44 protein-coding genes and 2 pseudogenes are annotated in these 50,739 nt (G+C 73.1%); 24 read left to right on the forward strand and 22 right to left on the reverse strand.

What is annotated here, in order from left to right:
- Positions 1–88: 88 nt before the first annotated feature.
- Both ACFOWE_RS19280 and ACFOWE_RS19285 read right to left on the reverse strand, forming a co-directional pair.
- Positions 89–1,279, reverse strand: coding sequence for a globin domain-containing protein (locus tag ACFOWE_RS19280; RefSeq protein ID WP_377289711.1), 1,191 nt, complete (start codon positions 1,277–1,279; stop codon positions 89–91).
- A 59-nt stretch (positions 1,280–1,338) separates the two neighbouring features.
- Positions 1,339–1,809: an RrF2 family transcriptional regulator gene (locus ACFOWE_RS19285; RefSeq protein WP_377289713.1), complete on the reverse strand. Its 471-nt coding sequence runs from the start codon at positions 1,807–1,809 to the stop codon at positions 1,339–1,341.
- Positions 1,810–1,934: 125 nt separating this feature from the next.
- Between ACFOWE_RS19285 and ACFOWE_RS19290 the strand changes: the two genes are divergently transcribed.
- The gene (locus ACFOWE_RS19290; RefSeq protein ID WP_377289715.1) at positions 1,935–2,327 is read left to right on the forward strand and encodes an SRPBCC family protein; all 393 of its coding nucleotides are present in this window, start codon (positions 1,935–1,937) and stop codon (positions 2,325–2,327) included.
- Between the two features lie 18 nt (positions 2,328–2,345).
- Here ACFOWE_RS19290 and ACFOWE_RS19295 read toward each other — a convergent pair whose 3' ends face one another.
- On the reverse strand, positions 2,346–2,564 hold the full coding sequence (locus ACFOWE_RS19295) for a hypothetical protein (RefSeq protein WP_377289717.1): 219 nt from the start codon (positions 2,562–2,564) through the stop codon (positions 2,346–2,348).
- Positions 2,565–2,911: 347 nt separating this feature from the next.
- On the opposite strand from ACFOWE_RS19295, the gene ACFOWE_RS19300 reads away from it, so the two are divergent.
- Positions 2,912–3,523, forward strand: coding sequence for a TetR/AcrR family transcriptional regulator (locus tag ACFOWE_RS19300; RefSeq protein ID WP_377289719.1), 612 nt, complete (start codon positions 2,912–2,914; stop codon positions 3,521–3,523).
- A gap of 11 nt (positions 3,524–3,534) precedes the next feature.
- Positions 3,535–4,323, forward strand: a complete 789-nt coding sequence (locus ACFOWE_RS19305) for an SDR family oxidoreductase (RefSeq protein ID WP_377289721.1) — start codon at positions 3,535–3,537, stop codon at positions 4,321–4,323.
- 236 nt (positions 4,324–4,559) lie between these two features.
- Here ACFOWE_RS19305 and ACFOWE_RS19310 read toward each other — a convergent pair whose 3' ends face one another.
- Positions 4,560–5,801 carry a PP2C family protein-serine/threonine phosphatase gene (locus tag ACFOWE_RS19310; RefSeq protein WP_377289723.1) on the reverse strand — a complete coding sequence of 414 codons (1,242 nt, stop codon included), beginning with the start codon at positions 5,799–5,801 and terminating at the stop codon, positions 4,560–4,562.
- A gap of 403 nt (positions 5,802–6,204) precedes the next feature.
- Here ACFOWE_RS19310 and ACFOWE_RS19315 point away from each other — a divergent pair, with 403 nt between their 5' ends.
- Both ACFOWE_RS19315 and ACFOWE_RS19320 read left to right on the forward strand, forming a co-directional pair.
- On the forward strand, positions 6,205–7,266 hold the full coding sequence (locus tag ACFOWE_RS19315) for a lytic polysaccharide monooxygenase auxiliary activity family 9 protein (protein ID WP_377289725.1): 1,062 nt from the start codon (positions 6,205–6,207) through the stop codon (positions 7,264–7,266).
- A gap of 139 nt (positions 7,267–7,405) precedes the next feature.
- Complete coding sequence (locus tag ACFOWE_RS19320) at positions 7,406–7,939, forward strand: cellulose binding domain-containing protein (protein ID WP_377289727.1); 534 nt, start codon at positions 7,406–7,408, stop codon at positions 7,937–7,939.
- Between the two features lie 157 nt (positions 7,940–8,096).
- Here ACFOWE_RS19320 and ACFOWE_RS19325 read toward each other — a convergent pair whose 3' ends face one another.
- Positions 8,097–10,265, reverse strand: coding sequence for a WD40 repeat domain-containing serine/threonine protein kinase (locus ACFOWE_RS19325; RefSeq protein WP_377289729.1), 2,169 nt, complete (start codon positions 10,263–10,265; stop codon positions 8,097–8,099).
- A 223-nt stretch (positions 10,266–10,488) separates the two neighbouring features.
- On the opposite strand from ACFOWE_RS19325, the gene ACFOWE_RS19330 reads away from it, so the two are divergent.
- Positions 10,489–11,016: a GNAT family N-acetyltransferase gene (locus tag ACFOWE_RS19330; RefSeq protein ID WP_377289731.1), complete on the forward strand. Its 528-nt coding sequence runs from the start codon at positions 10,489–10,491 to the stop codon at positions 11,014–11,016.
- A gap of 125 nt (positions 11,017–11,141) precedes the next feature.
- On the opposite strand, the gene ACFOWE_RS19335 is transcribed toward ACFOWE_RS19330, so the two are convergent.
- From ACFOWE_RS19335 to ACFOWE_RS19350, 4 genes are all read right to left on the reverse strand, one after another.
- Entirely contained in the window at positions 11,142–11,612 is a 471-nt protein-coding gene (locus tag ACFOWE_RS19335; RefSeq protein WP_377289733.1) for a hypothetical protein, read from the reverse strand.
- A gap of 121 nt (positions 11,613–11,733) precedes the next feature.
- Complete coding sequence (locus ACFOWE_RS19340) at positions 11,734–14,121, reverse strand: Tex family protein (RefSeq protein WP_377289735.1); 2,388 nt, start codon at positions 14,119–14,121, stop codon at positions 11,734–11,736.
- A 198-nt stretch (positions 14,122–14,319) separates the two neighbouring features.
- Positions 14,320–14,847, reverse strand: coding sequence for a GNAT family N-acetyltransferase (locus ACFOWE_RS19345; protein ID WP_377289737.1), 528 nt, complete (start codon positions 14,845–14,847; stop codon positions 14,320–14,322).
- Positions 14,848–15,020: 173 nt separating this feature from the next.
- Positions 15,021–16,055, reverse strand: coding sequence for a phosphotriesterase family protein (locus tag ACFOWE_RS19350; RefSeq protein ID WP_377289739.1), 1,035 nt, complete (start codon positions 16,053–16,055; stop codon positions 15,021–15,023).
- 96 nt (positions 16,056–16,151) lie between these two features.
- Here ACFOWE_RS19350 and ACFOWE_RS19355 point away from each other — a divergent pair, with 96 nt between their 5' ends.
- Positions 16,152–17,189 (forward strand): nucleoside hydrolase, encoded by a 1,038-nt coding sequence (locus ACFOWE_RS19355; protein ID WP_377289741.1) that lies wholly within the window; start codon positions 16,152–16,154, stop codon positions 17,187–17,189.
- 147 nt (positions 17,190–17,336) lie between these two features.
- Here the strand turns inward: ACFOWE_RS19355 and ACFOWE_RS19360 are convergent.
- A pseudogene (locus tag ACFOWE_RS19360) lies at positions 17,337–17,867 on the reverse strand (DUF998 domain-containing protein); the annotation flags it as partial.
- Positions 17,868–18,114: 247 nt separating this feature from the next.
- Between ACFOWE_RS19360 and ACFOWE_RS19365 the strand changes: the two are divergent.
- On the forward strand, positions 18,115–18,477 hold the full coding sequence (locus ACFOWE_RS19365) for a MerR family transcriptional regulator (protein WP_377289743.1): 363 nt from the start codon (positions 18,115–18,117) through the stop codon (positions 18,475–18,477).
- Positions 18,474–19,454, forward strand: coding sequence for an aldo/keto reductase (locus tag ACFOWE_RS19370; RefSeq protein ID WP_377289745.1), 981 nt, complete (start codon positions 18,474–18,476; stop codon positions 19,452–19,454). Before ACFOWE_RS19365 ends, ACFOWE_RS19370 begins: the two co-directional genes overlap by 4 nt.
- A 30-nt stretch (positions 19,455–19,484) precedes the next feature.
- On the opposite strand, the gene ACFOWE_RS19375 is transcribed toward ACFOWE_RS19370, so the two are convergent.
- Positions 19,485–20,168, reverse strand: coding sequence for a hypothetical protein (locus tag ACFOWE_RS19375; protein WP_377289747.1), 684 nt, complete (start codon positions 20,166–20,168; stop codon positions 19,485–19,487).
- 111 nt (positions 20,169–20,279) lie between these two features.
- On the opposite strand from ACFOWE_RS19375, the gene ACFOWE_RS19380 reads away from it, so the two are divergent.
- The 4 genes from ACFOWE_RS19380 to ACFOWE_RS19395 all read left to right on the forward strand — a co-directional run bounded on the left by ACFOWE_RS19380 (position 20,280) and on the right by ACFOWE_RS19395 (position 25,513).
- A complete protein-coding gene (locus tag ACFOWE_RS19380) occupies positions 20,280–21,455 on the forward strand; it encodes a sensor histidine kinase (RefSeq protein ID WP_377289749.1) in 1,176 nt (391 codons plus the stop codon).
- Positions 21,452–22,096 carry a response regulator gene (locus ACFOWE_RS19385; protein ID WP_377289751.1) on the forward strand — a complete coding sequence of 215 codons (645 nt, stop codon included), beginning with the start codon at positions 21,452–21,454 and terminating at the stop codon, positions 22,094–22,096. The genes ACFOWE_RS19380 and ACFOWE_RS19385 overlap by 4 nt, the downstream gene beginning before the upstream one ends.
- Before the next feature lie 100 nt (positions 22,097–22,196).
- A complete protein-coding gene (locus ACFOWE_RS19390; protein ID WP_377289753.1) occupies positions 22,197–23,954 on the forward strand; it encodes a bifunctional metallophosphatase/5'-nucleotidase in 1,758 nt (585 codons plus the stop codon).
- 128 nt (positions 23,955–24,082) lie between these two features.
- Positions 24,083–25,513, forward strand: a complete 1,431-nt coding sequence (locus tag ACFOWE_RS19395) for a serine hydrolase domain-containing protein (protein WP_377289755.1) — start codon at positions 24,083–24,085, stop codon at positions 25,511–25,513.
- Positions 25,514–25,549: 36 nt separating this feature from the next.
- On the opposite strand, the gene ACFOWE_RS19400 is transcribed toward ACFOWE_RS19395, so the two are convergent.
- From ACFOWE_RS19400 to ACFOWE_RS19415, 4 genes are all read right to left on the reverse strand, one after another.
- On the reverse strand, positions 25,550–26,182 hold the full coding sequence (locus ACFOWE_RS19400; RefSeq protein ID WP_377289757.1) for a rhomboid family intramembrane serine protease: 633 nt from the start codon (positions 26,180–26,182) through the stop codon (positions 25,550–25,552).
- 168 nt (positions 26,183–26,350) lie between these two features.
- Entirely contained in the window at positions 26,351–26,695 is a 345-nt protein-coding gene (locus ACFOWE_RS19405; protein ID WP_377289759.1) for an SRPBCC family protein, read from the reverse strand.
- Positions 26,696–26,807: 112 nt separating this feature from the next.
- Positions 26,808–27,713, reverse strand: a complete 906-nt coding sequence (locus tag ACFOWE_RS19410; protein ID WP_377289761.1) for a phosphotransferase enzyme family protein — start codon at positions 27,711–27,713, stop codon at positions 26,808–26,810.
- Positions 27,710–29,167, reverse strand: coding sequence for an XRE family transcriptional regulator (locus tag ACFOWE_RS19415; RefSeq protein ID WP_377289763.1), 1,458 nt, complete (start codon positions 29,165–29,167; stop codon positions 27,710–27,712). Before ACFOWE_RS19415 ends, ACFOWE_RS19410 begins: the two co-directional genes overlap by 4 nt.
- 234 nt (positions 29,168–29,401) lie before the next feature.
- Here ACFOWE_RS19415 and ACFOWE_RS19420 point away from each other — a divergent pair, with 234 nt between their 5' ends.
- A complete protein-coding gene (locus ACFOWE_RS19420) occupies positions 29,402–29,686 on the forward strand; it encodes a hypothetical protein (RefSeq protein WP_377289765.1) in 285 nt (94 codons plus the stop codon).
- A gap of 171 nt (positions 29,687–29,857) precedes the next feature.
- Here ACFOWE_RS19420 and ACFOWE_RS19425 read toward each other — a convergent pair whose 3' ends face one another.
- Positions 29,858–31,027: an FAD-dependent oxidoreductase gene (locus ACFOWE_RS19425; protein WP_377289767.1), complete on the reverse strand. Its 1,170-nt coding sequence runs from the start codon at positions 31,025–31,027 to the stop codon at positions 29,858–29,860.
- A 90-nt stretch (positions 31,028–31,117) separates the two neighbouring features.
- On the opposite strand from ACFOWE_RS19425, the gene ACFOWE_RS19430 reads away from it, so the two are divergent.
- Together ACFOWE_RS19430 and ACFOWE_RS19435 are read left to right on the forward strand one after the other, a co-directional pair.
- Positions 31,118–31,795 (forward strand): TetR/AcrR family transcriptional regulator, encoded by a 678-nt coding sequence (locus tag ACFOWE_RS19430; protein WP_377289769.1) that lies wholly within the window; start codon positions 31,118–31,120, stop codon positions 31,793–31,795.
- Between the two features lie 43 nt (positions 31,796–31,838).
- Positions 31,839–33,059, forward strand: coding sequence for a GAF domain-containing sensor histidine kinase (locus tag ACFOWE_RS19435; protein WP_377289771.1), 1,221 nt, complete (start codon positions 31,839–31,841; stop codon positions 33,057–33,059).
- A 131-nt stretch (positions 33,060–33,190) separates the two neighbouring features.
- On the opposite strand, the gene ACFOWE_RS19440 is transcribed toward ACFOWE_RS19435, so the two are convergent.
- Both ACFOWE_RS19440 and ACFOWE_RS19445 read right to left on the reverse strand, forming a co-directional pair.
- Positions 33,191–34,594 (reverse strand): ATP-binding protein, encoded by a 1,404-nt coding sequence (locus tag ACFOWE_RS19440; RefSeq protein ID WP_377289773.1) that lies wholly within the window; start codon positions 34,592–34,594, stop codon positions 33,191–33,193.
- Between the two features lie 319 nt (positions 34,595–34,913).
- A complete protein-coding gene (locus ACFOWE_RS19445) occupies positions 34,914–36,278 on the reverse strand; it encodes an APC family permease (RefSeq protein ID WP_377289775.1) in 1,365 nt (454 codons plus the stop codon).
- A 123-nt stretch (positions 36,279–36,401) separates the two neighbouring features.
- Between ACFOWE_RS19445 and ACFOWE_RS19450 the strand changes: the two genes are divergently transcribed.
- Positions 36,402–36,860, forward strand: coding sequence for a hypothetical protein (locus ACFOWE_RS19450; protein WP_377289777.1), 459 nt, complete (start codon positions 36,402–36,404; stop codon positions 36,858–36,860).
- 142 nt (positions 36,861–37,002) lie between these two features.
- Here the strand turns inward: ACFOWE_RS19450 and ACFOWE_RS19455 are convergent, their stop codons facing one another.
- A complete protein-coding gene (locus tag ACFOWE_RS19455) occupies positions 37,003–38,238 on the reverse strand; it encodes a glycosyltransferase family 4 protein (RefSeq protein ID WP_377289779.1) in 1,236 nt (411 codons plus the stop codon).
- Positions 38,239–38,273: 35 nt separating this feature from the next.
- Here ACFOWE_RS19455 and ACFOWE_RS19460 point away from each other — a divergent pair, with 35 nt between their 5' ends.
- The 3 genes from ACFOWE_RS19460 to ACFOWE_RS19470 all read left to right on the forward strand — a co-directional run bounded on the left by ACFOWE_RS19460 (position 38,274) and on the right by ACFOWE_RS19470 (position 43,717).
- A complete protein-coding gene (locus ACFOWE_RS19460; RefSeq protein ID WP_377289781.1) occupies positions 38,274–39,107 on the forward strand; it encodes a PIG-L deacetylase family protein in 834 nt (277 codons plus the stop codon).
- Between the two features lie 34 nt (positions 39,108–39,141).
- Positions 39,142–40,206, forward strand: coding sequence for a lysylphosphatidylglycerol synthase transmembrane domain-containing protein (locus ACFOWE_RS19465; protein WP_377289783.1), 1,065 nt, complete (start codon positions 39,142–39,144; stop codon positions 40,204–40,206).
- A gap of 103 nt (positions 40,207–40,309) precedes the next feature.
- Positions 40,310–43,717 carry a BTAD domain-containing putative transcriptional regulator gene (locus tag ACFOWE_RS19470; RefSeq protein ID WP_377289785.1) on the forward strand — a complete coding sequence of 1,136 codons (3,408 nt, stop codon included), beginning with the start codon at positions 40,310–40,312 and terminating at the stop codon, positions 43,715–43,717.
- A 69-nt stretch (positions 43,718–43,786) separates the two neighbouring features.
- Here ACFOWE_RS19470 and ACFOWE_RS19475 read toward each other — a convergent pair whose 3' ends face one another.
- Positions 43,787–44,311, reverse strand: coding sequence for a hypothetical protein (locus tag ACFOWE_RS19475; protein ID WP_377289787.1), 525 nt, complete (start codon positions 44,309–44,311; stop codon positions 43,787–43,789).
- 198 nt (positions 44,312–44,509) lie between these two features.
- Here ACFOWE_RS19475 and ACFOWE_RS19480 point away from each other — a divergent pair, with 198 nt between their 5' ends.
- On the forward strand, positions 44,510–45,079 hold the full coding sequence (locus tag ACFOWE_RS19480) for a DedA family protein (RefSeq protein ID WP_377289789.1): 570 nt from the start codon (positions 44,510–44,512) through the stop codon (positions 45,077–45,079).
- A pseudogene (locus ACFOWE_RS19485) lies at positions 45,072–45,941 on the forward strand (D-alanyl-D-alanine carboxypeptidase family protein); the annotation flags it as partial. The gene ACFOWE_RS19480 and the pseudogene ACFOWE_RS19485, both read left to right, overlap by 8 nt.
- Positions 45,942–46,010: 69 nt before the next feature.
- On the opposite strand, the gene ACFOWE_RS19490 reads toward ACFOWE_RS19485, so the two are convergent.
- Both ACFOWE_RS19490 and ACFOWE_RS19495 read right to left on the reverse strand, forming a co-directional pair.
- Positions 46,011–46,922, reverse strand: a complete 912-nt coding sequence (locus ACFOWE_RS19490) for a TrmH family RNA methyltransferase (RefSeq protein ID WP_377289791.1) — start codon at positions 46,920–46,922, stop codon at positions 46,011–46,013.
- Positions 46,915–47,739 carry a DUF4184 family protein gene (locus ACFOWE_RS19495; RefSeq protein WP_377289793.1) on the reverse strand — a complete coding sequence of 275 codons (825 nt, stop codon included), beginning with the start codon at positions 47,737–47,739 and terminating at the stop codon, positions 46,915–46,917. Before ACFOWE_RS19495 ends, ACFOWE_RS19490 begins: the two co-directional genes overlap by 8 nt.
- Positions 47,740–47,934: 195 nt before the next feature.
- On the opposite strand from ACFOWE_RS19495, the gene ACFOWE_RS19500 reads away from it, so the two are divergent.
- A complete protein-coding gene (locus tag ACFOWE_RS19500; protein ID WP_377289795.1) occupies positions 47,935–48,633 on the forward strand; it encodes a cation transporter in 699 nt (232 codons plus the stop codon).
- A gap of 316 nt (positions 48,634–48,949) precedes the next feature.
- On the forward strand, positions 48,950–50,722 hold the full coding sequence (locus tag ACFOWE_RS19505) for a substrate-binding and VWA domain-containing protein (protein WP_377289797.1): 1,773 nt from the start codon (positions 48,950–48,952) through the stop codon (positions 50,720–50,722).
- Positions 50,723–50,739: the final 17 nt, after the last annotated feature.

The raw sequence follows: 50,739 nt of genomic DNA on the forward strand, positions 1-50,739 counted from the left end.
ACCGCCCGGCCGTCCTGAGGTCCCCGCCCGCCGGGACCTTCGGCCCTGCCCGCCGGACGGGGCCGGACGGGGCCGGACGGGGCCGCGGTCAGGCGGCGCCCAGCCACAGGTCGGGGCCGAACACCTCGTAGTGGACGTCGTGCGCGGCGACGCCCGCCTTCAGGAGCTGGGCCCGCACCTCGCGCATGAACGGCAGCGGCCCGCACATGTAGACGACCGCCCCCCGGGGGATCTCCACCTCCGACAGGTCCATCCGGCCGGGGCGGGCGCAGCCGCAGGGGCCCTCCTCGTACCAGAAGATCTTCTCTCCGCCGGGCAGCGCCTCGGCGAGCCGCTTCATGTCCTCGCGCAGGGCGTGGTCGGCCTTGGACCGGTCGGCGTGCAGCACGAGGACGCGGCGGGTGGAGCCGGTCAGGGCCAGGTGCTGGAGCATCGCGGTGACGGGGGTGCAGCCGATGCCCGCGGAGACGAGCACGAGCGGCTCGTCCCCGTCGGCGAGCACCACGTCGCCGAACGGGGCGGACAGGGTCAGCTCGTCGCCCTCCGCGACCGTGTCGTGCAGCAGGTTGGACACCTCCCCGTCCGGGGATCCCTCCCCGCGCACCCGCTTGACGGTGATGCGGCGCAGATCGTCCTCGCCGCACCCGGAGAGCGTGTACTGCCGGAGCTGGTGCACGCCGTCGGGCAGCTGCACCCGGACGCTGACGTACTGCCCGGGGGCGGCCGGCGGGACGGGCTCGTCGCCGAGCGGGGCCAGGACGAAGGAGGCCGTGTCCGCGGTCTCCTCCCGCCGCTCGACGACCCTCCACCGCCGCCAGGTCCGCCCGCCCTTCGCCCCGGCCTCGGCGTAGATCCGGGCCTCCATCGCGATCAGCGCGCCGGCCATCAGCCAGTAGACCTCGTCCCAGGCCGCCGCGACCTGCGGGGTCACCGCCTCGCCGAGCACCTCGGCGATCGCGCCGAAGAGGTACTTGTGGACGATCACGTACTGGTCGTCGGTGACCGAGACGGCGGCGTGCTTGTGCGCGATGCGGGAGAGCAGGTGGTCGGGGCGCTCGTCGGGGTGCTCCAGCAGCATGGTCGCGAACGCGGCGATGGAGCCCGCCAGCGCCCTGCGCTGCTCGCCGTTGCGCTGGTTGCCCCGGTTGAAGGTGCCGTCGAGCAGGTCCGGGTGCTCGGCGAACATCGTCTCGTAGAACCGCTCGGTGATCTCGTCGAGGGACGCGCCGACGACGGGCAGCGTGGCGCGGACGATCTCGGCGGACTCGGCGGACAGCATGGTCGACCTCCAGGAACGACGGCAGAGCGATCCCTTAAAATTGGAATCTGAGATACATATTAAGAAGTCGTTCCGGAGGTCCCCTCGGGGGGGTGGGCGAGCGAGGTGAGGGAGAGCAGGACCGGCCCGGTCGGGGCCGTCACCAGAGCCTCGACCGTGACCCCGTCGAGGGAGGCGTAGAAGGCCTCCTGCGCCTGGCGCAGCACCGCCCGCAGCCGGCAGGCGGCCCGGAGCGGGCACGGCGGGGCGTCCTCGCAGCCCACCACGTCGTCCGCGCCCTCCAGCGCCCGGACGATGCCGCCGACCGACGCGCGGCGCCCGGCCTCCGACAGGCGCATCCCCCCGCCCCGCCCGCGGCGCGCCTCCACCAGCCCCAGCTCGCTCAGGCGCGCCACCGCCTTGGCCGCGTGGGTGTACGGCACGGCGAGCATGTCCGCGACCACGCGGGTGGTCAGCAGTTCGCCCTCCTCCGCCACGGCCAGCCGCATCACGATGCGCAGCGAGATGTCGGTGAAGACGGTCAGGCGCATGCCCATACGGTAGGCGCTCCGCGCCGGTGCTCGAAGGGGACAAGGCGCCAGGAACGGGATGGATGGACCTGATTGAGCAGGGTACGTCCCGGGGCGATGTTCCCGAACCGAGGAGTGATCATCAGATGAGCGAGTACGAGCGTTCCCGCACGATGACCGCGCCGCCGGAGACCGTGTTCGACAGGGCGAGCGACGTGGACCGGCTCGACAGCTGGCTCCCCGTGGAGCTCCACGTGCGGGCGGAGGATCCGCCCGCGGTGACCGTCCACGAGGACAACACCGGCAAGGACGAGCGCGCGCTGTTCCGGGCGCAGCCGGACCAGCTACGGCTCGAGTGGGGGACGCGCGACGACGACCGCTACTCGGGCTGGCTGCAGGTCGCGGGCATCAGCGACCAGGCCAGCGAGGTGACCGTCCACCTGTCCTTCTTCGACGAGGAGGAGGCCCCCTCCGGCGACGAGATCGACCGCGCCCTGGAGAAGAGCCTGGAGCGCCTGGCCGAGCAGGTGCGGGTCTAGGGCCTGCACCGAAGCCGGTCAGAGCCATTCGTCGATCACGGCGACGAGAACCGCGGCCCTGGAGCGCACAGCGAGCTTGCCGTAGCGCGCGGCGACAGCGTGGTGACGATCGAGCCGGTCGATGCCGCACCCGGCGGCGTGGTGCTGCGTGTAGATCTCGGGGGCGAAGGGGGGCGGCCACCCGCCCCTGGATCCCCTGGCCCGGCGGTCGGCGTCCTGGCCGGCCCTGCCCGGCATGTCTGCCCGGCCGCGCCCGCCCGCGCCTGCAACGCCGTCACGATCGGTCGAACCGTCCCATCACCACCAAGGTGACCACGAGGTCTCCGGTATTCAGGTTGTTCTTGGTCGATCAACCCTGTTACCGGAGACCTCGTTCGTCGTCGATCTCCTGCGCGCGCACGAGCTCCGGACAGGTCCTTTCACGCACGCCGCAACCCGTTGACTCCTGTTATCCGTACGGATAAAGTAATCCACGTGGATAACAAGCCGGTGCGGACTCCTGCGCTCGACATCGCCGCAGCCGGAGCGGCCGCCGGGCCGTCCGCGGTTTCGCCCTCGAGAGCGGCGAGGAAGGGACGACAGGCATGACCACCCGTCAGGCGGCGACCGCGGCCCGCAGGGAGCAGATCACCCGCACCACCATCGCCTTGCTGGCCGAGCGCGGCTACCAGGCCACCACCTTCGAGGCCATCTGCAACGAGGCCGGGCTCAGCAGCAAGCGGTTGATCACCTACCACTTCTCCAGCAAGGACGAATTGTTCTCGGCCGTCGCCGAGCGGATCGCCGCCGACAGCGAAAGGTACATGCAGGCCGCTCTCAGTGGCGTGACCAGCGTTCGCGATCTGCTCGTCACCGTCATCCGGGCGAACGTGATGTTCATCGCCAGCCACTCGCCGGAGGTTGAGGCGCTGCGGCAGATCCTGCTCAACGGCGGCATGAGCGACTGGGAGCGATACCACATCGACTCGCAGAACCGGCTGGCCCGCCTGTTCGCCGAGGGGCAGCGCACCGGCGTCTTCCGCCCGTGCGATCCGCAGATCATGGCGGCGGCGCTGCGGGCCTCGATCGACAGTGTGGCCCCGCTCGTTTCCGCCGGCCTCGACCCCGATCTGTGTGCGAACGAACTAGCCGAACTCTTCGACCTCGGTACACGTGATGCGTCAGGAACGTCACGGCCACCCGGGACGCGTACATGAAAGGAATGACGATGACACATACCGAGGTGGCAGGGCGGACGTATGTCGTGACCGGCTCGGCGTCAGGCATCGGCGCCGCGACCGCGGCCCTGCTCCGTGAACGCGGCGCCAAGGTCATCGGTTGCGACCTCGGTGACGCCGACGTCCTGGCCGACCTGTCCACCCCTGACGGACGGCAGTCGCTGGTCGACCAGGTGACCGGGTACGGGCCCATCGACGCCGTGCTCGCCATCGCCGGAGGCGGCAAGACCGGTCTCCTCGAGACGAATTACTTCGGAACGGTCGCGACGCTCGAGGGGCTGCGTCCGCTGCTGGCACAGAGCGACGCACCCCGGGCCGTGGCCGTGTCGTCGACCTCCTCGCTGGCGCCCGCGGACGAGCGCGTGGTACAGGCATGTCTTGACGGCGACGAAGCCGCCGCCCTCGCCCTCATTCACGCAGATCCGGCCAACGGCGGCGCCGCCGGCGCCTACGGCACCGCCAAGCGCGCGCTGAACCGCTGGGTGCGCAAGGCCGCCCCGACATCCGAATGGGCAGGTTCCGGCATCGCCCTCAACGTCGTCGCACCCGGCGTCGTCGACACGCCCGCGGCCGCGTACATCTTCGCGAACGACGATGTGCGAAGCGCCGTGGAAGCCGCATCGCCTCAACCGTTCGGCGGCTTTCCCGGGCGACCGGAGTGGGTCGGCGAGCTTATCTGCTGGCTCGCCGGCGCAGACAACCGTTTCGTCACCGGTCAGATCATCTTCGCCGACGGAGGTGCTGAGGCTACGTTGATCGGCGACCTTCATTGGCGCTGACATGCTCACGCCGTTCGAGAGGCTGCCGGAATAGCGGAAGGCTCAGGACGGCCGGATGGAAGCGGCGACCACCTCGGGATCTCCTCCACAGCCCGTGAACGGAGCGGCCGGGGTACGGGTGGGCGCCGCCCCGAACCGCCCCGGCGCACGCGTCCCGGGAGCCGGTCGTCCCGGAGGCCGGCCGCCTCAGGGCGGGGCGTCCCGGGAGCCGGTCGTTCCGGGAGCCGCGGGCCGCGTCAGGCCGGGGCGTCCGACAGCTGCAGCTTCCGCTGGCCGGCGCCGTGCCACTCCAGCAGCAGGACGGTGGCGTCGTCCTGGAGCTTGCCGTGGTGGTACTCCAGGACGCTCCGGACCAGGCGGCGCAGGGTCTCGGGAACGGGCAGCCCGTCCGCGTTGCGCCGGATGATGAAGTCGGCGAAGCGGCTCAGGCCGAACTCCTCGCCGTCGCGGTTGCGGGCCTCGGTGATGCCGTCGGTGTAGAGCAGGACGCGGTCGCCCGGTTCGAGCTGCTCCTGGCAGAGCTGGACGGGCAGGTCGAGGTCGAGGCCGAGGGGGTGGGCGGGCGCGCACTCGAGGGTGGCGACCCAGCGCCCGCCCCGGATCACGATCGGCGGATGGTGGCCGCGGTTGACCCAGGAGAACACGCCGCTGCGCACGTCCAGCTGGGCCAGGATCGCCGTGGCGAAGCGGTTGGCCCGGCCGAACTCCTCGATCAGCGCGTGCTCGACCGCCGTGCCGGCGCCGATCAGGTCCGCCCCCTGCCGACGGCTGTTCCGGCAGGCGGCCACGGCGAGACTCGCGGTCAGCCCGGCTGAGGCGTCGTGCCCCATCGCGTCGAAGATCGCCACGTTCACGACGTCCCCGGCGAGGGCGTAGTCGAAGGCGTCGCCGCCGATCTCGTAGGCGGGCTCCAGGACCGCGCCGACCACGACCTCCTCGTTGGCGAAGGTCAGCGGCGGCGTGAGGTTCCACTGCATCTCCGCCGCGACGTTCATCGGGCGGGTCCGCACCAGCCGGGCGTAGGAGTCGCTGTGCGTGCGCTTGCTCGCGATCAGCAGCGCCACCAGCGACGCCAGGGCCCGCATGTCCTCGTGGACCCGCTCGTCCATGCTCTCGGCGTTGACCCGCAGCACGCCCAGGCGCTCGGTGCCGACCAGCAGCGGCACCCACCAGCCCGCACCGCCGTTCCCGCCCGGCCTGGCGATGATCCGCATCTCCTGGAACGCCCGGCCGGCCAGGGTGCCCTCGATCCGCAGCTCGTCCGCCTCCAGCTCCGGCTCCTCGTAGTAGTGCACCCCGTGGCCCGTCACCAGGCGGAGCACCTCCTGGCGCAGGTCGGCCACGTAGATCAGCACCTCGTGCAGGCCGGCGTGCGCGGCGCACTCCTCGACCAGGGAGGGCAGCTGCTCCAGCGCCGACAGGTGGCTGCCCCCGATCAGGCCCTCAAGCATCCGCACCCGGCCCACGGCGATGTCCATCGCTGTCCTCCCCGCATGCGACACCCCAGGCCCGCCGGTCTCCCCCGGAACGCTCCGCGGTCCCCCGCCGGAGGCCGCTGCGGGCGCGGCGGACGGAGGCACGGAGCCGGAACGGCCCCGGATCCTTCTCCTACCCGGACGATTCGCCCACACTCGGCCCACCTGCGCTTTCCCGCCCCGCGAGCCCTCCGGGCGCCGCCCGGCCGGCCCCGCCCCGCATGAATCTTTCATCGGGTCCGGGCTCCCGCGATCCGCTCCGAGCTGCGCTTACATCACGGCCACCGCTTCCGGGAAGTGCGTTTCGTTTACATCCTGATAACGCCGACCTAGAGTCCGATCCGCGTAAGCGCGCTTCGCTGCAGTCGATCGGTAAGCCCGTCATCCCGAAAGGTCGGTCAGTCCAGTGCGCAATTGGCGAAGAATCGCTGTCGCCTGCGCGGCCACGATTTTGTCCGCGCTCCTCGCGGTCGTCCTCGTCCCCAGCTCGGCCTCGGCCCACGGCGCCATGATGGTGCCCGGCAGCCGGACCTACTTCTGCTGGCAGGACGGGCTCAGCCCGCAGGGGAACATCGTCCCCATCAATCCGGCCTGTTCGGCGGCCGTCGCCGAGAGCGGAGCCAACTCCCTCTACAACTGGTTCAGCGTGCTCCGCTCCGACGGCGCCGGCCGTACCCGGGGGTTCATCCCCGACGGGCAGTTGTGCAGCGGCGGCAACCCCGGCTTCAGCGGGTACGACCTGGCCCGCAGCGACTGGCCGGTCACCCACCTGACCGCCGGGAAGCAGATCCAGTTCAAGTACAACAAGTGGGCCGCCCACCCCGGCTGGTTCTACCTGTACGTCACCAAGGACGGCTGGAACCCCAACGAGCCGCTCAGCTGGGACGACCTGGAGGAGCAGCCCTTCCACACCGCCGACCACCCCGACAGCGTCGGCTCGCCGGGCACCGCGGACGCCAACTACTACTGGAACGCCACCCTGCCCTCCGGCAAGTCCGGCCGCCACATCATCTACTCGGTGTGGAAGCGCTCCGACAGCGCCGAGACCTTCTACAACTGCTCCGACGTGGTCTTCGACGGCGGCAACGGCGAGGTGACCGGCGTCGGCCGCGACACCCAGCCGGACCCCGACCCCACCGTCACCCCGACGGCCACCCCGACCGGTGAGCCGGGCGCCTGCACCGCCGCCTTCAAGACCGTCTCCTCCTGGTCCGGCGGCTACCAGGGCGAGGTCACCGTGACCAACCCCGGCGGCTCGGCGATCAACGGCTGGACCGTCACGTGGACGCTACCCGGCGGCAACAGCATCAACAGTCTGTGGAGCGCCACCCACACGGTCTCCGGATCCGCCGTGACGGCCAAGAACGCCGACTGGAACCGGACGATCCCGGCGAAGGGCTCGACCACCTTCGGGTTCGTCGCCAGCGGCAGCGCCGGCTCCCCCACCCTCACCTGCACCAGCCCCTGACCGTCCCCGTTCCCCGATGACCCGCGGTCCCGGCCGGCCCTCCCTTCCGGCCGGGACCGCCTCCCCCGCACGATCCCATCGGGACCCGTCCAGACCCATCGAGACCCATCGAGATCCTCGTCGAGGAAGGAGCCCGGCCGTGCCGCGAGCGAGGAGCACGACGCTGCTGGGCACCGCCGTCCTGGGCACCGCGGTGGCGCTGCTCGCGGCGGCCTGCCTCGCGGACGCCCCGCGGACCGGGCATCCCGCCGCCCACCCGGCGGCGGCCCCGGCGAGCGCACCCCCCGCCGCTCCCCCGTCCGCGCCCGCGCCCGCGCCGGGCTCGTCTTCCCTCCCGGCGTCCGCGCACCCCGTGCCGCCCCCGACGGTCTCCTCCCGCTGCACGGCCACGGTCGAGCTCGCCGAGACCTGGCCGGGCGGCTACCGGGCCGAGGCGACGATCGAGAACCGGGGTGACAAGCCCATGAGCGGCTGGTACATCCAGTGGACGTTCCCCCTCGGCACGACCATCACCCAGGCGTGGAAGGGCACCCCCATGGTGAGCGGCCCCGTCGGGATGATCCACGCGCCCGAGCAGGACCCCGTCCTGGCCCCCGGCGCCGCCGTCACCGGCATCGGCTTCGTCGGAGCCGCCTCCGAGCCCCCGGCCTTCACCGAGGTCTCCTGCGGCTGAGCCCCGGCCCGCCACCGTGACCCGGCCCGCCACCTCGGCCGGGCCCCGTGACCCGTCCCGTCACGACCGGGTCACGTGACCGGTCCTCACCGCGGCCGGATCACGTGACCCGGACCCCGTGGACCGCCCCGCCGTGCGGACGCGCCCCGCGGACCGCTCAGCCGAGCCGCCAGATCCGCACGGTGTCGTCGCCGCCCGCGGTGACGACCACGGGACGGCCGTCCAGCTCCGTCACCACCGACCCGAACACGTTGTGGTCGTGGTCCTTGAACGGCTTCCCGGCGGCCTTCCCCGTGTCCAGGTCGGTGACCCGCGCGGTGGAGTCGTTTCCCCCGGAGACCACGACGGTCGTCTCACCGACACGGGCGACCGTCAGCGTGTAGATCCACCCGTCGTGCCCGGTGATCGGCGAGCGGACCGGCCCGCCCCCGGACGCGTCGTCCACGTGGATCACCTGGTCGCCGCCGGCCGAGAGCACCACGGGCCGGCCGTCCAGCTCGGCCGTGGCCACGGCGGAGACGTACCCGCCCTGCCGTCCGACCTCCAGCGGCTCTCCCTCGCGCAGGCCCCAGCGGAGCACCCTGCCGTCCTTCGCGCCGGTGAACACGACGGGCTCGCCGTCGACCTCGGCGACGGCCACCGCGAACACCGTGCCGCCGCGCGTGTCCCGCGTCTTCCCGATCCGTTCGCCGGTGGCCAGGTTCCAGACGCGGAGCCGGCCGTCCCCGCCGCCGACCGCCGCGATCGGCTCCCCGTCCACGACGGCGGCGGCCAGCGCGTAGACCTCGGAGCCGGTGGCGATCGGCTTGCCGATCCGCTTGCCGGTGGCCGGGTCCCAGAGACGGACGGTCTTGTCGAAGCTCCCGGAGAGCACGACGGTCCTGCCGTCGAGCCGTACCGTCTCGATCTCGCTGACCCACGCGGAATGGTCGGTCATCTTCGTGATCTGCCTGCCGGTGGCCGGGTCCCAGAGGCGGACGGTCCCGCCCTGGTCCCCGGAGGCGATGACGGGCCTGCCCCCGGTCTCGGCGACCGCGACGTCCTCGGCGTCGCCCCCGTGGCCGCGCAGGGCTCCGCCCACCTGCTTGCTCGTCCACTTCCCGACGGGCGTGCCCGGGCTGGGCAGCGGCGTGGCCGCGGCCTGCGCGGTCCCGGTGACGGCCGCGCTCGGTGTGGGGGAAGGGCTGGTCTCCGGTGGCGCGCCGCCCCCCGAGGAGCCTTCGGGGCTCGGGGAGGCGTCACCCGCCGTCACGGCCACGGGGCCGGTCGACGGACCGCTCCGCCCCGCCGATCCCTGCGCCAGCAGGACGGCGGCCCCGGCCGCGGCGACCGCGACGGCCACCCCGGCCGCGCCGGCGAGCACGCCCCTGCGCCTGATCCCTGACCCGGCCGAGCCGTTCCCGCCCGGAGCGAGGCCCCTCGGCACCGTCGGCGGCGCGTCCCACCGTCCGGCCTGCGCGGACGGCACGGCGGGGACGACAGGCACGGCGCCGGCGGCGGGGATCGGGGGCGTCCCCGGCCGCTCCTGCCGGATGAGCCGGAGCAGCAGGTCGGCGGCGGCGGGCCGGGCGGCGGGGTCCTTCGCCAAGCAGTCGGCGACCGCCTGCCGGAAGGGCTCCGGCACCCCCGACAGGTCGGGTTCGGCGTTGAGGATCCGGTGGAGCACCGCGGGGATGGTGTCGGCGCCGAAGGCGGGCTTGCCGGTCGCCGTGAAGACCATCGTCACCGCCCAGCTGAACACGTCCGAGGCGGGTCCGGCACGCTCGCCGGCGATCTGCTCCGGCGACATGTAGGTCGGGGTGCCGACCACACCGCTGGTGAGGGAGGCCGAGGCGTCCAGCGCCCGGGAGATGCCGAAGTCGATGACACGCGGGCCGTCCGGGGCGAGCAGCACGTTGGCCGGCTTGAAGTCGCGGTGCACGATGCCCGCCTGGTGGATCGCGGCGAGCGCCGTGACCGTGCCCACCGCGATGCGCTGCAGCGCCGCCCCGTCCCGGGGGCCGCCCTCGGTGACGGCCTGCTGCAGGGAGGGTCCGTCGATGAACTCGCTCACCACGTAGAGGCCGTCGTCGCTCTCCCCGGCGTCGAGCACCCGGGCGGTGCAGAACTCGGCGACCTGCCGGGCCACCTCGATCTCCCTGACGAACCGCTCCCGGGTCGCCCGGTCCCCGGCCAACCCCCGGTTGAGCACCTTGACCGCCACCCGGTCGCCGCTCTCCGCCTCCCCGAGGTAGACGACCCCCTGCCCGCCCTGACCCAGCCGGCCCAGCAGCCTGTAGGGGCCGATCCCCGCGGGATCGCCCGCCCGCAACGCCGTACCGGCCATGGAAAACACCCTCCCCGCACGTGGCGGCCCTCTCCGGCACGTGGCAGAACCGCGCATGCGCTGAGCAGACTATCCCGATCGGCCGGAACCCACCCGGTACGGCTCCTTCCGGGCGCTCCGCACCCCCGTCCCGCACCAGCCGGATAACCGGTTGAGCGGCCGCGCGCACGGTTGCTAGGAATGCTCCGTTCGCGCTATCCCCCCGACGAACGGAGCGAGACCTGTGCTGACCGGAGAGCTGGTACGGCTGCGCGCCCTGGAACCGTCCGACGCCGAGGCGCTGTGGCGCTGGAACAGCGATCCGGACGTCATGCGCTGGATGGACGAGGGCTATCCGGCCTCCCAGGCGCAGGTCGCGGCGCGCTGCGAGGAGCGCGAGCGCAACTCCTACGACAACATGCTCCTCGCGATCGAGACCCTCGGCGAGGGACGGCTGATCGGCGTCACCCGGCTGGGCGACACCGAGCCGGAGACCGGCCGCGCCGAGCTCGACATCTACATCGGTGAGAAGGACTGCTGGGGCAAGGGGTACGGCACCGAGGCCACCCGGCTGATCTGCCGGTACGGTTTCGACAGGATGCGCCTGCACTCCATCGCCCTGTGGGTCGTCGCCGAGAACGCCGCGGCGATCCGGGTCTACGAGAAGGTCGGCTTCGTCCGGGACGGCCGGCACCGCCACTCGTTCCGCCGCGACGGCAGGTGGTACGACCAGATCCTCATGAGCATGCTCGAAGGCGAACTGCTCGGCTGAGGCCGTACCGCGGGCGGCGAGCCGCGCCGGGACGCCCCGGCGCGGCCTCCCTCCGGGATGGTCCGCGCCGGGGGTCCCTCGCGCGGTCTCCGTCCGTCAACGCAGGATCCGTCGGTGCGGGCCCGTCAGTGCAGGGTGTGCTTGCACATGCTCTCGCCGCCCTCGTTGGTCGCGACCTCCTCGCCGTCGACGAGGATGCGGCACTCACCCGGCACGAGCTTGCCGCCCGAGTCGCGGAACGAGCCGGGGATGATCGAGAGCAGGACGCCGACCTTCTGCTCGGCCGGGGTCAGCTCGAGCGTCACGGTCTTCTTCCACGGCAGGGTGGCGTCCGACTCGGTGCCCTGATCGCCGGCGATGTAGACGATCGGCTGCATGAGCTTGCCCGTGCCGTCCACCTCCAGGGTGACCTCGCGGGTCTGCTCCTGCTTCGCCGGGGGTCCGGACGACTGCGCGGACGGCTGGCCGGAGGCGGGAGGGGCGGCGGGGGACGGCGCGGACGAGGAGGTCCCATCGGCGCCGCCGCAGGCGGCGGCGGTCAGCGCCACCGCCGCGAGCAGTACAGGGAACCGTCTGTTCACCATCGACTCGATCATGACGGCCAAGGGTAGCCGCCGCGGTCTCCGGCCGCCGCTCCGGCCTACGGAACCGTACGGCCCGGACCGCCGGACACGGTGATCCGGCGGGCCGGGGGCCGTCAGGCCGTCGCGGGCCGGATCACCGGCCGCCGGAACCGCCGAGCCCGGCGCGGCGCAGGGCCTCGGCCATCGCGCCGCCCGGCACGTCGCGCTGCCCGCCGCCCTGTCCGCCGCGCTGCCCGCCCTGCTGGCGACCGCCTCCGCGCCGGTCGCCGCCCCCGCCGCCGCGGCCCTGGTCACGTCCCTCCTGGTCACGGCCCCGGTCCCGGTTCCGGTCACCGCCGCGGCCCTGGCCGGACCGGTCGGGACGCGCGTCGGTCTCGTCCTCCAGGCGGAGGGTGAGCGAGATGCGCTTGCGCGGGATGTCGACGTCGAGCACCTTCACCCGGACGATGTCGCCGGGCTTGACCACCTCGCGCGGGTCCTTGACGAAGGTGCGCGACATCGCCGAGACGTGGACCAGCCCGTCCTGGTGCACGCCGACGTCGACGAACGCGCCGAACGCCGCGACGTTGGTGACCACGCCCTCCAGCAGCATGCCGGGCACCAGGTCGGAGATCTTCTCCACTCCCTCGGCGAAGGTCGCGGTCTTGAACGCCGGGCGCGGGTCGCGGCCGGGCTTCTCCAGCTCGGCGAGGATGTCGGTGACGGTCGGCAGGCCGAAGGTGTCGTCCACGAACTCCTGCGGCTTCAGGGAGCGCAGCACCGACGTGTTGCCGATCAGCCGGGTGATCTCGCCGCCGGTGGCCGACAGGATGCGCCGTACCACCGGGTAGGCCTCAGGGTGCACGCTGGAGGCGTCGAGCGGGTCGTCGCCGCCGGGGATGCGCAGGAAGCCCGCGCACTGCTCGAAGGCCTTCGGGCCGAGCCGGGGCACGTCCTTGAGCGCCCGGCGGGAGCGGAACGGGCCGCAGGCGTCGCGGTGGGCGACGATGTTCTCCGCGAGGGTGGAGGTGACGCCCGACACCCGGGTCAGCAGCGGCGCCGAGGCGGTGTTGACGTCCACGCCGACCGCGTTCACGCAGTCCTCGACGACCGCGTCGAGCGAGCGGGAGAGCTTGGTCTCGGCGACGTCGTGCTGGTACTGGCCGACGCCGATCGACTTGGGGTCGATCTTGACGAGCTCGGCCAGCGGGTCCTGCAGGCGGCGGGCGATGGAGACCGCGCCGCGCAGCGAGACGTCCAGGCCGGGCAGCTCCTGCGAGGCGTAGGCGGAGGCGGAGTAGACCGACGCCCCGGCCTCCGAGACCACGACCTTGGTCAGCCCGGGGACCAGCTTGACCAGCTCTCCGGCGAGCTTGTCCGTCTCCCGGGAGGCGGTGCCGTTGCCGATGGCGACCAGTTCGACACCATGCTCCGTGGCCAGCTTGGCGAGCGTGGCCAGGGACTGGTCCCACTGGCGGCGCGGCTCGTGCGGGTAGATCGTGTCGGTCGCCACGACCTTGCCGGTCGCGTCGACCACCGCGACCTTCACGCCGGTGCGCAGGCCGGGGTCGAGGCCCATCGTCGGCCGGGTGCCGGCGGGCGCGGCGAGCAGCAGGTCGCGCAGGTTCGCGGCGAAGACCCGGACCGCCTCGTCCTCGGCCGCCTGCCACATGCGGGTGCGCAGGTCGATGCCGAGGTGGACGAGGACGCGGGTGCGCCAGGCCCAGCGCACGGTGTCGGCCAGCCACCTGTCGGCGGGCCGGCCCCGGTCGGAGATGCCGAAGCGGTGGGCGATGGCCGCCTCGTAGGAGCCGGTCGGCTCCTCCTCCGGCTCCAGGGTCAGGGTGAGCACGCCCTCCTTCTCGCCCCGGAACATCGCCAGGATGCGGTGGGAGGGCAGCTTCGTGAAGGGCTCGGCGAAGTCGAAGTAGTCGGAGAACTTCGCCCCGGCCTCCTCCTGGCCCTCGCGCACCGCCGAGACCAGCCGGCCCCGGTTCCACATGCGCTCGCGCAGCTCGCCGACCAGGTCGGCGTCCTCGCTGAAGCGCTCGACGAGGATGGCGCGGGCCCCGTCCAGCGCGGCGGCGGCGTCGGGCACCTGCTCGTTCACGAAGGCCGCGGCGGCGGCCTGCGGGTCGGTCCGCGGGTCGGCGAGCAGGGTGTCGGCGAGCGGCTCGAGCCCGTTCTCCCGGGCGATCTGCGCCTTGGTGCGCCGCTTGGGCTTGTAGGGCAGGTAGATGTCCTCCAGGCGGGCCTTGGAGTCGGCCGCCATGATCTGCGCCTCGAGGGCGTCGTCGAGCTTGCCCTGGCTCCGGATCGACTCCAGGATCGCCGTACGCCGCTCCTCCAGCTCACGCAGGTAGCGCAGCCGCTCCTCGAGCGTGCGCAGCTGCGCGTCGTCGAGCATCCCCGTGGCTTCCTTGCGGTAGCGCGCGATGAACGGCACCGTGGCCCCGCCGTCGAGCAGCTCCACCGCGGCCTGCACCTGCCGCTCGCGTACGCCCAGCTCCTCGGCGATCCGCTGATGAATAGAAGTCGTCACGTCTTCTTCCCCTTGTCATGGACGCCCCAAAGCTACCGCGCGCCCCGGCGGCCGCACGGTCCGGCGCCGCAGGCGGGCGTCCCGGCCCGGCGGCCCGCCAGGACCCGGAAGGGGGGGGGAAGGCCGGGATCGCACAGAACCGCCCGGGGGCCGTCCGGGAGCCCGCCGGAACGCGGCGCATCCGGACGACCGCCGGGGTCAGGGGGAGAACTCGGAGGCCAGCAACCCGAACAGGACCTCGTCGACGAAGGAGCCGGTCACCCAGGCGTGGGCGCGGAGCGTCCCCTCCCGGCGGAAGCCCGCTCTCTCCGCTGTGGCGATCATCGCGGCGTTGGTGGCGAGGGTCTCCAGCCCCAGCCGGTGCAGGCCGCGGATGCGGAAGGCGTAGTCGCACAGCACACGCAGCGCGTCGGTGGCGTACCCGTGGCCGCGGGCCTCGGGCAGCAGGGAGAGCCCCAGGTGGGCGTTGCGGTTGAGGGTGTCGATCCCCCAGACCGAGCCGGAGCCGAGCACCTGCCCTCCGTCGAGGGAGGCCACGGTGAAGGGGACGTTGCCCGGGTCGGGTTTGCGCGCCTCGTAGCGGGCGACGGTCTGCTCGAGGGTCCTCGGCACCCAGGGCTCCTCGTTCGCGGCGACCGCCGTCCCGACGTCCTCGTGCAACCGGTGCAGGGCCGCCAGGTCGTCCTTGGTCACCGCCCTGAGCAGGACCCTCTCTCCGCGCAGCATGGGCCACACCCTAGGGCGGGACCGGCGTCCCGGGAAACGGATTTTCCGCGCCGCGGCGCGCGCGGGACCGCCGTCAGGGGAGGCGGCGGCGCGGGAAGCCGGGCTGCGCCCTCCGTACGGGGACCGGCCGTTCGGACGGCCGCCGTCAGGGGCGGCGGCGCGGGAAGGCGCCGTCAGGAGAAGTACCGGCGCGGGTTGGCGACGAGCATCTGCTCGATCTGCGCCTCGCCCACCCCGGCCTCGCGCAGCGCCGGGAGCACGTCGTCGTGGATGTGGTCGAAGCGCCAGTTGGGCGCGGCCTGGCTCAGCGTGCCGTCCCAGGCGTCGCCGAAGTAGTCCATGAAACAGGCGGCGTCGTGGCTGAGCACCATCCGGTCCGCGTAGCCGCGCTCGCACAGCGCCGCGACGGTCGCCACCCGCTGCGGCGTCGGGTTGTACAGGTCCAGCCCGAACCGGTCCATGCCGAGCGTCGCCCCGGTGTCGGCCAGCCGCATCAGATAGTCCAGGTCGTTGCTGTCGCCCGCGTGGCCGACCACGACCTTGGTCAGGTCCACGCCCTCCTTGGCGAACAGGTCGAGGGCGGGCAGGCCGCTCTGCGTGAAAGAGTCGGTGTGCACGGTGATCGGCGCCCCGGTCCGCAGGTGGGTGTGGGCCACCGCGCGGCAGATCCGCCCGACGCCGGGGGTCAGGCCCCTGCTCTCGACCACGCACTTGAGGAAGGCCGCCCGGACGCCGGTGTCGGCGATGCCCTCGGTCAGGTCGCGGGCGAAGTCCTCGACCATCGGCTCGGGCATGTCCAGCAGCAGGCCGGGGCCGCGGTGCTCGTACTGGTGGGGGATCTCGTCGTAGGAGTAGAGGCCGGTGGCGACGATGACGTTCAGCTCCGGCACCTGCTCGGCCACCCGCCGCACCCGCGGGAGGTAGCGGCCGAGTCCCCAGACCGTGGGGTCGACGATGGTCCGCACGCCCTTGGCGGCGATGTTCCGCAGCTTGGCGACCGCGTCGGCGACCCGGAACTCCTCGTCCCACCACGAGCCCTTGCCGTAGTTGTCCAGGTGCTCGGTGGACAGCACGAAGACGTGCTCGTGCATGAGGGTGGGGCCGAGCTCGGTGACGGGCACGGGTCCGCGCACGGTCTCCACGGTCGGAACGGTCCCGGAGTCCGCGCTCTCGGAACCCACGCTCCCGGAGTTCACGGTCGACGACATGCGCACCCTCCACACACCCGTTTCGTACCGACTGGTCGGTTTACGTGACGGTAGGACTGTGAGGAGGGTCACGTCAACGGGTGTACGGTGCCGTCCATGAGGTCCGCAGCGGCCACGAAGGTGGTCATCGACTGCGACCCGGGCGTCGACGACGCGCTGGCCGTCGCGTTCGCGCTCGGCAGCCCGGAGCTGGAGGTCCTGGGGATCACCACGGTCGCCGGGAACGTCCCGGTGGAGCGCGCCACCGGCAACGCGCTCCGGCTGCGCGAGTTCCTCGGCGCGCACCGGGTGCCGGTCGTCCCCGGCAGCCCGCGCGCGCTGGTGCGGGACGGCCCGGAGCGCACCGGCCGCGCCCACGGGCCCTCCGGCCTGGGGGCGGCCGTGCTGCCGGAGCCGGTCCTGCCCGCCGCGGACGGCCACGCGGCCGACTTCCTGGCCGAGACGGTCCGCTCCAGCCCCGGCGAGGTGATCCTGATCGCGATCGGCCCGCTGACCAACGTGGCGCTGGCACTGCGGCGGGAGCCGCGGATCACCGGATGGACCCGCGGCGTCGTGGTCCTGGGCGGCTCGCACGCCCCCGTCGGGCCCGGCTCCCCGGCCGTCCCGGTCCCCGTCCCCGTCTCCGGAGGCGCCGGGGACGGGGACGGCACGGCACCCGGGTCAGCGCCCCCGGCCGGAACCGCTCCCGAGTTCAACCTGGCGGCCGACCCGGAGGCCGCCGCGGCCGTGTTCGGCGCGGACTGGACGGTGACGGCGATCGGGCTCGACGTCTCCGGCCGGGTCAGGGCCGGCGCCGCCGTACGGGAGCGCATGCGCGCGCTGGGGCGGCTCGGCCGCGAGCTGCTCCTCCCGGGCCTGGAGCACTACGGCGGAGCCCGCGGGGACGACCCCGACCAGGGGCCGCCGGTCCACGACGCCTGCGCGGTCGCCCGCGTGCTCGACCCGGGGGTGGTGCCGGCCGTGCCGGCCCGCGTCACCGTGGACACGGGCGGGCCGGAGACGGCGGGCACGACGGTCACCGTCCACCGTCCGGACGGTCCCGCCGGCGCCCTGGTCGCCACCGGCGTCGACACCGGCCGATTCTGGGAGCTGGCCCTGGCCGCCTACGGCCGGCTCGCCGCCCGCCTGGGCTGACGGCGACCCGGCGGGACGCACGACCGTGCGCCCCGCCGTGCGCCCCGCCGTGCGCCCCGCCGGGTGCCCGGACCGGCTCCCCAGCACCAGCCCGAGCAGCACCAGCACCGCGACCTCGGAGACGACCACCAGCCGCTGGATCGCCCCGGCCGGCACGCCGACCGGCTCCATGCCGAGCATGCGCACCGCGTACGGGACGACCACCAGGACGAGCACGCCCAGTGAGAGCAGGCTGAGCGCCTTCACCGCCCGGGCGTACGGCCGGCCCTCGTTCCGCCGGGCGAGGATCAGGCCGGCGACCGGCATCGCCAGGAAGGCGGCGAACGCTGCGTAGCGGTGGATGCCGCCCGACATCGAGAGCGGCACCCCGGGCCGGTCGGTGGGGAAGGTACCGACCAGCAGCATGCACAGCCCCCAGACGGCCACCAGCGCCGCCGCCTTGCGGTCCTCGCCCCGGCGGGCCAGGAGCACGGCGAAGGCCGTCGCGCCCACCGCGAAGAGCGTCAGCGAGGTGGGCAGCAGCCAGCCGTCCGGTTCGAACGCGTACTCGCTGATCACGGTGTGCAGCGGGTCGAGGCCCGCGGCCAGGTGCAGCCCCAGCATGGCCGCGGCCCCGCCGCCGATCGCCGCGTAGCCGAGGAGCATCGTCCCGGTGCCCGAAGTCGCTGTGCTCGCCATGCCTCAACGATCGCCGCGGGCCAGGTCGCGGACCATCCGAGATGATCCCCAAGCGGCCCTGAGCGATCCCGGAGGAACCGCGGCGGGAGGTGGGGGCCGCCTCAGGGGGACGGTCCCGGGGCCGCGCCCGTGAGCTGCGCGGAAACCCGCCCGGGGTGGGGCCCGCCCCCTCAGGGTGCCGGTCGGGCCGGCCCCCGCGGCGGGGCCGCTTGACTTGGAGCGCGCTCGAAGGTGCACGGTGGTGCCCATGGGCATCACCATCCAGGAGGCCGCGCGCACCTCGGGGCTGAGCGCGCACACGCTCCGTTACTACGAGCGGATCGGGCTCATCCACGAGGTGGAGCGCGACGCGGCGGGGCACCGCAGCTACACCGGCTCCGACCTCGCCTGGCTGGAGTTCCTGACGAAGCTGCGCACGACCGGGATGCCGATCGCCGACATGTGCCGCTACGCCGCCCTGCGCCGCCGGGGGCCGGAGACCGCGGCCGAACGGCGGCGCATGCTCGAGGTCCACCGCGAGCGGGTCCGGGAGCGCATCGCCCGGCTCAGCGAGGACCTCGCGGTCCTCGACCACAAGATCGATTCCTATCACGCGATGGAGATCACATGAACAAGCGACGTCTGGGCGCGGGAGGCCCCGAGGTCTCCGCCATCGGGCTCGGCTGCATGGGGATGTCGGAGTTCTACGGCGCGGCCGACGAGTCCGAGTCGATCGCCGTCGTCCACCGGGCCCTGGAGCTCGGGGTGGACTTCCTCGACACCGCCGACATGTACGGCAGGGGCCACAACGAGGAGCTGGTCGGGCGGGCGATCGCCGGCCGCCGGGACCGGGTGGTGCTGGCCACCAAGTTCGGCATCGTCCGCGGCGACGACCCTGCGGCGCGCTCGGTCGACGGCCGGCCCGAGTACGTCAGGAAGGCCTGCGACGCCTCCCTGCGCAGGCTCGGCGTCGACCACGTCGACCTGTACTACATGCACCGCCGCGACACGCGGGTGCCGGTCGAGGAGACCGTGGGCGCGATGGCCGAGCTCGTCGCCGCGGGCAAGGTCGGCCATCTGGGCCTGTCGGAGGTGAGCGCCGAGACCCTGCGCCGGGCGCACGCCGTCCACCCGATCGCCGCGCTGCAGAGCGAGTACTCCCTGTTCACCCGGGGCATCGAGGAGGAGATCCTGCCGGTCGCGCGGGAGCTGGGCATCGCGCTGGTGGCCTACTCGCCGATCAGTCGCGGCCTGCTCGGCGGGACCCTGCCCCCGGCCGAGCAGCTGCCCGACGACGACTTCCGCAGGCACCTGCCCCGGTTCACCGGGGAGAGCGGGGCCCGCAACGAGGAGCTCGTCGCCGAGGTCCGCAAGCTCGCCGGCGAGGTGGGCTGCACCCCCGCCCAGCTGGCGCTGGCCTGGCTGCTGACCCGGGGCGAGGACGTCGTGCCGATCCCGGGCACCAAGCGGCTGCGCTATCTGGAGGAGAACGCGGCGGCGGCCGGCATCACGCTGACCGCCGCCCAGATCGCCGCCCTGGAGAGCGCCGTGCCCAGCGGCGCCGTGCGGGGCGACCGCTACGCGGACATGTCCTCCGTGGAGAAGTGACCATAGGAGAAGTGACCACGGGAGGAGTGATCACACCGCGGGCACGGCGGCCTGGCGCCGGCCGGGGTTCCACTCCTCGTCGCTCATCCGGATCATGGCCACGCCCACCGCGCCGAAGGCGGCGATGAGGATCGCCGGGCCGGAGTAGCCGAGCCACAGGTTCCAGTTGGCGGCGCCGACCAGCCAGATCACGATGCCGGCCGGCACCGCGGCGGGGAACCACCAGCCGGCGCGCCCGCCCCAGGCGTAGGCCACGGCCACCAGGACCAGGCCGAGGAACGATCCGATCATGCCGGGCACCTGCCAGGCGATGATCATCGCGGGCTGGGCGGCGTCGTTCATGAGCTTGTGGGCCTCCTCCACCGTGAACATCCGGTAGGCCGCGATGTCGAAGAAGTCCGAGATCATCAGGGAGGAGAAGTTGATCAGGCCGAGCACGGTCACCGCGCCGGCCACGTTGGCCAGGACCACGCCTCTGCGCCGCACCAGGTGGACCATGCCGATGACCCCGGGGACCCAGAGCACCCAGGCGTAGTGCAGCAGGGTCGCGCTGATCCCGGTGGCGACGGGGTTGTCGGCGTAGCCGAGCGGGTCGTCGATCCCCGGTTCCAGGGGGTCGACGATCATGCCGAGCAGGAGGCAGAGCGGGGCGAGGACGAGGCTGACGCCCGCGGCCCAGCGGCGGAAGGCGTCCGCGTTGGTGAGACTGAACATGCCGCAAGACGTTAGGAAGCACCCGCCCCCGGCGTCGTCAAGGCGTACTTCGAACCTTTATCCACCTGAAGGTGGATTTCATGACCGAAGATCCGTTCTACCCTCGACCTCATGAGTCACCGTCCACCGCCCACCCTCGTCGACTGGCTGGTCGCGGTGGCCGTCGCACTGTTCGGGATCGCCGAGGAGGCCGGCGGGCGCACTCTCACCTCGGACGGCCCGCACCGCGACTGGCTGATCGGCGCGGTCGTGTGCGCCGCCGGACTGGTGCTCCTGCGCCGGCGTGCCCCGTTCACGGTGCTGGCCGTCTACACGGCGATCAACATCGTCTCGGTCGTCCACCTGGGTGACACCGCCTCCGCCTGGCAGTACTACGTCCAGCTCCTGCTGCTGTTCACGCTGCTCGCCGAACTCCCGCTGCGGGACCGGCGGGTGGCGGCGGGACTGGCGGGCACGGCCGCGTTCGTGGCCATGATGCTGACGGCGACCGGGAACGCGGGGGCCGGTGACGTGGCGGTCGCGCTGGTGATGTCCACCGTCGCGGGGGGCGCGGGCGTCGCCGTACGGCGTTACCGGCGGCTCGCGCTCCGCGCGCAGGAGCTCGCGGTCCAGGCGGAGGAGCGCGGCGAGCTGCTCGCCCGGGAGGCGGTGGCCGAGGAGCGGTTCCGGATCGCCCGGGAGCTGCACGACGTCGTGGCGCACAGTGTCAGCGTGATGGTCATGCAGGCGGGGGCGACCCGGCTGATGCTCGACCCGGGCCAGACCGCCCAGCGCGAGGCGCTGAACGTGGTGGAGGAGACGGGACGAGAGGCGGTGGAGGAGCTGCGCCGCATGGTCGGGCTGCTCCGCACCGGCCCGGAGAGCGAGGGGCTCGCCCCGCAGCCGGGCCTGGCCCGGTTGGACGACCTGGTGACGCAGATGCGCGCGGCCGGGCTCGACGTGACCCTGACCGTCGAGGGCACCCCCGCACCGCTCCCCGCCGGACTGGACCTGTCGGCCTACCGGATCGTCCAGGAGGCGCTCACCAACACGCTCCGGCACGCCGGCCCCACCCGCTCCCGGGTGACCATCGCCTACCGGCCCCGGGCGCTCTGCCTGGACATCGTCGACGAGGGGCCGCGCGACGGCCATGCCCACATCGGCGGCGGCACGGGCCACGGACTGGTCGGCATGCGCGAGCGGGTCGCGCTCTTCCACGGCACGCTGTCGACCGGCCCCCTGCCCGCCGGCGGGTACGGCGTGCGGGCCTCCATCCCGCTGACCGAGAAAGTCACGGTGCCGCGATGACCGTCTCCATCCTCGTCGCCGACGACCAGGCGATGATCCGCCGGGGGATCCGGCTCATGCTCGGCACCCAGCCGGACCTCCAGGTGGTCGGCGAGGCCGCGGACGGCCGCCAGGCGGTGGAACTGGCCCGGCGCCTCAGGCCCGACCTGGTGCTGCTCGACATCGCCATGCCGGTCCTGAACGGCGTCGCCGCCGCCCGCGAGCTCCTCGCCGATCCCGAGCCGCCGAGGATCGTCATCCTGACCACCTACGACACCGACGAGAACCTGGAGGGCGCCCTGCGGGCGGGGGTGAGCGGGTTCCTGCTGAAGGTCTCGCCGCCCGAGCGGCTGTTCGCCGCGATCCGGACGGCGATGGGCGGCATGGCCTCCCTCGATCCCGCGGTGACCTCCCGGGTGATGGCGGGCTATGTGGGGGCGCCTGCCGTTCCGGAGTCGCTCACCCCGCGGGAGCGCGAGGTGCTCGAGCTGATCGGCCGCGGCCTGAGCAACGCCGAGATCGCCGGCACGCTGTTCATCGGCCCGTCCACGGTCGGCACCCACATCAACCGGCTGCTCGCCAAGCTGGGCCTGCGCGACCGCGCCGAGGCCGTCCGCCACGCCTACGAGCACGGTCTCGTCCGGCCCCGCGACTCTCAGTGAGCAGGCGATACAGACATCCAGGAAATATTAACGAATCTCCACACAAACGGCATGATCCTCGTGACCGGAGAGCGATCTGACGTGGTTACCCTCCGGTCACATGCAGAGTAAGAAGCTCGCCGTCGTCGGCGTGGCCACGGTGGCGGCGCTGGCCGTACCCGCGGTCGCCTCGGCCTCCCCCGCCAAGACCGTGACGGTGACCGTGATGGGCACCTCCGACCTCCACGGCAACACCCTCAACTGGGACTACTTCAAGAACGCCGAGTTCACCGACAGCCGGAACAACGACGTCGGCCTCGCCAAGGTCTCCACCCTCGTCAACCGGATCAGGGCCGAGCGCGGCGCGGACCGCACCCTCCTGTTCGACTCCGGCGACACCATCCAGGGCACCCCGCTGGCGTACTACTACGCCAAGATCGAGCCGGTGGACAAGACCGGTGAGATCCACCCGATGGCCCGCGCGATGAACGCCATCGGCTACGACGCCGTCACCCTCGGCAACCACGAGTTCAACTACGGCCTGCCGCTGCTGGCCACCTGGGTCAAGCAGATGAAGGCCCCGGTGCTCGGCGCCAACGCCGTGTACGCCAAGAACGGCAAGCCCGCCTACCTGCCCTTCACCCTCAAGACCATGAAGATCAAGGGCGAGAAGCCGGTCAAGGTCGGCGTGCTCGGCCTGACCAACCCCGGCGTGGCCATCTGGGACAAGGCCAACGTCGAGGGCAAGCTGCGTTTCACCGACCTCGTCGCGACCGCCAAGAAGTGGGTGCCGGTCATCCGCGCCATGGGCGCCGACGTGGTCGTGGTCACCGCGCACGCGGGCGACAACGGCATGTCGTCCTACGGCGGCGACCTGCCGATCGAGAACGCCTCCGCCCTGGTCGCCGAGCAGGTGCCGGGCATCGACGCGGTGCTGTTCGGGCACGCGCACAACGAGGTGCCGGAGAAGTTCGTCACCAACAAGGCCACCGGGCAGCAGGTCCTGCTCACCGAGCCGGGCAGGTGGGGCCAGCGGCTGAGCGTGCTGGACTTCCAGCTCGCCAAGAAGCGCGGCAAGTGGACGGTCGTCGGCAAGTCCTCGACTCTGCTGAACACCAACACCGTGGCCGAGGACCCGAAGATCGTGGCGCTCATGAAGCAGCAGCACGAGACCACGGTCAAGTACGTCAACACGGTCGTCGCCCAGTCGAAGGAGCAGCTGTCGGCGGCGGAGTCCCCCTACAAGGACACCGCGATCGTGGACTACATCCAGAAGGTCCAGACCGAGACGGTCAAGAAGGCCCTGGAGGGCACGGCCGACGCCTCGCTGCCGGTGCTCTCCATCGCCGCGCCGTTCAGCCGGACCGCGGTCTTCCCGGCCGGGCCGGTCAGCGTCCGCGACATGGCGGGCCTGTACGTCTACGACAACACGCTGATGGCGGTCAAGCTCACCGGCAAGCAGCTGAAGGAGTACCTGGAGTACTCCGCCAAGTACTTCAACCAGCTCGCCCCCGACGCGCCGGTCGACCCGGCCGCGCTGACCAACGCCTCCGGCACGCCCGACTACAACTACGACCAGTTCTCCGGCGTCACCTATGACATCGACGTCGCCAAGCCGGTCGGCCAGCGGATCACCGGCCTGTCCCACCAGGGGCAGCCGGTCGCCGACGACCAGCAGTTCGTGGTCGCGGTCAACAACTACCGCCAGTCGGGCGGCGGCGGCTTCCCGCACATCACCACCGCACCGGTGGTCTACAACGCCCAGGTGGAGATCCGCCAGGCGCTGATCGACCACGCCTCGGCGACCGGGACCATCGACCCGGCCGACTTCGCCGAGGTCAACTGGAAGCTCACCCGGAACGGGGCGCCGCTCTTCTAGCGGCTCCCGCCTCCGTAAGGCGCCCGGGGGCGGCCGGGTCCACCGGCCGCCCCTCCGCGTTCCGGCCCCGCCCGGCTGTGCCCCGTAATTCGATCGAGCGGATTCGGCGGATTCGTTAGGGTTCCCGCATGCCTTCTCAGCGCGCACTGCTGCCGCGGTCGGCGCCGGCCGCCTCGGGGCTGTCGTCCCTTGCGATCGCCGCGCTGCTGGACCGGCTCGAAGCACGATCCGCCGAGTGCCACTCGATCATGGTCGTGCACCGCGGTCACGTCGTCGCCGAAGGCTGGTGGGCGCCGTACTCGGCCGGACGCCCGCACCTTCTCTACTCGCTCACCAAGTCGTTCACCTCGGTCGCCGTGGGGCTCGCGATCGCCGACGGGCTGCTCTCGCCGGACGACCGGGTGGTGGACGTGCTGCCCGACCACGTTCCGGCCGACGTCCCGGAGCAGGGACGCCGCCTCACCGTCCACCACCTGCTGTCCATGACGACCGGGCACCGCACCGACAGCCTCGACGAGGCCTGGCGGCTGGAACCGGGCGACCTGGTGAAGGGCTTCCTGCGCGTGCCGTTCCCCGAGCCGGAGGGGACACGGCACGCCTACGACAATTCGACCACCTTCGTCCTGGCCCGGATGGTGGAACGGGTCACCGGCCGCGGCCTGCCCGAGCTGCTCGACGAGCGCCTCTTCGCGCCGATGGGCGTCGACCACGCCGAGTGGGACCGGGTGGCGAGCGGCGCCGCCTTCGGGTTCCACGGCCTGCACCTCACGACCGAGGCCGTCGCCGCCTTCGGCGAGCTGCTGCTGCGCGGAGGCGTGTGGGGCGGCCGGCGGCTCGTCCCGCGCGGATGGGTGGAGCTCGCGACCGGCCGGCACATCGAGACCCTGCAGGTCGAGGGCTGGTCGGACAACCCCGACGTGCTCTGCGGGTACGGCTACCAGTTCTGGATGTCGCGTCACGGATACCGCGGCGAGGGCGCCTTCGGCCAGCTGTGCGTGGTCGTCCCGTCGCACGATCTCGTGGTCGCCATGACCTGCGCCATAGAGGGGAGCGAGGCGGTGCTCGACCCCTTGTGGGAGTGCCTGCTGCCCGGCGTGGGCCACGCGGCGAGCACCCGGGACGACGAGATCCTCGCCGAGCGGCTGCGGCGGCTGTCACTGGCGCCGGTGCCGGGTTCGGCCGCCCCGGGGCGTTCCGCCGAGGCGGAACTCGACTCCTCCCCCGAGGGTTCGGCCCTGCCCGGTGGGACCACGGTGACCGTCGATCCCGTGGACGGCGGATGGCTCCTGCGGCTCGGGCCGTCCCTCACCGTCGAGGCCGGCCACGGCGGATGGCGGGAGAGCTCGCCGCTCGGCCGTCCCGTCGTCGCGGCCGGCGCCTGGCAGGACGGCACGTTCGTCGCCGACCTCTACGTCATCACCACCCCGCACCGGGTCCGGCTGGTGGTCGACGCCGGAGCGGGGACGGCGGTGGCGACGTGGAACGTCGTGCCCCTGACCGGCCCCGATCTGGTGCTGCACCTGCGGTCGCCGCTGATGACCCGGCCCGACGTCGCGTAGGCGATGCCGGCCCGGACCGCCCTGCGTCGCCCCGGGTCACAACCCCAGGTCGTCCAGTTCCTTCAGCAGCGCGGACCGCGGGCCCTGCGGCTGCGCCGGTGCGGAGACATCGCGCGGGCGGCGGTCGCGGAAGATCCAACCGCCGGCGAGCCCGCCGAGGAAGCCGAACAGGTGGCCCTGCCAGCTGACGCCCTCGGCCTGTGGGAGCAGCCCGGCGAACTGGTAGGAGAAGCACAGGGCCATGACCACGCCCACCACGATGTCGATCAGGTGCCGGTCGAAGATCCCGCGCACCAGCACGTAGCCGAAGTAGCCGAAGACCACTCCGCTCGCGCCCGCGGTGACGCTCCCCGGGACGGAGGTGAGCCAGATTCCGAGACCGCTGACCACGACGACGAACGCCGTCATGCCGAGGAATTTGGCGACGCCCCGGTAGGCGGCCAGGAATCCGAAGATGAACAGCGGGCCCGAGTTGCCCTGGATGTGCTCCCAGTCCAGGTGGAGGAACGGCGCCGAGACGATGTCGGGCAGGCTCGCCGGGTCGTACGCCCGTATGCCGTGCCGGGAGAACAGCGCGTAGTCCGACGCCCAGTTGGCGATGTGCAGCGCCCAGATTCCGGCCAGGACCCCGACCATGACCCAGAACGCCTTCCGAGCCTCGTCGATCATGATTTCGGCCGTGCGGCCCCTGGCTTCCACTCCGCGCCTCCCCGGCTGTCCCCGTCCTGTCCCGCCGGGCCAGTATCGGGGACGCAGATCACGAACGGGCAGCGGGCGGGCGCGGGGCGGCTCCGGCCCGCGCCCGCCCCGGCCGGGTGACGGGTCCCGGCGCCGCGCTCACCCCAGCCGGGCGGTGAGCACCTCGGCCCGGGCGAGCTGGACCTCGCGCGCCTTGCGCGCCGCGAAGCCCAGCAGGGGCCTCGCCCACGCGTGCACGACGAGCACGTCCTCGACCTCGGTCCCGCCGCCGGACTCCGTCAGCCGGAAGCGGTAGTCCATCCGCACCCCGCCGGGGCTGACGACCCGGCCCTCCACGACCTCGGGCCCGCTCCGCAGCGTCACCCTGATCCGGTTGTCGTAGGTGAGGAGCCCGAGGCGCAGCCGCTCCACCGCGACGTAGCGCGTCTCGTCCTCTCCCCGCTCCACGTCGCGGACCGCGACGACCAGCGGTGAGAGCCCCACGTAGCTCTGCGGCTGGCTCAGGTGCGCCCGAAGCGCGGCCGGAGTGTTCCGGACGTGAAAGGTATGTCGCAATGTGACCTTCGGCACCGTCTTGCCCCCATATCGGTGATCTTTACCGGGAGACAGTAACGGGTTCGGCCATGTACCACCGGGTGTTCTTCTCACCTCGTGCGAGGGAGTCGAGCCGGCGGGGCAGCTCCTTGCGAGAGAAGGGGTCGGTGGCGGCGTTGCGGAGGTGGATGCCCACGGCGTACATGTCCCGCACCTCCATCAGCGTGGAGTAGCCGGGCCAGGCGCGCAGGTCGCTGCCGTAGGCGACGGCGAAGGCGTCCACCTCCTGCGCGGTCAGCCCGAAGCGGCGCTGCCCGTGGTAGGTGTGGACCAGGTCCCACTCCCGCGGGCCGACCGCCACGCCGTCCCAGTCGCACAGGACCACGTGGCCGTCGCTGCGGCGCAGCAGGTTGTCGATCCAGGCGTCCCCGTGCAGCAGCACCGGCGGGTGGTCCGTCTCCAGCCCGTCCCAGCGCTCGGTCAGCTCCGCGATGCGCTCGACCAGCCAGGCGCGCTGGGCCGCGGTGAGCACCGCCGAGCGCTCCGCCTCCCTCCGCACCTGGGCGAGGGGGTCGGCGAGCCGCTTCAGCGTGACCGGCGGCACCGGGAGCCGGTGCAGGACGCGCAGCACCTCCCCCAGCTCGGTGGTGGTGGGCCGGCCGCTGGCCGGGACGTAGTGCCAGAACGTGACGGCCCGGCCGCCGTGCACCACCGGCTCCTCGGAGATCTCGTCGGCCGGGCGCACCGCCGGGAACCCCTGCCCGGCCAGCCACCGCGCCACCGCGAGCACTCCGGGGAGCCGGGCCTGCGCGCCGGGCGAGGTGGCGATCCGGACCACGATCTCACTGCGCAGCTTGAAGACCGCGTTGCTGCGCACCCGCAGCAGCCGCGCACCGCGGTGGTCGATGCCCATGCCGTCGCAGACCCCGCGCAGGACGGCGAACGCCTCCGCGGCGAGCGCGCTCATGTCCCGGCCGGCGCGGCGCCGGCGAGCAGATCCGCCAGGCGGCGCACCGCCGCCGTCTTCCGCCGCCCCGGCGGCACCGCCGCCAGCAGCGCCCTGGCCCGGTTCAGCACGATCGAGGTGCGGTGCTCCGGCGGCACATCGAGCAGGGCCCGCTCCGCCAGCTGGCAGCCCTCCTCCACCCGGCCGTCCCGCACCCGCTGGGCGGCCCGGTCGAGCAGGATGAGCACCGGGTCGATGGTGTAGGGCCCGGAGGGGCTGGGCGTCCACCCCGACCAGTCGACCTCCTCGCCCAGCTCGATCAGCGTGCCGATCCGGTAGAACTGCAGCCGCCGCTCGGAGAAGCGGAAGGCCAGGTGGTCGTGGCCCTCCGGGGGCATCCGGGCGAAGATCTGCTCGGCCTCGGCCAGCGCCACCCGGGCCGCCTTGTGCTCGCCCATCCGGGCCAGCGCCCTGGCCTCGGCCGCCGCGCCGAGCGCCGCCGGGGAGCTGGGGGCGCTCCCCGCCAGCATCCTGGCCTCGCGCGCCAGCCGTACCGTCTCGGTCAGGTCGCCGTAGTAGTAGGGCAGCATCGCCTGCTGCGCCCGGACCAGGGCGCGCAGCCGCAGGTCGCCCATGTCGTCGGCGGCGGTGCGGGCCGCGCCGTACCAGGCGTGGGCCTGGCGGGTGTCGCCGAGCTTCATCAGCGCGTCGGCCGCCAGCAGGGCGAGCATCACGGTGGCGTTGAGCAGGCGGCGCTGGTGCATCGCGGGCTGCCGGGCGGCGACCAGCGTCCGCACGTCCGCCAGCTCGAGCATCAACCGGTAGAGCATGGGCAGCGGCGCGCTGGTGATGTACTCGCGCCGGTAGCGCACCACCTGCTCGTCCAGCCGGTCGAGCTGGTCCTCGGTCACGCTCGCGAGCGCGAGCGTGCGGTCCAGCTCCTGGCGGGTCCGCTCGACCTCTGCCATCAGCCGCCCGCTCATCGCGACGCGGGAGCCGAGCAGCGCGTGGTGGAAGAGCGCGCGCCGCTCGGTGTCGTCGTCACCCCGGTCCTTCGCCTCGGCCGGCGTGCGGGTCTCGGTCCCGGCGGCGCCGCCGGCGACCACCACGACCTTGGTCCCGCCGCCGTCGTCGCAGTAGTCGCCCGCCAGGCCGAGCCGTACGGCGTTGGCGCGGTACAGCCGCGCCAGCAGCTCGATGGTCTGCGGCCGGGGCCGGGCGCGGTGGTTCTCCCAGGCGTTGAGCAGGTCGATGCTGGCCCGGGCCTCTCCGAGGTCCTGCCGCCGGCACAGCTCTTCCAGCTCGCGCACGGCCTCCCTGGCCGACCACCCGCGGGCCAGCCGGTGCGCCTTCAGCAGGCTCACCCCGCAGCAGCCGTGAATCGCCTGCGCGGTCTGCCAGGGTGTCCACTGGCGGGACTCCGCCTGCTCCCTCCACCGCCTGGCGCAGGCGGGCGAGTGCTCCCCTCGGGCCACGGCGCCCCTCCCGATCGCTGTTCACAGAAGACTAACGAGGGCGTATCACAGTGTGACCAGACCTGTGCACCACACTTTCTTTACCCGTGGTTTCCGCGCGGAATACTCGCGGGTTCCCCAGGTATTCCACGGGTTCATACCTCTTCCGGTGAAGGAAACCGATTGCCGTTCACCGCCCCGAGACCGCACTCTTCGGGATAAGACAGTCACCAGCGCCCATCGGGGGTGATCCGGATGACGGCTGACCGGGGTGAGGCGGTCGGGCATCTGCGGCGCCTGGCCGCCCAACTGGAATCGCAGGCCTTCCGCACGCGACTGCAGACGCGCGAGGGGCTCTTCCCCCGCCTGAGAGTGATCAATCCGATGGCTCCGGCCCGGAGCGAGGACGTGCTGGCCGCCCACGAGGAGGACGGCGAGTGGTGGTTCTGGCTCTCCTGGGCCGGGCGCATCGGACACGCCGAGGACATCGCCACCGCGGCGGAGCGGGTGGCGTCCGTTCTGCAGGTGATACGGAGATAGGTGTTTCTTGGGTGGCACATGGGTAACACTCGTGATCAAGAGCAGAAAGGAGCGGCCCGTGAAAAGGACACAGATCACCCAGCAGCGTCCGCGTCCGCCGCGCAAGCCGGTGTCGCTCGATCTCCGGACCCCGTCCGGCCGGGTGCTGCCCTTCTAGGCCTCCGGAGACCGTCAGTCCAGCGCCCGGGAGAGGTCCTCGGCGTAGAGCCAGGCGGTCGCCCCGGCGTGGAAACGCCGGAAGACCAGCGGCATGACCAGCTCGCGCATCCTGCGGCCGACCGGACCGGCCGTCTTGGCGTCCCGGTTGGCGCTCGCCGCCCTGGCCATCTTCGTCAGGCGGACCCGGCGCTCGCGGTCGTAGCGGGCCAGCGCCGCGGAGACGGATCCCTCCTGCTTCAGAGCCCGGCCGAGGACGACGGCGTCCTCGAGCGCCATGGCGGCGCCCTGGCCGGATCCCACCGGGTGCGCGGCGTCGCCGACCAGCACCGTCCGGCCGTCCTGCCATACGGGCACCTCGGCCAGCACGTGGTGGAGCACGGACCGGTGGAGCCGGACCGTCCCCCGCATGATCGCCAAGGGCGTCTCCTCCCCCAGGTAGAGCTCCTCCAGCCTCTCCAGGCCCGTGTCCGACGGCTCCCGTCCGCTGGAGACCTGCGCCGTCCACCAGACCTCCCCGCCCGGCGCGGTGAGATGGATGAAGGCTCCGTTGCGGGCGAAGGTCATGTTGAACACCCCCGGCCCGCCCGCCACGCTCGCGGGGACGCCCCGTGAGATCCCGGAGACGCTGTGGATGCCCGCGTAGCGCGGCACGGGGGCGGCGGGGTCCAGCGCCCTCCTGACCGCCGACCAGATGCCGTCGGCCCCGACCACCAGATCGGCCCCGGCCATGTCCGCTCCGGCCGGGAACCCGCTCGGGGCGGAGGTGCCCGCCCCGGCGGGGACCCCGGCCACCTCCTCCGGCGCGAGGCGCAGCCCCGTGACGATCTCCGCCCCTTCCCGGAGCGCCGCGGCACGCAACTCCTCCACCAGGTGACCGCGCATCAGCGTCACACTGTTGCGCGGCTCGTCCGCCGGCCGCCCGCGGGGGACGTCGCCCAGCAGCCGGCCGGAGCCCGCCCACATCCGCTGGCGGGCGACCTCGAAGCCGCGCTCCGCCACGGCCCGGCCGCAGCCCAGCGCGTCGAGGGCGCGCAGCCCGTTGACGGCCAGGCTCAGGAACGATCCGACCTCTCCCCCCGGGTCCTCGTGCGCCTCGACGACCGTGACCTCGGCTCCCGTCCGCCGCAGCGCGATCGCGCTCGCCGCACCGGCGACCCCCGCACCCACCACGATGACCCGCACGCCATCTCCCTGAATCCAAATTCACCGAATGTAGATTCAGTATGCGGCTTGCTACCGTCGAGGTCAACAGAACGGACGAGGAGGGACCGGGTGAGTGTTCGCAGGGCCAGGGCGGCGGAGACCGAGGCCGCGCTGAAGGACGCGGCCCGTCGCCTGTTCGCGGAGCGGGGCTACCTGAACACCAAGATCACTGACATCACGGCCGCCGCGGGCCGGGCCACCGGTTCCTTCTACGACCACTTCGCCGGCAAGGAGGAACTGCTCCAGGCGCTCCTGCGGGACATGGACGCCCAGGCCGACGCCGAGATCGCCGTCCGCGGCCATCCGGCCGACCACGACCTGACCGACCGCGGGCAGCTGCGCGACCACATCGCCGTCGCCTGGTCGGTCTTCCGCGACCACCTGCCGGTCATGGTCGCGCTCCTGCAGTCGACGATGACCGAGGACCTCGGCTCCGGCCGCGCCTGGGAGCGGCTCGCCGGTGACACCGCCGTCTTCCGCGACCACCTGGAGCACCTGCGGGAGCGGGGCCACCGCCTCCCCGGCGACCCCGTCCTCCTCGGCGCCGCGATGGGCGCGATGTTCTCGATGCTCGCCTACTCGCTGCTCACCTCGGGGGAGAAAGGGCCGCGGATCACCGACGACCAGGTGATCGACACCCTCACCGACCTGCTCCTGCACGGCCTCGCCGGACCTCCGCCGGGCGAGGACCGGTCTTTACCCGGCACTCCGTCGCCGTCCCGCGGTAGGAGCGGGCGCAGAGGGTAGGGACCCCCTTACATGCCATGAGAGTACGGGTGGGCGGAGTGCGATGGCTCAGGCGCCGAGTCGGGACGATGAGGCCGCGCGGCTGAAGGAGCTCGACGAGCTGGGGGCGCTCCAGGTCATCACCGAGCCGATCTTCCAGTCCATCGCGGAACTGGCCTCCGACATCTGCCGGACGCCGATCGCACTGGTCAACCTGATCGGCCGCGACCGGGAGTACTTCAAGGGCCACGCCGGCATCGGCGTCGAGAGCATGGAGCGGCGGGCGCTGTTCTGCCCCTGGACCGTCGGCGCCCGCACCCTCGTGGGGGTGCCCGACGCGCTGGCCGACCCCCGCTTCCGCGACGACCCCCTGGTCACCGGGGAACCGTACGTCCGCTACTACGCGGGCATGCCGATGATCAGCAGCCGCGGTCACGCCCTCGGCGTGGTGTGCGTGTTCGACCACCGCCCCCGCCGGCTGGCCCCGGAGCAGCACCGGGGGCTGGAGACCCTGGCCGCCTGCGCCGTCGGCATGCTGGAACTGCAGCACCACGCCCGCCAGGCCGAGGAGGTCATCGCCCGGCTGCGCCGGCTGGAGGAGCTCAAGCACCAGTTCCTGCGCACCGTCAACCACGAGCTGCGCACCCCGCTGACCTCCATCCGCAGCTATCTGCAGCTCATCCAGGAAGGCGATCTGGACCCCGCCACCGAGCAGAGCTTCCTGCGGGTCATCGAGCGCAACAGCGACCGCATCCTCCGCCTGATCGACGACCTGCTCCTGATGGCCAGCCTGAACGCCCAGACCGCGATCTTCCAGCCGGTCCGCGCCGACCTGGCCGAGCTGGTCCGCCAGGCGGTCGGCGAGGCCGCCGGCAGGGCCCGGAGCAGCGACCACGCCCTCGACCTGGAGGCCCCGCAGCCCGTGCCGGTGATGGTCGACGCCGAACGGATGCGCCACGTGCTGGCCCAGTTGCTGGACAACGCGATCAAGTTCACCCCGCCCGGGGGGCGGATCACCGTCACCGTGACGGGCGCCCCCGTCCCGGCCGTGGAGGTCCGCGACACCGGCATCGGCATCGAGGCGGAGGAGCTGGGCCAGGTCTTCGACGACTTCTACCGCGCGCCCCAGGTCGAGGACCAGGCCATCGGCGGCACCGGGCTCGGCCTGCCCATCGTGCGCAAGGTGATGCTCATGCACGGGGGGAACGTGCGGATCGAGAGCCGCCCGGGCGAGGGCACCCGCGTGCTACTGACGCTGCCCGCCGCACCGGAACCCGAGGCCTGACAACCGGCGGACCGAGGACCGGCCGGGTCCCGGAGACGGCGGAGTGCCCTCCGGTGACGCTTGTTCCCGGTGCCAGGACCGCCGGACGGCCACGCCCCCCAAGCAAGATCCGCTCTCGGTGAGATCCGGTCTCACTGAGATCGGGCCGACGTCGAGGGCCGCCCGCCTCCGGCGGGGAAGATGTCGGCGGCCGTGACGGTGAGGGTGTCGGGATCCGCGTTGACGACGGACTCCCTGGCGCACACGGCGTAACGCAGGTCGCCGGGGCTCCGGGTCAGATGCGCAGCCTTCGCCGCGAGATCGGCCTTGATCCTGGCCGCGTTCACCTTCCTCCCCCATTTCGCCTCACCCACCAGGACAGGCGTCCTCGATCTGCCGCTGAGCACCACAGCGTCGATCTGGTGCTGCCCGTCACCCCGCCACCAGGGGCCGACCGCCACCACTTCGGGCCCGAGCTCGGCGGCGCGGAGCCGCAGATGGTCTCGGAACGCCTCCTCCCACACCTCTCCCATGTGATCGTCCAGCGATGCCATCAGCACCGGCAGGACGGTCTCCCCCAGCCCTCGATCGATCTCCGGCAGGAACCGGGAGAGGGTACCCAGGTAGAAGGCGAGGAAGTTGTCGGTGATGCGATAGATCTTCCGGCGGGTCCGCGCCGACTCCGTGACCGGCTGGACCCTCTCCGCCAGGCGAAGGGTCAGCAGGTCGTTGAGGGTACGGGTGGGGTCCGCGCCGATCGCGTCGGCGATCTCGTTGTGCTTGGTGGAGCCCTCGGCGACGGCCTGCAGCGTGGCGGCGAGGTGTGCGCCCTGGCCCGCCTCCGTGGCGAGGACGAGGTCCCCCTCGCGGATCATCTTCGCGTCCGGGCGGCAGGCGAGTCTCCTGATGTTGTCCTCGATCGAGAGCTCCTGCCGCCACCATGACAGGTACAGCGGCATCCCGCCGAGGATCCCGTAGACCAGCGCCCGGTCCTGCGGTGTCAGGCCCGGCAGCATCTCCGCCGCCTCATGCGGGCGGAACGGGTGCAACTGCATCGTCAGGTCGAACCGGCCGTAGAGAGGCGCGTGGTACTCCTGGATCGCCCGCATCGTGCGGACGGCCGATCCGCACAGGACGATCCGGAGCTTGGTCCGCCCGTGGGCGTGGTCGAGGAAGGCGCGGAGCACGCCCTCCAGCTCGGGCGCACGGCTGATCATCTCGGGGAACTCGTCGAGCACCAGGAGAAGCGGCTCGTCCTGCGCCTCACGGCCCAGGTGGTCGAGCGCCTCGTCCCAGTTCCGGAACGGACTGGAGCGGAGGTCCCGCGTGGGAGAGGGCGCGGCGGCCGCGATGCGCTGGGAGAGCTCCTCCAGTTCCCGGTGGGGGGTGCGGTTCCCGCCCGTGTGGAAGACCACGCGCTTGTCAGCGGCGAATTCCTGGAGCAGCGCGGTCTTGCCCACCCGGCGGCGTCCCCAGACGAGGGCGGGGCGGGCCTCCGGCTCCTCCCACCAATCCCGCAGAGCCGCCAGTTGTTCCGTACGTCCGACGAAGACCATGCGCACAGGGTAACCGACATGGATGTCGGCGACCTCGACGTCACCGACATCCATGTCGGTGACGTCGATCTCCCGGGCGGATCGCGGACCGGCTCTCCGTCGGACCGCACGGCCGGCCGGAGAGCCTGCGACGATCGCCGCCGTGCCGCTTCAAGCTTTGGTTCCGAGACGGAAAATCTCAGTGGGTGGACGAAACGGTCGGTGGGCTGACGTAGTCTCTCTCTACTCCGACAAAAGGGAGGAGAAGATGAAAAAGGCTCAAATCATCCAGAAACCCAGGCCGCCCCGGCGGCCCGGCCCGCTCGACCTCCGCACGCCCTCAGGGCGACTGCTGCCGTTCTGACCCGGACCGGTCGCCGTCCCGCCCGCTCAGGAAGAGCCGGTTCACGAACCACAGGACCGCGCCGATCCCGAGCAGCAGGCCCGCGCGGAGATAGACCTCGGCGCCGCGGCCCGTGACCGGCAGCGCCAGCAGGAGGCAGACCGCCGCACCCAGTGCGGGCATCCAGCTCGGCGCCCGGAAGTGCCCGTGCTCCACGCGGTCCCTCCGCAGCACCAGGACGGCCGCGTTGACCATCGCGAACACGCACAGCAGCAGGAGCACCGTGGTGTCGGCCAGACCGCCCACGTCCCCGGTGGCGACCAGGACCACCGCGACGGCCACGGTGAACAGGATGGCCGCCCACGGGGTCGAGCGCCTGGGGTGGACGGCGGCGAAGACCCGGGGCACGATGCCCTCGCGCGCCATGCCGTACACCAGGCGCGAGGCCATCAACATGTTGATCAGGGCGGTGTTCCCCACGGCGAGCAGCGCGATCAGCGCGAACAGCTTCGGCGGGAAGGCCAGGCCCGCGACCCGGACGACCTCCAGCAGCGGGCCGGTCGAGTTCACCAGCGTCTCGGTCTCCACCAGCGTCGTCGCGGTGAACGCCACCGCCATGTAGATCACCGTCGCCACGGCCAGGCCGCCGAAGAGCGCCCGGGGGAAGTCGCGCGGAGGGTTCTTCGCCTCCTCGGCGAGGTTCACCGAGTCCTCGAAGCCGAGCAGCGCGTAGAAGGCCAGCGCCGTACCGCCCAGCACGCCGAGGAGGGCGCCGGTCTCCGGATGGAACTCCAGCGCCCGGGCGGGTTCGCCGTCCCCCCGCAGCAGGGCGTAGACCCCGATCGCGACGATGACCAGCAGGCCGAACGCCTCGATGACCGTCAGGACCACGTTGACCTTGATCGACTCGGAGATGCCCGCGAAGTTCACCAGCGTCACCAGGGCGAGGAAGACCAGCGCGCCCACGACGACCGGGACCGTCACGAACTCGCCGAGGTAGGCCCCGCCGAAGGCCAGGGCCGCCGCGCTCGCCGAGGTGATCCCGCTCATCAGCACCGCGAAGGCCACGATGAACGTGACGAAGGGCAGGCCGAACGCCTTGTTGGCGTAGAGCGCGGCCCCGGCGGCCCTCGGGTACTTGCCGACGAGCTCGGCGTAGGCGGTCGCGGTCAGGGCGGCCAAGGTGAACGCCACGAGGAAGGGCAGCCAGAGCGCCCCGCCCACCTCCCCCGCCACCTTGCCGACCAGCGCGTAGATCCCCGCGCCGAGGATGTCCCCCACCACGAACAGCAGCAGCGTCCAGCGCCCGATCACCCTCTTCAGGGCGTGCGGGGACCCGGGCGCGGCGGTCGTCTCGGTCATGCGCTCCCACTACCCGTGGCCGGGCCCGCGTCACTATCACCGGTGATGTAAGCCGGATGTAAGCGACCGGCAAGGGAGACCCCTACAGTTCTGATCGTCACACATCGCAGTGAAAGGTTCCCAATGTTCTCCCTCTCCTCCCCCCGCCGCGTCGCCGCAACCGTCGCGGGAGCCGCGCTCATCGCCATGACCGCCGCCTGCGGCGGCCAGGCCGCGACCACCACGAGCAGCGGTTCCACGACCGCCGCCGACAGCGGTTCCACCTCCGCGGCGGGCGGCGGCTCCAAGGCGGACATCTGCACCGCCGCCCAGAAGCTCCTCACGGACTACAGCTCCTCGATGGGGGCGAGCGCCGGCGACCTCGACAAGTTCAACGCGGCGAACCAGAAGCTCTCCGACGACTTCAAGGCGCTCGCGGAGAAGGCCGACGGTGACCTCGCCGCCGCGCTCAACGAGTTCTCCACCACCTGGGGCGCCCTGAAGATCGACGCCAGCGACCCCAGCGCGGCCCTGAGCGCCGTCCAGGACCTGGGCAACAAGGCCACTGAGGCCGGCACCAAGCTCGGCACCGCCTGCGCCTGACATGGCGCTGCGCCTCCGCGGGGAGGAGGCACAGCGGACGCGGCCGCCGCTCCGCCTGCGGGGGGGCAGGACGGCGCGGCGGCCGCGCCCGATCCGACCGGGGCGCCCGCCACCACGGGCCGCCCTCGGCCGGCTCTCCGGCTCAGCCCCTGAGCGCGCGGGCCTCCTCGTAGCAGCGGTCGAAGCCCTCCAGCACGGCCGGCCACGAGCAGCTGACAGGCTCGGTGGCGCGGTTGTGCGCGGCGATCGACTCGCGCAGCTCCCGGTCGCGGACCAGCCTGGCGACCGAGGAGGCCAGCTCGTCGAAGCTCCGCCCGAGCAGCCCCTCCTTGCCGGGGCGGACGAAGTCGGCCACGCCGCTCTGCGCCCGCGCCACCACCGGGACCCCCGCCGCCCGCGCCTCCAGCGCCGCCAGCCCGAACGACTCGCGCGGCGCCGGGGCCACGAACACGTCCGCCGAGGCGAGCACCTCGCGGATCCGCTCGCGGCTGTAGCGTCCGGGCAGCGAGACCCAGCCGGTCATCCCGTTGGCCCGCAGGTAGCGCTCCATCTGCGCGCGCGCCGGGCCGTCCCCGATGACGGTGGCCCGCAGCGGCACCGCGGCCGGCACCTGGGCGCGGGTCTCCTTCAGCAGCCGGAGCAGGCGGACCGGCTGCTTGCGCGGGGCCAGCCGCCCCACCGCGACGACGTGCACGGCGCCGGCGGGGGTCTCCCCCGGCCCGGGCCGCGCCTCCACGCCCCCCGCATCCGCCGCGCCCTCCGCCCGCGACGCGACTCCCATGCCCTCCGCGCCTTCCACCCGCGGTACGGCCGCCGCACCCTCCGCGCCCTCCGCAGGCCGTACGGCGGGAGCCCCCGGACGCCAGCCGGAGACGTCCAGGCCGTTGGAGACCACGTGCACCGGCACGCCCGGCCCGGCCACCGCGCGGATCGGCCGGGCGGCGGCCTCGCTCACCGCGGTGCCCACCAGCCCCCAGCTCTGCCAGCCGAACAAAGCCCGCAGCCCCCGGTAGAGCGCGCGGGTGACCGGGTCCCACATGCTGTGCACGGTCACCACCACCGGCAGCCCGGCGCGGGCGGCGGCGCGCACCCCCATCCAGGCGAACGGCGAGACGGCGCCCGCGTGCACGTGCACCACGTCCGGCCGCCGCGCCGCCAGCAGCCGGATCAGGTGTCCGGTCCCGGTCGGGTGGACGGGCAGGTCGAACGGGAGGTTCGCGACGATCCGGTGCACTCCAGGCAGGGGTTCCCCCGGGGTCGCGGTCACCACCTCGGCGTCGTGACCCGCCTCGCACTGCATCCGGACCAGGTCGGCGACCTGCACCTCGATCCCTCCGAGGCGCGGCAGGTAACAGTCACTGACGTGGATGATCCTCACGCTGCCAGAGTAGTCCCGCGTGAGATCATGGCCGCGTGCCCGCTTCCACCAGCCGCCCGCCCGCGCCCAGGACAGCCGTCTTCTTCCACGCCCACCCCGACGACGAGGCCCTGCTGACCGCGGGGACCATGGCCATGCTGGCCGCCGAGGGGCACCGCGTGGTGCTCGTCGTGGCCACCGCCGGAGAGCGCGGCCAGGCCGACCTCTCGCCCGGCGAGGCCCTCGGCCAGACCCGGATCGCCGAGCTCTACAAGTCGGCGGCCGCGCTCGGCTGCGCCCGGGTGGTGAACCTCGGCTACGGCGACTCGGGGCTGGCCCCCGGCGGCGGGGTCGCCGAGGACCGGCCGGCCGACTCCTTCATCGACGCCGACGTCGAGGAGGCGGCCCGCAGGCTCGCCGAGGTCCTCACCGAGGAGAAGGCCGACCTGCTGACGATCTACGACCCCGCCGGCGGGTACGGCCATCCCGACCACGTCCAGGTGAACCGGGTGGGCGCCCGCGCCGCGCAGCTGGCACAGACCCCGATCGTGCTGGAGGCGACGGTCAACCGCGACCCGCTGCTGCGCGGGCTGGGGATCGTCCGCAGGTTCTACCCCCAGCTGGACGTGCGGGCCTTCGAGCGGGCCTACTCCCCCTCCGAGGAGATCACCCACCGGGTGAACGTGCGCCGGTTCGCCCGGCAGAAGCGGGCGAGCATGGCCGCCCACGCCACCCAGGCCACCGGGGCCGACACCCGCACGCTGGGCGTGATGCTCAAGGTCCCCGGGCCGCTCTACCGGCTGGTCTTCGGCACCGAGTGGTACGTCCAGCGGGGCCTGCCGCCCGGCACCCGGATGAGGCACCCCTTCGAAATTCCTCCCAAAGCATGACGTCCGGCCCGGCACACTTGGTCCGGGAGGGCACATGAAGAACAGATGGGTCCAGATCGGCCTGTCGGCCGCGTCGCTGGGCCTGGCCGCCACGCTGGTGGTCTTCCTGCCGCAGATCGTGGAGGCGCTGACGGGCAAGACCGTCTCCTGGACGGAGATCGGCGCCCGCTTCGCCGCGCTGAGCTGGCAGGCGGTCGCGCTCATGGCCTTCCTCTGGCTGGCGAGCCTGCTGGCCTACACGTTCGTGCTGACCTCTTCCCTGCCCGGCCTGACCCACCTGCAGGCCCTGACCCTGAACGCGGGCGGCAGCGCGGTCAGCAACCTGCTGCCCTTCGGCGGCGCCGCCGGGGTCGCGCTGACCTTCGCCATGACGAAGGGCTGGGGCTTCCCCACCCGCGCCGTGGTGGTCTCCACCCTGACCAGCGGCATCTGGAACACCCTGTTCCGGTTCGTGCTGCCCGCGGTGGGCATCGTGGCGCTGCTGGCCAGCGGGAAGGATCTCAGCCCCGCCGTCGTCCAGGCCGGCTGGGCGGGCGCGATCTCCATCCTGGTCCTGGTCTCCGTGGCGGGCGCGGCGCTCTACTGGGACCGCGCCGCCGCCCTGCTCGGCCGCGCCCTCGACGCCCTCGCGCGGCTGGCGCCGGCGCCGGTCCGGCCCGCCGAGCACGCCGCCTCCGCCGCGCTGGCGCGGCTGCGCGCCGACACCTCCGCGATCGTGCGCGGCCGCTGGCCCGGCCTGACGCTGGGCATGGTCGCCTTCCTCGGCCTGCAGTGGCTGGTCCTGCTCTGCTGCCTGCACGCCACCGGCGCCTACCCGGGCCTGGCCCAGTCGATCGCGGCCTTCGCCCTGTCCCGGGTCCTGACCACCGCCCTGGTCACCCCGAGCGGGACCGGGATCATGGAGGCCGGGACCGTCGGCGCGCTGGTCTTCTTCGGGGTGCCCGCCGATTCGGCGGCCACCGCCGCACTGCTCTTCGGCTTCTGGACCTACACTGTCGAAATCCCCTTCGGCGGTCTGGCCCTGGGCGCGTGGGCGCTGCTGCGCCGGCGCGAGGGCGCGCAGGCGCCCACCGAGGAGCCGGCCGTCCGTCAGGGGTGACGCGCCGGGCGCCCCGCTCCGGCGGAGGATCCACCGGCCCCCCGGAGGACCTCACCTGCCAGATGAGGAAAGACCTTGTACGCGATTCGAAGGCCCGCGTAGCGTGACGACTGACATGGTGGCGTTCCGGGTTCTCGGTCCGGTCGAGGCCCACTCCGGTGAGGACCCGCTCGACCTGGGCGGGCTGCGCCAGCGCGCCGTCCTGGCCCGGCTGCTCGTCGCCCGGGGACAGGTCGTCCCGGTCGACACGATCCTGTACGACCTGTGGGACGACGACGCGGCCAAGGGCGCGCAGTCCGGCCTGCAGGTCTACATCTCCCGCCTGCGCCGCGTACTGGAGCCCGGCCGCCCGCGCGGCGGCCCCAACCGGCTGCTGGTGACCGTCGCCTCCGGCTACGCGCTCCGGGCCGCCCCCGACCAGGTCGACGCGCTCCGCTTCGAGTCCCTGGTCCGCGCCGCCGGCGAGCTGCTGGAGGGCGACGACCCGGCCTCCGCCCGGGTCCGCCTGGAGAAGGCCCTGGGCATGTGGCGCGGGACCCCGTACTCCGAGTTCGCCGACCAGCCGTGGGCCGAGGCCGAGGTGAACCGGCTGACCGAGCTGCGCCTGGTCGCCCGCGAGCGGCACGCCGACACCGGGCTCCGCCTGGGCATGCCCGCCGAGACGGTGCCCGACCTGGAGGCGCTGACCGGCGAGAACCCCCTGCGGGAGGAGGGCTGGCGGCTGCTCGCGCTGGGCCTGTACCGGTGCGGGCGCCAGGGCGACGCGCTGGCCGCGCTCCGCCGGGCCCGCACGATCCTCGCCGACGAGCTGGGCATCGACCCCGGTCCGGCGCTGCGCAAGCTGGAGTCCGACATCCTGGCCCAGGACCCCGGCCTGGAGCTGCCCGCCCCGCAGCGGCCGCGCGCCGTGGTGCCGGCCGACACCTGGCCGCCGCGCCCCGCCACGCCGGTCCCGGTCGAGCCGCCGCCGCTGGAGCCGGAGCCCTTCGTCGGCCGCGACGCCGAGCTGGAGCGGCTGCTGGCCGCCGCGGCCCGGACCGGCCGCTTCACCGTCGCGGTGATCAGCGGTGACGCGGGCGCGGGCAAGAGCACCCTGGTCCGGCAGCTCTCCGCGCGGCTGTCCGCCGAGGGCTGGGCCGCCGCCTCCGGCGCCTGCCCGGACAGCAGCGCCACGCCCCCCGGCTGGGCGTGGGTGGAGATCCTGCGCACCCTGGTGGGCATGGCCGGTCCCGGCGAGTACGCGCCGCTGCTGGCGCCGCTGCTGGACGACACGGCCCCCGACCCCGACGACGACCAGGCCTCCGGTGGTTTCCGGCTGCACCGGGCGGTCGGCGGCTACATCGCCGCGATCGCGCGCGACACCCCGATCCTGCTCACGCTGGAGGACCTGCACTGGGCCGACGACCAGACGCTGGCGCTGCTGCGGGCGCTGCCGAGCCTGCTGGCCTCCAGTCGGGTGCTGCTGGTGGTGACCGGCCGTGACAGCGAGCTGACCGCCCACCAGTCCGAGGTCCTGACCGCCCTGGCCCGGCTCGGTCCCGTCCGGGTCCCGCTCTCCGGGCTGGATCCCGAGGCGGTGGCCGAGCTGGTCCGGGCCACCTGCGTGCGGGAGGTGGACGCCGAGGCCGTCGAGAGCATCGTGGAGCGCACCCGCGGCAACCCCTTCTTCGTGCGCGAGACCGTGCGCCTGCTCGACGCCGAGGCGGTCAGCGACCGCGCCACGGCCGCCGAGGTGATCTCCGGCGTGCCCTCCGGCGTGCGGGACGTGCTGCGGCGCCGCATCTCCCGGCTGCCCTCCGAGGCCCAGCAGATCCTGCTCCAGGCCGCGGTGATCGGGCGCGACGTCGACGTGGACGTGCTGGTGGACGTGGCGGGCGACGAGGACGCGGTCGTCGAGGCGGTGGAGGCCGCGCTGCTGGCGGGCCTGGTCACCGAGCCGGGCCCCGGACGGGTCCGCTTCGACCACGACCTGATGCGCGACACGATCTACTCCGATGCCTCCCGGCTCCGCCGCTCCCGGCTGCACGCGGCGGTGGCCGCGGTGATCGAGCGCAGGAACCCCTCCGACGTGGCGGCGCTGGCCCACCACTACGACGCGGCCGGGACCGCGGAGACCGCGGTCAAGGCGGTCCGCTACGCCCGGCTCGCCGCGGAGCAGGCCGAGCGGCGCTTCGCGCACCGGGAGGCGGCCACGCTCTGGGAGCGGGCCATCGCGGCGTTCGACCGCTCCGGGGTCACCCAGACGCCGGAGACCACCCGGGAGCGGCTCCTGCTGACCCTGAGCCTGATCCGGGCGCTGGCGCTCTGCGGCGACATGGCCGCGGCCCGCCGGTACCGGCGCGAGGCGATGGAGGCGGCCCGGCCGCTCGGCGACCTGGAGCTGACCGCCCGGGTGGCCGCCTCGCTCGCCGTGCCGCACAAGGGCATGGCCCGCGACTTCACCCGGACCGCCTGGGAGATCGTGGACGTCGCCGAGCAGGCGCTGGTGGAGCTGCCGGCCGCCGAGCAGTCGCTGCGGGCGAGCCTGCTGGCCACGGTCGCGCTGGAGCTGGAGGGCTCGGCGACCTCCCGGGGCGAGCAGGCCTCGCTGGAGGCCGAGGAGCTGGCCCGCCGTACCGGGGACCCCGCGCTGCTGGCGACCGCGCTCAGCGGGCGGCTGCGCCAGTCGTACGGCATCGCCCCGGTCGGCGAGCGGGAGGTCATCGGCCGGGAGCTGCTCCAGGTCGGTGAGGCCAGCGGCCAGGTCGCGGTGCAGGCCCTGGCCCACCTGGTGCTGATGGAGTGCGCGGCGGCCTCGGGCGCGTTCGCGGAGGCGGACCGGCACGTCGCCGCCGCCGAGCGGCTGGCCCGGCGGTACGGCCTGCCCGCCCCGCTCGCCGTGGGCGCGTGGTACGCCGGGCAGCGCCTGATGATCGCCGGTGACTTCGCCGGGGCGGAGCGGGCCTACCGGGACGCGGCGCGGCTGACCGCCCGGGCCGGGATGCTGGAGGGCCGCCAGGACCTGCCGCTGATCACCACGTTCTGCCTGCGGCTGGTCAACGGCCAGGCGTCGGAGACGGTGGAACCGCTGGCCGAGGCGCACCAGCGCGGCGCCAAGTGGACCCTGGACGCGTACGCGGTGGCGCTCGCCTCGGCCGGGCACGAGCGCGACGCGCGGGCGCTCATCTCGGTGAAGACGCCGGTGCGCCCGGACTTCCTCTACGAGCTGGCGCTGATCTGGCGGGCGCTGGCGGGCATGCTGCTCGACGACCGGGAGCGCATGGTCGAGGCCTACGACACCCTGAAGCCGTTCTCCGAGCGGATCGCGGGGGCCGGCACCGGGGTGGTCGCCCTCTGGCCGGTCGCGCTGACCCTCGGCGATCTGGCGCTCCGGCTGGGCTTCGCCGACGCGGCGCGCTCGCACTACACCAAGGCGCTGGCGGTGGCCGAGCGGGTCGGCGTGCCGCGCTGGATCGAGGCGGCCCGGCGCTCGCTCGGCTCGCTCGGCTCGCTCGGCTCGCTCGGCGAGTGAGCCTCTTCCGTCCCGCTCCGCTCATCCCGGCCCCCGCAGGCGGGATGGGCGGAGCGGGACGGGCCCGGATCAGCAGCTGACCATGAACTTCTCGCTGCGCAGGGTCTCGCCGCCGGAGACCGAGAGCTTCACCCGGTACACGCCGGGGTTGTCGACGATCCGGGGCTGCCACTCGACGGTCCGCTTCTCGCCGCCGAACCCGCCGCCGGAGGTCATGTAGGTCAGCCAGCTCCTGGAGGCGGGGCTCCAGCGCTGCAGCTGCCAGTCGTAGGAGACGGTGCTCTCCGGGTCGGCGTTGGTGATCACGCTCCGGACCCGGTAAGGCCGGTCGCAGCGCCCGCCGGGGGGCTGCTCGTCGACGCTGACCTCGCCCTGCGCCGGCTCCCGCTCCGTGGCGGCCGCGGCCGCGTCGGCCGACAGGGTCAGCGTCCGCACCCGGTCCTGCCCGGCGCTCTGCGCGCGGGCCCGGCTGGAGCCGTCCAGGGTGTCCGCCCCCACGTAGAGCCCGGCGAAGGCGAGCGTGACCGCCAGCAGCTTCACGACCGTCGCGGTCCCACTCGCCACCACCGGTACGACACTGTTCCGCGGACTCATGACAGACACCCTCCTTCTTCCACTACAGGTGTACGGCAGGCGGGTTGAGATCCACTTGCGGCGCGCTTGCAGGGCGTGCGCGCGTTTCCCGGCCCGGCTCCCCGCCCGGTCACGATCCGCACCACTCCCTCCCAAAGTGAGGTAAGCCTGACCTAAGATGCCTTATCAGGAGCGAGCGACCCCGGTGGTGACGTGCACATGCGACCTCTCGCGGCGGCCATTCCCGACCCCGCGTCGGCCTCGGTCTTCGGCATGCCGCTCTGGCTCTGGGTCGTCGTCGGCGGTGTCGCCCTGTTCGGCGCCTTCCAGGCCTACTACTGGATCGGCCACTTCCTGGGAAGACGGCTGTACGCCTCCCGGATCGGCCGGCGGATCAGCCCGGAGGGCATCCGGGCGGCCGAGAACGCGGTGCGCCGGTGGGGCGCGTTCGCCGTCTACGGCTGCTTCTGGGTCCCCGTGCTCCGGCACACGCTGCCCTGGGTGGCGGGGGTGCTGCGCGTCTCCTACCCCTGGTACGTCGTGGCCAGCGCGCTCGGCTGCCTGACCTGGGTGCCGGTCACCTCCTTCGGCCTCTACTCGGTCCTGTGGGGCTGGGTGCGGCTGGCCGCCGAGTCGCCCGCGGCGGCGGGCGCCGTCGCGCTCGCCGTGCTCGCCGCGGCCGTCCTCCTCGTCCGGTGGCGGCGCCGCCGCCGTACCGCCCGCCGCGCCGAGCAGGAGCGGGTCACTCGGAGTGACGACGCGCCCTGCCACGATGGCTCGCATGCCTAATGGGGGAATCCGCCTGACCGCATGCGCCACAGTGACCGGGCTGACCGGGCTGACCGCACTGACCGGGCTCGCGGGCCCGGTCGCCCCGGCCGCCGCGCTCGCCGTACCCGTGCCGGCCACCGTGCCGGCCACCGTGTCCACCGCCGCTTCCGCCACCGTGTCCACCGCCGCGCCCGCCGGGCCGGGTGCGGCGCCCCGCCTCTCCGCCCGCGCCGTCCACCTGGTCGACACCACCACCGGTACGGTGCACCTGAGCAGACGGGCCGGGTGGCGGCTCCCGGTGGCCAGCCTGGCCAAGATCATGACCGCCTACGTCGTGCTGCGCGAGGCCCGGCTGACCGACATCGTGACGATCAAGGCCAGGGACGTCAGGCATGCGCGCCGGCACGGCGCCAGCCACGCCTCGCTCCGCGCCGGGGAGCGGCTGACCGTCAGGGACCTGCTCCACGGGGTGATGCTCCCCTCCGGAGCGGACGCCACCCACGCGCTGGCCCGCGTCTACGGCCCGGGCCAGCGGCGCTTCGTGACCAGGATGAACGCCGCCGCCCGCTTCCTGGGCCTGACCGACACCGTCTACACCAACGCCGACGGGCTGCCCCGGCCGTACGGCAACCACTCCACCGCGGCCGACCAGGTGAGGCTCGCCGACGTCGCGCTGCGCCACCCGGTGCTGTCGGCCATCGCCGCCACCGAGAGGTACGTCGTGCGCGCCGCCCCGGCGCGGCGCGGGCACGTGTGGACCAACACCAACGAGCTGCTCGGCGAGCCCGGCGTGCTGGGCGTCAAGACCGGCTACACCGGCGCCGCGGGCTACTGCCTGGCCTTCGCCGCCGAGCGCGGCGGCCGCCGGCTGGTCGGCGTCCTGCTCGGCGAGACCAGATCGCAGCGGCGCTTCCGGTCCGCCAGGCGGCTCCTGGAGCGGGCGGCCGGGCTAGGGGACGGCACGGCCCCGGCGCATCAGGCCGTGACAGGCGATGGCGGCGGCGGCGACCACGTTGAGGGAGTCGACCCCCCGCTCCAGCGCGGCCGGGCTCATCGGGATGCAGACGGGCCGGTCGGCCTCGTGCAGCCATCGTGAGGAGAGCCCGTCGCCCTCCGATCCCAGCAGGAGCGCCACCCGCTCCGTCATCTCCACCTCGTCCAGGGGCACGGCCGCCTGGTCGGGGGTGAGCGCCAGCGTCCGGAAGCCCGCCGTGCGGAGCTCCGCCAGGCCGTTGTACCAGTCGTCCATCCGCGCGTACGGGATGGAGAAGACCGCCCCCATGGAGACCTTCACCGACCTGCGGTAGAGCGGGTCGGCGCACCGGGGGGAGAGGATCACCGCCTCGACGCCCAGGGCGGCGGCGCACCGGAAGATCGCGCCGACGTTGCCGTGGTCGACGAGGTCCTCCAGGACCAGGACGCGCCGCGGGACGGCCGCCCGCTCCCCGCCGGAGCCCTCCGGCGGGGTGCCGTCCCCCCCGGTGCGGCCCTCCCCCGCCTCCGCGCCCCCGGCGGCCGGGTGCGGGGCCCCGCCGAGGATCTCCGCCACCGAGGGCAGGGCCCGCCGCTCCATCGAGGCGAGCGCGCCCCGGTGCACCGGGAAACCGGTGATCTTCTCCATGACGTCGTCGTCCACCACGTGGACACGGTCGCCGAGCCCTTCCAGGACGTCGGCCAGGGAGGCGGTCCAGCGCCGGGTCAGCAGCACCGAGCGCACGTGGTGGCCGGCGGCGACGGCGCGGCGGATGACCTTCTCCCCCTCCGCGATGAACAGGCCGTGCTCGGCCTCCAGGCTCTTGCGCAGCTCGACGTCGCGCAGGTCGGCGAAGTCGGCCAGACGGGGATCCGGGGCGTCATGCACCCTCGCATCCTGCCACGCCCGTTCCCTCGCCCGTTCCTCCGCCCGGACGGGCCGGTCCCCGGAACGGGCGGCCGGGGAGCCGCCACGCCAGCGCGTAGGAGAGCAACAGGGCGCAGCAGCCGACCACCACACCGGTCCCCACCCGGGTGCCCGTCTCCGCCCAGCCGGACGGTGGGAAGAACACCGGCCAGAGCAGCGCGCCCAGCACGGTGGCGGCGGCCGTCGCCGCCAGGACGCCGTGCCGTGCCAGGCGGGAGAGCGCCAGGTGCTCCGGCAGCGCGCGCGCCTCCATCCGGAGGAGCGCGCGCCGGGCCCACCAGAGCACGGCGGCCAGGCCCACCGCGCTGGACGCGTACTGCAGCACGCGGAAGACCGGGACCAGCCCGGCCACCCGGACGTCCAGCCACTCCCAGCCCCAGATGGCGTAGCTGTAGGAGTGGGTGAAGGAGTCCCAGAGCAGGTGGGTGGAGGCGCCGGTCACGCCGCCGGCGACCAGCGCGGGCAGTCGCCGCGGGCCGTACCGGCCGGGGGGCAGGGCCGCGGCGCGGGCGGCCAGGGCGGGGGGCAGGAGAGCGGTCAGCGGCTCCCTGAGCAGGCCGTGGAAGAGCGCCAGGAGCACCAGGACCGCGGCGAGGTCGAGGGTGAGCACCCCGGGGACGGAGTGCCAGACCGCGTAGTCCGGCAGGAACGGCAGGAAGGTCGGCAGATCGGGGACCATCGCGCCCAGGGCGAGCGCCCAGGGATCGAGCACCCGGCGGGCCCGCGGCGAGGAGACGAACGGCAGCACGGCGGCGACATGGCTTGGCGTGAACGGCACGGATCTCCCCGGAATCGGCTGGACCGCTCCCGAATCCTACGCTCCGCCCATGTTCCGCAGGAACCTCCGGCCGTGTCGTGCCACGGCGCTCCGCGGCGGAACCGCGTACGGCGCTCCACGGCGGAACCGCACGCGACTCTCCGTGACAGAATGGTCACTCGTCGTCGGGGAGAGTCTGGACGGGTCGGGGGCACCATGGCGGAGCGGAGAGCGGGACGGCTCGCGACCGGCGGTCCGTCCGGTACCGCGCCGGCCCTCCCGGAGCACCCGGGTGGAGCGCACTCCGCCGCGCACGGCGGCGCGTGGCTGCGCGACGCCCGCAGAGCCCGCACGCTCTCCCTGGTCACCCTCGCCTGGCTGGGCGCCGAGAGCCTGCTCGGCATCGCCGCCGGACTGCGCGCCCACTCCGTCGCGCTGATCGGCTGGGGCGTGTGGTCGCTGGTGGAGGCGCTCGCCAGCCTCATCGTGGTCTGGCGGTTCACCGGGGCCCGGATGCGCTCGGCGGACGCCGAGGAGCGGGCCCGCAAGGCGGTGGCGGTCAGCTTCTGGCTGCTCGCCCCCTATCTCCTGGTCCACGTGGCGCACGACCTGGACGCCGGGCACCGGGCGGCGACCAGCGTCCTCGGCATCGCGGTGACGGCGGTCAGCCTGGTGAGCATGCCGCTGCTGGGCACGGCGAAACGCCGGCTCGGCGCCCGGCTGCACTCGGCGGCCACCGCGGGCGAGGGCACCCAGAACCTCATGTGCGCGCTGCTCGCCGGGGGCGTGCTGGCCGGGCTCGCGCTCAACGGCGCCGGCTGGTGGTGGGCCGACCCCGTGATGGCCGTCCTCCTGGCGGCGGTCGCCGTGCGGGAGGGCCTGCGGACCTGGCGCGGCCACTCCTGCTGCCACTGAAGCCGCCCGGGGGCCCTACGGAGCCGGGGCGCGAACCGCCCCGCGGCCCGCCTTCGCCGCGCGGAAGGGCGCATGAACCGGTGCGGAGCGGCGCATGAACCGGTGCGGAGACCCGCGCCGCTCCCCCTCGGGCGGTGAGATCACCCTGCGAGCGGGCCGATTCCAGGTGATCACTGCGTTCACGTAAAGTGATAACCACACCAAAACAGGTGTTTTGCCACGGTAAGTGTTGCCAGTACAGTTCCGTGAATATTGCGGTTTACCTCCCCATAGGGCGGGTCCGCTGCTCCAGGACATCGACATCGAAGAGGGCATCGTGGGCGGACGTCACCGGACAGATGATCTCGACGACGGCTACGCCTCCTCCCGCGAGCCGTCCCGACGGCGGCGTGGAGGGCGGGGAAAGGTACTGGTCCCGCTGGCGGGATCGGTCGCCTTCGCCGTACTGCTCGGCGTCGCCGCCTTCGTGATCATCAATCCTGACGAGGACTGCAGCGGGGAGGCGGCGGAGCTCCGGGTCACCGCCTCGCCCGACATCCATCTCGCCGTCTCCCAGATCGCGGAGCGCTTCAACAAGGCGGGCCACGAGGTCGGCGACGGGTGCGCGAGCGTCAAGGTGGCCAAGGCCGCCTCGGCCACCGTGGCCTCCACTCTGAGCGGAGGCGGCGGCAAGGCCGGCGCGATGGACCTGTGGATCCCGGACTCCAGCCTCTGGGTGACGAACGTGCGCTCGAAGAACCCGGCGGTCCCCGCGCCCATCGTCTCCGTCGCCCAGTCCCCCGTCGTCATGACGGCCTCCGGCTCCGTGGTCGCGAACCTGGAGAAGAACCTCGGCGAGGCCAGCTGGGCCCGCATGATCGAGGCCACGAACGCGGCCAACGTGGAGGGCCCCGGCCGCAAGGTGCGCGTGCTCGCGCTGGACCCCGCCCTCAACGCCGCCGGGCTCGGCGCGCTGCTGGCCGCCTCCGCGGTGGCCACGACCGCCGGGGTCGGCGACGAGCAACTGGTCGGCGCGATGAAGACGCTCTCCGTCTCGACCGTCAAGGACCAGAACGCGCTGCTGTCCAGCCTGAGCGTGAAGGGCACCCGCGTCCCGCTGGGCGTCTCCTCCGAGCAGGGCGTGTGGGCGTTCAACCACACCAAGAAACCCGAGGTCCCGGCCGTCCCCCTCTATCCCGCCGAGGGCACCTTCAACCTGGACTACCCCGCGGTGATCGTCGCCAAGGACGCCGGCGCCCGCGAGGTCGCCGAGGCGTTCGTCAAGGAGCTCGGCACCCCCGCCGCTCAGAAGACCCTCCAGGGCCAGGGTTTCCGCACCCCGGACGGGAAGGGCGGCAAGGCGGTCTCCGAGGACGGGTTCAAGGCCGAGGCGCCGGAGGCGCTGCCGACCCCCGACGCCAAGACCGTGGCGCGCATGTCGCAGTCGTGGTCGCGGATCAACCTCGGCACCCGGCTGGTCACCCTGCTGGACGTCTCCGGCACCATGGCCTACCCGATCCCCGGGACCGGCATGACCCGGATGCAGGCCATCGCGAAGATCTCCATCGAGGGCATGAAGCCGTTCCCCAACAGCAGCGAGATGGGCCTGTGGGAGTTCTCCACCCACCTCGACGGCCAGGGCGTGGACTACCGCGAGCTGGTCTCCGTCGGCCCTCTGACCGAGAACGTGGAGGGTGTCCTCCGCCGGGACCTGATCAACCAGAGACTGGCCGGGATCCGGGCCAGGGCCACCGGCGACACCGGGCTCAACGACTCCCTCGCCGCCGCCTACCAGATGATGAAGGACGGCTACAAGGCCGACAAGATCAACACGATCCTCGTCATGACGGACGGCGCCGGCAACGACGACCCGGACGGCGGGATGAGCAACCAGGAGCTCCTGCAGTTCCTCAAGAAGGAGTTCGACCCGGAGAAGCCGATCAGCATCCTGATCATCGCGTTCGGCCCCGACGCGCCGAAGGGCAAGCGCCAGATGCAGGCCGTCGCCAAGGCGACCAACGGCGACGCCTACGTCGTCAACAACATCCTCGACATCCGGAAGGTCTTCCTGGAGGGGATGTCGCGCCGCCTCTGCTCGCCCCACTGCTGATCCCCTCCCCGGTGACG

This window comes from Planomonospora corallina, assembly GCF_042650625.1.
Lineage (GTDB): Bacteria > Actinomycetota > Actinomycetes > Streptosporangiales > Streptosporangiaceae > Planomonospora_B > Planomonospora_B corallina.

Excerpts from the sequence above, each read along its gene's own strand:
- ACFOWE_RS19280 (WP_377289711.1), bottom strand. The coding sequence starts at position 1,279 with ATGCTGTCCGCCGAGTCCGCCGAGATCGTCCGCGCCACGCTGCCCGTC.
- ACFOWE_RS19285 (WP_377289713.1), bottom strand. The coding sequence starts at position 1,809 with ATGCGCCTGACCGTCTTCACCGACATCTCGCTGCGCATCGTGATGCGG.
- ACFOWE_RS19290 (WP_377289715.1), top strand. The coding sequence starts at position 1,935 with ATGAGCGAGTACGAGCGTTCCCGCACGATGACCGCGCCGCCGGAGACC.
- ACFOWE_RS19295 (WP_377289717.1), bottom strand. The coding sequence starts at position 2,564 with ATGCCGGGCAGGGCCGGCCAGGACGCCGACCGCCGGGCCAGGGGATCC.
- ACFOWE_RS19300 (WP_377289719.1), top strand. The coding sequence starts at position 2,912 with ATGACCACCCGTCAGGCGGCGACCGCGGCCCGCAGGGAGCAGATCACC.
- ACFOWE_RS19305 (WP_377289721.1), top strand. The coding sequence starts at position 3,535 with ATGACACATACCGAGGTGGCAGGGCGGACGTATGTCGTGACCGGCTCG.
- ACFOWE_RS19310 (WP_377289723.1), bottom strand. The coding sequence starts at position 5,801 with ATGGACATCGCCGTGGGCCGGGTGCGGATGCTTGAGGGCCTGATCGGG.
- ACFOWE_RS19325 (WP_377289729.1), bottom strand. The coding sequence starts at position 10,265 with ATGGCCGGTACGGCGTTGCGGGCGGGCGATCCCGCGGGGATCGGCCCC.
- ACFOWE_RS19335 (WP_377289733.1), bottom strand. The coding sequence starts at position 11,612 with ATGATCGAGTCGATGGTGAACAGACGGTTCCCTGTACTGCTCGCGGCG.
- ACFOWE_RS19345 (WP_377289737.1), bottom strand. The coding sequence starts at position 14,847 with ATGCTGCGCGGAGAGAGGGTCCTGCTCAGGGCGGTGACCAAGGACGAC.
- ACFOWE_RS19350 (WP_377289739.1), bottom strand. The coding sequence starts at position 16,055 with ATGTCGTCGACCGTGAACTCCGGGAGCGTGGGTTCCGAGAGCGCGGAC.
- ACFOWE_RS19355 (WP_377289741.1), top strand. The coding sequence starts at position 16,152 with ATGAGGTCCGCAGCGGCCACGAAGGTGGTCATCGACTGCGACCCGGGC.
- ACFOWE_RS19365 (WP_377289743.1), top strand. The coding sequence starts at position 18,115 with ATGGGCATCACCATCCAGGAGGCCGCGCGCACCTCGGGGCTGAGCGCG.
- ACFOWE_RS19370 (WP_377289745.1), top strand. The coding sequence starts at position 18,474 with ATGAACAAGCGACGTCTGGGCGCGGGAGGCCCCGAGGTCTCCGCCATC.
- ACFOWE_RS19375 (WP_377289747.1), bottom strand. The coding sequence starts at position 20,168 with ATGTTCAGTCTCACCAACGCGGACGCCTTCCGCCGCTGGGCCGCGGGC.
- ACFOWE_RS19380 (WP_377289749.1), top strand. The coding sequence starts at position 20,280 with ATGAGTCACCGTCCACCGCCCACCCTCGTCGACTGGCTGGTCGCGGTG.
- ACFOWE_RS19385 (WP_377289751.1), top strand. The coding sequence starts at position 21,452 with ATGACCGTCTCCATCCTCGTCGCCGACGACCAGGCGATGATCCGCCGG.
- ACFOWE_RS19390 (WP_377289753.1), top strand. The coding sequence starts at position 22,197 with ATGCAGAGTAAGAAGCTCGCCGTCGTCGGCGTGGCCACGGTGGCGGCG.
- ACFOWE_RS19395 (WP_377289755.1), top strand. The coding sequence starts at position 24,083 with ATGCCTTCTCAGCGCGCACTGCTGCCGCGGTCGGCGCCGGCCGCCTCG.
- ACFOWE_RS19400 (WP_377289757.1), bottom strand. The coding sequence starts at position 26,182 with ATGATCGACGAGGCTCGGAAGGCGTTCTGGGTCATGGTCGGGGTCCTG.
- ACFOWE_RS19410 (WP_377289761.1), bottom strand. The coding sequence starts at position 27,713 with ATGAGCGCGCTCGCCGCGGAGGCGTTCGCCGTCCTGCGCGGGGTCTGC.
- ACFOWE_RS19420 (WP_377289765.1), top strand. The coding sequence starts at position 29,402 with ATGACGGCTGACCGGGGTGAGGCGGTCGGGCATCTGCGGCGCCTGGCC.
- ACFOWE_RS19435 (WP_377289771.1), top strand. The coding sequence starts at position 31,839 with ATGGCTCAGGCGCCGAGTCGGGACGATGAGGCCGCGCGGCTGAAGGAG.
- ACFOWE_RS19440 (WP_377289773.1), bottom strand. The coding sequence starts at position 34,594 with ATGGTCTTCGTCGGACGTACGGAACAACTGGCGGCTCTGCGGGATTGG.
- ACFOWE_RS19445 (WP_377289775.1), bottom strand. The coding sequence starts at position 36,278 with ATGACCGAGACGACCGCCGCGCCCGGGTCCCCGCACGCCCTGAAGAGG.
- ACFOWE_RS19450 (WP_377289777.1), top strand. The coding sequence starts at position 36,402 with ATGTTCTCCCTCTCCTCCCCCCGCCGCGTCGCCGCAACCGTCGCGGGA.
- ACFOWE_RS19465 (WP_377289783.1), top strand. The coding sequence starts at position 39,142 with ATGAAGAACAGATGGGTCCAGATCGGCCTGTCGGCCGCGTCGCTGGGC.
- ACFOWE_RS19475 (WP_377289787.1), bottom strand. The coding sequence starts at position 44,311 with ATGAGTCCGCGGAACAGTGTCGTACCGGTGGTGGCGAGTGGGACCGCG.
- ACFOWE_RS19480 (WP_377289789.1), top strand. The coding sequence starts at position 44,510 with ATGCGACCTCTCGCGGCGGCCATTCCCGACCCCGCGTCGGCCTCGGTC.
- ACFOWE_RS19500 (WP_377289795.1), top strand. The coding sequence starts at position 47,935 with ATGGCGGAGCGGAGAGCGGGACGGCTCGCGACCGGCGGTCCGTCCGGT.